45 protein-coding genes, 4 pseudogenes and 1 riboswitch (1 of these 50 running past the window's edge) are annotated in these 57,671 nt (G+C 40.2%); of the genes and pseudogenes, 27 read left to right on the top strand and 22 right to left on the bottom strand.

From position 1 onward, the window contains the following. Nucleotides 1-49: 49 nt before the first annotated feature. Complete coding sequence (gene leuD / locus L654_RS0106820) at nt 50-649, top strand: 3-isopropylmalate dehydratase small subunit (protein ID WP_010555450.1); 600 nt, start codon at nt 50-52, stop codon at nt 647-649. Nucleotides 650-742: 93 nt separating this feature from the next. Here the strand turns inward: leuD and L654_RS0106825 are convergent, their stop codons facing one another. Beyond that, the gene (locus L654_RS0106825; protein ID WP_024607638.1) at nt 743-2,242 is read right to left on the bottom strand and encodes a DUF3360 family protein; all 1,500 of its coding nucleotides are present in this window, start codon (nt 2,240-2,242) and stop codon (nt 743-745) included. Nucleotides 2,243-2,585: 343 nt separating this feature from the next. Between L654_RS0106825 and L654_RS0106830 the strand changes: the two genes are divergently transcribed. Then, nucleotides 2,586-3,572: a hypothetical protein gene (locus L654_RS0106830; protein WP_024607639.1), complete on the top strand. Its 987-nt coding sequence runs from the start codon at nt 2,586-2,588 to the stop codon at nt 3,570-3,572. Between the two features lie 87 nt (nt 3,573-3,659). Here L654_RS0106830 and L654_RS01000000125665 read toward each other — a convergent pair. Then, a pseudogene (locus L654_RS01000000125665) lies at nt 3,660-5,281 on the bottom strand (endonuclease). A gap of 303 nt (nt 5,282-5,584) precedes the next feature. Between L654_RS01000000125665 and L654_RS0106840 the strand changes: the two are divergent. The 4 genes from L654_RS0106840 to L654_RS0106855 all read left to right on the top strand — a co-directional run bounded on the left by L654_RS0106840 (nt 5,585) and on the right by L654_RS0106855 (nt 10,634). Further along, complete coding sequence (locus tag L654_RS0106840) at nt 5,585-7,399, top strand: assimilatory sulfite reductase (NADPH) flavoprotein subunit (RefSeq protein ID WP_024589522.1); 1,815 nt, start codon at nt 5,585-5,587, stop codon at nt 7,397-7,399. Nucleotides 7,400-7,460: 61 nt separating this feature from the next. Then, nucleotides 7,461-9,158: an assimilatory sulfite reductase (NADPH) hemoprotein subunit gene (gene cysI / locus L654_RS0106845; protein WP_024589523.1), complete on the top strand. Its 1,698-nt coding sequence runs from the start codon at nt 7,461-7,463 to the stop codon at nt 9,156-9,158. 43 nt (nt 9,159-9,201) lie between these two features. After that, nucleotides 9,202-9,942: a phosphoadenylyl-sulfate reductase gene (locus tag L654_RS0106850; RefSeq protein ID WP_024589524.1), complete on the top strand. Its 741-nt coding sequence runs from the start codon at nt 9,202-9,204 to the stop codon at nt 9,940-9,942. A gap of 143 nt (nt 9,943-10,085) precedes the next feature. After that, nucleotides 10,086-10,634 carry a DUF4124 domain-containing protein gene (locus L654_RS0106855; RefSeq protein ID WP_010554783.1) on the top strand — a complete coding sequence of 183 codons (549 nt, stop codon included), beginning with the start codon at nt 10,086-10,088 and terminating at the stop codon, nt 10,632-10,634. On the opposite strand, the gene L654_RS1000000128670 is transcribed toward L654_RS0106855, so the two are convergent. From L654_RS1000000128670 to L654_RS0106880, 4 genes are all read right to left on the bottom strand, one after another. Then, nucleotides 10,635-10,889, bottom strand: coding sequence for a hypothetical protein (locus L654_RS1000000128670; protein WP_007582187.1), 255 nt, complete (start codon nt 10,887-10,889; stop codon nt 10,635-10,637). It lies immediately after the preceding gene. A 138-nt stretch (nt 10,890-11,027) separates the two neighbouring features. After that, entirely contained in the window at nt 11,028-13,772 is a 2,745-nt protein-coding gene (gene acnA, locus L654_RS0106870) for an aconitate hydratase AcnA (RefSeq protein WP_024607640.1), read from the bottom strand. A 202-nt stretch (nt 13,773-13,974) separates the two neighbouring features. Next, a complete protein-coding gene (locus tag L654_RS0106875) occupies nt 13,975-14,403 on the bottom strand; it encodes a hypothetical protein (protein ID WP_024607641.1) in 429 nt (142 codons plus the stop codon). Between the two features lie 100 nt (nt 14,404-14,503). Next, nucleotides 14,504-14,887 carry an RNA-binding S4 domain-containing protein gene (locus tag L654_RS0106880; RefSeq protein WP_024607642.1) on the bottom strand — a complete coding sequence of 128 codons (384 nt, stop codon included), beginning with the start codon at nt 14,885-14,887 and terminating at the stop codon, nt 14,504-14,506. A 245-nt stretch (nt 14,888-15,132) separates the two neighbouring features. On the opposite strand from L654_RS0106880, the gene L654_RS0106885 reads away from it, so the two are divergent. Together L654_RS0106885 and L654_RS0106890 are read left to right on the top strand one after the other, a co-directional pair. Continuing rightward, complete coding sequence (locus L654_RS0106885; RefSeq protein ID WP_024607643.1) at nt 15,133-15,420, top strand: hypothetical protein; 288 nt, start codon at nt 15,133-15,135, stop codon at nt 15,418-15,420. A 56-nt stretch (nt 15,421-15,476) separates the two neighbouring features. Further along, on the top strand, nt 15,477-16,148 hold the full coding sequence (locus tag L654_RS0106890) for a hypothetical protein (RefSeq protein ID WP_024607644.1): 672 nt from the start codon (nt 15,477-15,479) through the stop codon (nt 16,146-16,148). 9 nt (nt 16,149-16,157) lie between these two features. Here the strand turns inward: L654_RS0106890 and L654_RS0106895 are convergent, their stop codons facing one another. The 5 genes from L654_RS0106895 to glnA form a co-directional block, all read right to left on the bottom strand. Beyond that, nucleotides 16,158-16,616: a cyclic nucleotide-binding domain-containing protein gene (locus L654_RS0106895; protein ID WP_010554789.1), complete on the bottom strand. Its 459-nt coding sequence runs from the start codon at nt 16,614-16,616 to the stop codon at nt 16,158-16,160. Between the two features lie 29 nt (nt 16,617-16,645). Continuing rightward, nucleotides 16,646-18,034: a nitrogen regulation protein NR(I) gene (gene ntrC / locus L654_RS0106900; protein WP_024607645.1), complete on the bottom strand. Its 1,389-nt coding sequence runs from the start codon at nt 18,032-18,034 to the stop codon at nt 16,646-16,648. Nucleotides 18,035-18,048: 14 nt separating this feature from the next. Then, the gene (glnL, locus tag L654_RS0106905; RefSeq protein ID WP_024607646.1) at nt 18,049-19,092 is read right to left on the bottom strand and encodes a nitrogen regulation protein NR(II); all 1,044 of its coding nucleotides are present in this window, start codon (nt 19,090-19,092) and stop codon (nt 18,049-18,051) included. Between the two features lie 82 nt (nt 19,093-19,174). Then, entirely contained in the window at nt 19,175-19,696 is a 522-nt protein-coding gene (locus tag L654_RS0106910; protein ID WP_024589531.1) for a DUF4124 domain-containing protein, read from the bottom strand. Nucleotides 19,697-19,809: 113 nt separating this feature from the next. Beyond that, nucleotides 19,810-21,216: a glutamate--ammonia ligase gene (gene glnA / locus L654_RS0106915; RefSeq protein WP_010554792.1), complete on the bottom strand. Its 1,407-nt coding sequence runs from the start codon at nt 21,214-21,216 to the stop codon at nt 19,810-19,812. Between the two features lie 507 nt (nt 21,217-21,723). Between glnA and typA the strand changes: the two genes are divergently transcribed. The 3 genes from typA to L654_RS0106935 all read left to right on the top strand — a co-directional run bounded on the left by typA (nt 21,724) and on the right by L654_RS0106935 (nt 24,830). After that, nucleotides 21,724-23,547, top strand: coding sequence for a translational GTPase TypA (gene typA, locus L654_RS0106920; protein ID WP_010554793.1), 1,824 nt, complete (start codon nt 21,724-21,726; stop codon nt 23,545-23,547). A gap of 373 nt (nt 23,548-23,920) precedes the next feature. Then, the gene (locus L654_RS0106930) at nt 23,921-24,355 is read left to right on the top strand and encodes a hypothetical protein (RefSeq protein ID WP_024607647.1); all 435 of its coding nucleotides are present in this window, start codon (nt 23,921-23,923) and stop codon (nt 24,353-24,355) included. Nucleotides 24,356-24,422: 67 nt separating this feature from the next. After that, complete coding sequence (locus L654_RS0106935) at nt 24,423-24,830, top strand: hypothetical protein (RefSeq protein ID WP_024607648.1); 408 nt, start codon at nt 24,423-24,425, stop codon at nt 24,828-24,830. 228 nt (nt 24,831-25,058) lie between these two features. On the opposite strand, the gene L654_RS0106940 is transcribed toward L654_RS0106935, so the two are convergent. The 3 genes from L654_RS0106940 to L654_RS0106950 all read right to left on the bottom strand — a co-directional run bounded on the left by L654_RS0106940 (nt 25,059) and on the right by L654_RS0106950 (nt 27,664). Further along, on the bottom strand, nt 25,059-25,787 hold the full coding sequence (locus L654_RS0106940; protein ID WP_024589534.1) for a CBM9 family sugar-binding protein: 729 nt from the start codon (nt 25,785-25,787) through the stop codon (nt 25,059-25,061). A 67-nt stretch (nt 25,788-25,854) separates the two neighbouring features. Beyond that, the gene (locus L654_RS0106945) at nt 25,855-26,934 is read right to left on the bottom strand and encodes an MBL fold metallo-hydrolase (RefSeq protein WP_024607649.1); all 1,080 of its coding nucleotides are present in this window, start codon (nt 26,932-26,934) and stop codon (nt 25,855-25,857) included. A gap of 73 nt (nt 26,935-27,007) precedes the next feature. Further along, nucleotides 27,008-27,664, bottom strand: coding sequence for a DUF2959 domain-containing protein (locus L654_RS0106950; protein ID WP_024607650.1), 657 nt, complete (start codon nt 27,662-27,664; stop codon nt 27,008-27,010). Between the two features lie 87 nt (nt 27,665-27,751). Between L654_RS0106950 and L654_RS0106955 the strand changes: the two genes are divergently transcribed. Together L654_RS0106955 and dtd are read left to right on the top strand one after the other, a co-directional pair. After that, the gene (locus L654_RS0106955) at nt 27,752-28,657 is read left to right on the top strand and encodes a virulence factor BrkB family protein (RefSeq protein ID WP_024600023.1); all 906 of its coding nucleotides are present in this window, start codon (nt 27,752-27,754) and stop codon (nt 28,655-28,657) included. Continuing rightward, nucleotides 28,658-29,095: a D-aminoacyl-tRNA deacylase gene (gene dtd, locus L654_RS0106960; protein WP_024589537.1), complete on the top strand. Its 438-nt coding sequence runs from the start codon at nt 28,658-28,660 to the stop codon at nt 29,093-29,095. It begins immediately after the preceding gene. Here the strand turns inward: dtd and L654_RS01000000125670 are convergent. Further along, a pseudogene (locus tag L654_RS01000000125670) lies at nt 29,084-29,798 on the bottom strand (fused MFS/spermidine synthase). The gene dtd and the pseudogene L654_RS01000000125670 overlap by 12 nt on opposite strands. A 248-nt stretch (nt 29,799-30,046) precedes the next feature. Between L654_RS01000000125670 and L654_RS0106970 the strand changes: the two are divergent. Then, on the top strand, nt 30,047-30,940 hold the full coding sequence (locus L654_RS0106970) for a bifunctional GNAT family N-acetyltransferase/hotdog fold thioesterase (RefSeq protein ID WP_024607651.1): 894 nt from the start codon (nt 30,047-30,049) through the stop codon (nt 30,938-30,940). Nucleotides 30,941-31,012: 72 nt separating this feature from the next. Here L654_RS0106970 and L654_RS0106975 read toward each other — a convergent pair whose 3' ends face one another. The 5 genes from L654_RS0106975 to dapA all read right to left on the bottom strand — a co-directional run bounded on the left by L654_RS0106975 (nt 31,013) and on the right by dapA (nt 36,237). Further along, a complete protein-coding gene (locus L654_RS0106975) occupies nt 31,013-32,047 on the bottom strand; it encodes a phospholipase A (protein WP_024607652.1) in 1,035 nt (344 codons plus the stop codon). Between the two features lie 217 nt (nt 32,048-32,264). After that, nucleotides 32,265-33,386: a succinylglutamate desuccinylase/aspartoacylase family protein gene (locus L654_RS0106980; RefSeq protein ID WP_024607653.1), complete on the bottom strand. Its 1,122-nt coding sequence runs from the start codon at nt 33,384-33,386 to the stop codon at nt 32,265-32,267. A 5-nt stretch (nt 33,387-33,391) separates the two neighbouring features. Continuing rightward, nucleotides 33,392-34,597 carry a PLP-dependent decarboxylase gene (locus L654_RS0106985; protein WP_024607654.1) on the bottom strand — a complete coding sequence of 402 codons (1,206 nt, stop codon included), beginning with the start codon at nt 34,595-34,597 and terminating at the stop codon, nt 33,392-33,394. Then, the gene (locus L654_RS0106990) at nt 34,597-35,337 is read right to left on the bottom strand and encodes a 2,3,4,5-tetrahydropyridine-2,6-dicarboxylate N-succinyltransferase (protein ID WP_007376223.1); all 741 of its coding nucleotides are present in this window, start codon (nt 35,335-35,337) and stop codon (nt 34,597-34,599) included. Before L654_RS0106990 ends, L654_RS0106985 begins: the two co-directional genes overlap by 1 nt. Nucleotides 35,338-35,352: 15 nt before the next feature. Continuing rightward, complete coding sequence (dapA, locus tag L654_RS0106995) at nt 35,353-36,237, bottom strand: 4-hydroxy-tetrahydrodipicolinate synthase (RefSeq protein WP_024607655.1); 885 nt, start codon at nt 36,235-36,237, stop codon at nt 35,353-35,355. Between the two features lie 190 nt (nt 36,238-36,427). Further along, nucleotides 36,428-36,628, bottom strand: a riboswitch (Lysine riboswitch). Nucleotides 36,629-36,820: 192 nt separating this feature from the next. Here dapA and L654_RS0107000 point away from each other — a divergent pair. From L654_RS0107000 to L654_RS01000000125680, 6 genes and pseudogenes are all read left to right on the top strand, one after another. After that, on the top strand, nt 36,821-37,516 hold the full coding sequence (locus L654_RS0107000) for a DNA-3-methyladenine glycosylase I (protein WP_008167263.1): 696 nt from the start codon (nt 36,821-36,823) through the stop codon (nt 37,514-37,516). 11 nt (nt 37,517-37,527) lie between these two features. Next, nucleotides 37,528-38,903 (top strand): annotated as a pseudogene (locus tag L654_RS01000000125675) (YdiU family protein). Between the two features lie 390 nt (nt 38,904-39,293). Continuing rightward, the gene (locus L654_RS0107010; RefSeq protein ID WP_024607656.1) at nt 39,294-40,355 is read left to right on the top strand and encodes an OmpA family protein; all 1,062 of its coding nucleotides are present in this window, start codon (nt 39,294-39,296) and stop codon (nt 40,353-40,355) included. Between the two features lie 292 nt (nt 40,356-40,647). After that, on the top strand, nt 40,648-43,245 hold the full coding sequence (gene acnB, locus L654_RS0107015) for a bifunctional aconitate hydratase 2/2-methylisocitrate dehydratase (RefSeq protein WP_024607657.1): 2,598 nt from the start codon (nt 40,648-40,650) through the stop codon (nt 43,243-43,245). Between the two features lie 200 nt (nt 43,246-43,445). After that, entirely contained in the window at nt 43,446-44,078 is a 633-nt protein-coding gene (locus L654_RS0107020; RefSeq protein WP_024589546.1) for a 2OG-Fe dioxygenase family protein, read from the top strand. An 11-nt stretch (nt 44,079-44,089) separates the two neighbouring features. Further along, nucleotides 44,090-45,327, top strand: a pseudogene (locus L654_RS01000000125680) (cysteine desulfurase-like protein). Nucleotides 45,328-45,347: 20 nt separating this feature from the next. Here L654_RS01000000125680 and L654_RS0107030 read toward each other — a convergent pair. Further along, on the bottom strand, nt 45,348-46,052 hold the full coding sequence (locus L654_RS0107030; RefSeq protein WP_024589548.1) for a 2OG-Fe(II) oxygenase: 705 nt from the start codon (nt 46,050-46,052) through the stop codon (nt 45,348-45,350). A gap of 33 nt (nt 46,053-46,085) precedes the next feature. Here L654_RS0107030 and L654_RS0107035 point away from each other — a divergent pair, with 33 nt between their 5' ends. From L654_RS0107035 to L654_RS0107065, 7 genes are all read left to right on the top strand, one after another. Next, nucleotides 46,086-46,484 carry an acyl-CoA thioesterase gene (locus L654_RS0107035; RefSeq protein WP_024589549.1) on the top strand — a complete coding sequence of 133 codons (399 nt, stop codon included), beginning with the start codon at nt 46,086-46,088 and terminating at the stop codon, nt 46,482-46,484. Nucleotides 46,485-46,684: 200 nt separating this feature from the next. Next, entirely contained in the window at nt 46,685-47,659 is a 975-nt protein-coding gene (locus tag L654_RS0107040; protein ID WP_024607658.1) for an aldose epimerase family protein, read from the top strand. 187 nt (nt 47,660-47,846) lie between these two features. After that, the gene (locus tag L654_RS0107045; RefSeq protein WP_024607659.1) at nt 47,847-50,594 is read left to right on the top strand and encodes a TonB-dependent receptor; all 2,748 of its coding nucleotides are present in this window, start codon (nt 47,847-47,849) and stop codon (nt 50,592-50,594) included. Between the two features lie 194 nt (nt 50,595-50,788). After that, nucleotides 50,789-52,315: a tryptophan halogenase family protein gene (locus tag L654_RS0107050; RefSeq protein WP_024607660.1), complete on the top strand. Its 1,527-nt coding sequence runs from the start codon at nt 50,789-50,791 to the stop codon at nt 52,313-52,315. Nucleotides 52,316-52,327: 12 nt separating this feature from the next. Next, nucleotides 52,328-53,089, top strand: a complete 762-nt coding sequence (locus tag L654_RS0107055; RefSeq protein ID WP_024607661.1) for a SapC family protein — start codon at nt 52,328-52,330, stop codon at nt 53,087-53,089. Between the two features lie 53 nt (nt 53,090-53,142). Then, nucleotides 53,143-54,621: an SLC5 family protein gene (locus L654_RS0107060; protein WP_024607662.1), complete on the top strand. Its 1,479-nt coding sequence runs from the start codon at nt 53,143-53,145 to the stop codon at nt 54,619-54,621. Between the two features lie 321 nt (nt 54,622-54,942). After that, nucleotides 54,943-57,075 (top strand): alpha-galactosidase, encoded by a 2,133-nt coding sequence (locus L654_RS0107065; RefSeq protein ID WP_024607663.1) that lies wholly within the window; start codon nt 54,943-54,945, stop codon nt 57,073-57,075. Nucleotides 57,076-57,235: 160 nt separating this feature from the next. Here the strand turns inward: L654_RS0107065 and recG are convergent, their stop codons facing one another. Next, a protein-coding gene (recG, locus tag L654_RS0107070) for an ATP-dependent DNA helicase RecG (RefSeq protein ID WP_024607664.1) crosses the window boundary here: on the bottom strand, nt 57,236-57,671 show its 3' end. Its footprint extends 1,646 nt past the window's final position; only the last 436 of its 2,082 coding nucleotides appear in the window; its start codon lies off the right edge, out of view; its stop codon occupies nt 57,236-57,238.

The raw sequence follows: 57,671 nt of genomic DNA on the forward strand, positions 1-57,671 counted from the left end.
CAGCCGCTGCAATACATGGTCACTTTGTTGATATTAGAGGAGAAGCCTAATGAGCGTATTTTTTAGTGGCTTAATGGCCCCACTTGATAAAAACAATGTAGATACTGACCAAATTATCCCTAAGCAGTTTTTAACATCAACTAGCCGCGAAGGCTTTGATGCGGCATTGTTTTATGATTGGCGTTACCTAGATAACGACGAGCCAAACCCTGACTTTATTTTAAACCGCCCATGCTACCAAGGCGCGCAAATATTATTAACGCGCGACAACTTTGGTTGTGGCTCATCTCGTGAGCACGCGCCATGGGCGCTGAAGCAATATGGCTTTGAAGTTATTTTAGCTGAAAGCTTTGCAGATATTTTCTTTAATAACTGTGGTAACAACCAAATGTTAGCCATAGCGTTACCTGCCGACACGCTTGAGCAACTGTTTGTACTTAGCGAGCAGCACGACGATATTAACATTGAAATCGACCTTGAAAATCAAACACTAACAAGCAGTAAGTTTGCACCAATTAGTTTTGATATTAGTAAAGAGGTAAAAGAACGTTTGTTAAGTGGTTTAGACTTTATTGGTGTAACCGAAACGCTAAACCCACAAATTGATGCGTTTGAAAAACAACTAGCGACTGAGCGTTCTTGGCAGTAATTGCTTAACCGTGTGTATTAAAAATCACGTATTAAAAAGCACGGCAATTGCCGTGCTTTTTTGTGGGTAAATATGAGATGTAATAGCTAAAGGTTAATGCCTAAAGTCAGCCATTAACGCAGGTATACCGGGTAACATGCCTACAATTGCCATTACAGTGGTAAGTAACACAAACATAATAAGTGGAATCACCCAGCGGCTCATTTTAGTTAGCTCAGCGCTGCGCTCTTTACAGCCAATCAGCCCTAAGTTATCAAGTAACATAGTAAGTGACCAACCAAAAGCAGGATTAACCAAGGTCGAAGCAAACACCACAATAGCGGCGGATTGCGTCGTTTTACCTTCGCGCGTCATTTCCATGCCAGCTTCAAGTAGCGGGATAAACACCCCAACAATAAGCGCTACACACAATACAGGCTGCCAAATTGCTAAATCCATAGGGTAACCCCATAAACCAGCAATAATACAAAATAATGCAGTTAAAATAGCGCCAGCAGGGATAGGGCGTTTAGCAATAGCGGCAGGCACAATATAAGTACCCCAAGAGGACGCAAAGTTAGCACCACCGGCAAGTGAGCCAAATGTTTGTCTAACCGATGCGCTCAGCATGGTGTCGTCGATATTCATTTGTACTTTTTCAGTACGTTGCGGATAGCTTATTTTTTGAAATACTCGATGACCTAAAAAATCTGGCGACCACATGGCAACGGCAAGCACTGCAAACGGGAGTACAACAACAAAGCTTTCAAGTGTTGGTAAACCTAGCATCCAGCCCGTGTTTTCACCCCACCAGTAAGCTGGGTTCATATTTGGTAAACCCGGTGCAGTATGAAACTCAAACGGTGCACCTAAAGCAAAGGCAACCACACCACCAATAAGGCAGCTTAACGGTACGGCTAACCAACGCTTTTTAAAGTGCTCTAATAGCGCATACAATAAAATGGTGGCTAAAATAACAATAAACGCAATATGTGCCATATCAATGGCTTCAGCCCAGGCAAACAGCTTTTTAACCTGCGAAATAGTACCAATAAAACCTAAATAAATGAGTAGCCCGCCACACACACCTTTACTGGTTAGACGCGCGAGCATACTTCCTCCCTTGGTTATGGCTAAAATAAAGCCAAAGGCACCAATGAGTAAGCCAAACGCCATAGGGTGACCGCCTGCAGCAACAACAATAGGAATTAACGGAATAAGTGGGCCGTGAGTACCAGCCAAGTTGGCTGTAGGTAAAATAAAGCCTGAAAACAAAATGATAAAAATAGAAACAATGAGTAATTCGTAGCGCACGTTTTCTAAAACAAACGCATCGCTTAAACCAAGAGGTGCTGCAAATGTTGCTGCAATAGCCCCCACCATAACGACTTTACCAATAGTACCCGCCATTGCAGGAATGGTGTCTTCAAATTCAAATCGGTAATCTCTAAACGGTAAATTAGGACGCCAGCGTTTAGGCTGCATAATCTGTAATTCATGTTCGAGATACTCGTCGCGAGTATTAAACTCTGAACTCGGCTTGTGAAGTTGCTCGTAGCTTTGAGCATCCTTATGCGTGTTTGATGGTGCATCACCGGGTGGGGTAGTTTGCATGCGTTCTCCTGCAACATTGTTGCTTAATCAAATAAATACGGCTTTTGTTAAAGCAAATGAATATTGAACATGCAGGGTAGATCAGCTCTTAGGCTGGGATGTATAGGCAAAAGGTCGTGCATGGTTGTTTTTAATACAGTTAATCTGACAATCAGCTTTACGTTAAAAATTATAAAACTACACAAAATAATTTAAAGTTACTATAAATCAATGGCTTGTTTTTTATTTTAAAGAGTTTGATCACTGTTTATAGCGGGAAANCAGCCGTTAATTTCGTTTTATTTGTGGTGAAATAATACTTCTGTTACTTTCGGATTGTTAATAACAACAATAAAGAATAGAGATGCAACTCAACTCCCCTAAATCAATTGGTATTTTACTTGGTACGCTTTACGGCATATTTATGCGGCTGTTTGTAGAGCTAGTCAATGCTTACAATTTAGGTAGCTTAGTCTCTATATCATTTATGTTTTTAGTGCCCGTTGCAATTGGTTATATTCGTGTTCATTTTGAATTTAAAAGCACAGAAACATTAACTAAAAGGCAAATGATCACGATTGCTTGGCAGCCTATTTTTGTTTTTTTATTTGTAAGTGTAATTACTTTGCTTGAAGGGAGCATTTGTGTGGCAATGGCTTTGCCTGCTTTTATGTTTTTTGCCAGCATTGGTGGGTTACTTGCGGGCTTTGTTAGAAAACGTAAAATAAAAAAAGCGAATAGTTCTTTATTATCAATCGCGTTATTACCTATATTGCTCTCACCTATTGAAGTTAACTTTTTACATTTATCAAAAACATACGAAGTAACAAATTCAATAGTTATTAACGCGCCCATCAATGTTGTGTGGCAGCAGTTAGCTAATGTGAGTGACATAAAACCACAGGAAGTGCCTTTTTCACTCACTCAATTAATTGGTGTACCAAAGCCATTAAAGGCAAGTATGAATGCTAGCGGTATAGGCGCTGTTCGCACAAGTACTTGGCACAAAGGCGTTGTGTTTAAAGAAGTAATAACCGACTGGCAACCAAATAAACAGATGCATTATAGATTTGATATAGACCCAGATGCTATCCCCGATGACGCACTCGATAAACACGTAAAACTAGGCGGTGAATACTTTTCACCTCTTTACGGTGGATATGAGTTAAGTGAAGATAAAAGCGGCAATACGATTTTAACGTTAAAAACGACCGTGCAAGATAATACAAATTTTGGTGTTTATTCGCGAATATGGGGTGAGGTGATATTTCAAGATTTTCATCATTCACTTTTAACGTTGATGAAAAACAGAGCTGAAAAATCACTTATCGTAACTGTTTATTATAATTAGCTTAAACCATCATATTTTTAAAAAATATTACACGCTAAAAGGTAAAGCCTTTGCATTTGCAAAGGCTTTTGTTTTAACTGCTAACTTTTACCAAATCATTTCTACAAATTCAGGGTGGTCGATATACGGGTTACGATTACCTTGAAATTCAAACGCTGCTTGGTTACGGTCAAGTTCCATTTGGCTTACAGGATCGCTGTTATGCCAGTTAAGCAGCATGGCTACAACCCAGTTCTCGAATACTTGGTTGCTTGAACCATTAAGTACAGCATTACTTGAGGTCGTTTTGGTTTGCCAAGTGCCTATTACATTTTCGTAGCGCGTTGCCATGTAAAAATAAGCGCGAGCAAAGTCACCTTTAAATTCGTCAATTGGCTCAAATACAGTACCTGAGTAATTTAATGAATTTGCGGCAGAACCTAATTTACTTCCGTTAGTTGATGTAAATGAAGCGCTTGCTACTTCACCAAATGGGAAGTTACTACGTTTTGAGTTTACATAACCGTCGGTTGCGTAAATATGATGCACATCTGAGTTCATTGGCTCAATAGTGCCGCCAAACCAGCTTTTAGGAAATGAATGCTCACGGTTGTAACAGCCGCCTTCTCCACTATAGTTACCACATTGATCGCTCACCGCAGCATAATTGTAGCTATCTGAGCCGTTTGGTTTTTCGCTATACATATCTAAAATGCTGTTATCGTTTTCAAAGTATGTATCACGTGCAGATGAATCGTAAAAATTCCAAATAGCCGAGTAACCCTGTGCATTATGATCTTTAATAATATTATAAAGCTCAGTTTTTAGTGAATAGCCCGATAGCCCTTGAGCTGTAACATAGTAGCCAGTGGGTGTTGGGTNCCGCCGCCATCACCAGAGCCACTACCTAAAGTAAATGCCGTGCTGTCTGTATTATTAAAACTTGCACCGCTAGCAAGTGTGGTAGAGCCTTGCTTAAGCGCATAACTGCCATTACCTGTTGAACAACACATGCCATCGCCGTAGCTGTCGTTAATAACAAGTGTGTAAGTTCCATCAGTTAGGCATATTTGCTCATCATACTGAGTGTTTGATGCGTAACCACTGCCGTTAGCAACAGCGCTACCTTGATTGTTATTAACGGCCCAGCTAGTTTCGCTACCGTAATTATCGGTACTAAGCGTTAAGATAAGGCTATTGTCGGTACAGCTTGTTGATGCGCTGCCATCACCGTTTGGTAAAAAGTTATCTACGTATACGGTTTCGCTGCCATCAAACCCACTTACATCATAAAACCTAAGCCCTACGCTAATTGTTTTATCACTATTTGCTGTATAGCTATGGCTAACTGTTTGCCATTGGTTAGTTTGTGCTTGATTTGAATAGCCTTGATAACCATCTACATACAAGCGAGCTTTAATTTTACCTTCGGTGTGGTAAACATCAGCCGAAAAGTTATAGGTTTTACCTGCTTCTACAGCAACTTGTTGTAGTAAATCAGTGTTACTTTGCGACCCTGTAGTTACATTTACAGCAGCAGAGCTACTGCCACTTTTAACTGTGCTGGTTGAGCGAGATAAAGCAATTCCGCTATCTATCGTAGTCCATGCATCAGGTGTATTACCTGACCATTGTTCAAATCCGCCATTAGCTACATTGGCCATTACAGGTAATGAGCCAAGTAACAATGCGGTACTAAGTAGTTTATTTTTATATTTCCCGTGTAACATAGTTGTTCCTATTTTTATTTTGAATGAGGAATATACCCTACATTAGTTAGGTTACAAAATTGTTAATTTAAAGTACTGTAAAAGGCAATAATTGCCCTTTAATCTGTTTTTGAAGGTATTTTTATAAATTAATAACTAAATGGAATATCAAAGCAGATTCTATTCTTTTTTTATCTATGCAGAGCCCGTTATCCTACATACTTAGAAAACCTCAACAGATACGCTCTGGATGAGGTAAAACTCATTTTTAACAATACACAAAGTGTGTTGTGTTTAATTTTCAGGGTTATGGGGAATCGATTCATGTTGTTAGGTCAACTAAATGCTGCGGCAAGCCCGCTATCGCAAGATCAAGTACAAAAGCTGCAAGGTTTAGTGGCTGAACTTAATCCAATTCAACAAGCATGGGTAAGTGGTTACTTAGCTGCAAATGCTAATTCGGCTGCGTTAGGTGCCCCTACGGCAGGCGTACCGGCTGCGGGTGATGCAGCAGCGCTAACTATTTTATATGGTTCTCAAACAGGTAACGCAAAAGGTGTAGCTACCAAAATGAAAGAGCAGGCTGAGTCGCGAGGCTTAGCAGTTAAGCTTGTTAGCATGTCAGATTACAAACCAACAGCCCTGAAAAAAGAAAAGTTTTTAACTATCGTTGTATCTACTTACGGCGAAGGTGAGCCACCAGAAGACGCAGAAACACTTCACGAATTTTTAGCCACTAAAAAAGCGCCAAAACTAGACGATGTAAAAATAGCGGTTATTGGCTTAGGTGATTCTAGCTATGAGTTTTTCTGCCAAACAGCAAAAGATTTTGAAGAGCGTTTAAATAAACTCGGTGCGCAAACCATATATCAACGTGCTGATTTAGATGTAGATTACGAAGATGAAGCTGCAACATGGATTGCCGGTGCAGTAGATGCATTTGAACCTGATTTAAAAGCGCAGCAAGAAGCCGCTGGTGGTCAAGTTGTATCAATGCCATTTGGCGCACCAACGACCGCTTCAAGCCAATACACAAAGCAAAATCCATTTGAAGCAGAGCTATTAACAGTTCAAAAAATTACCGGTCGCGACTCAACTAAAGATGTACGCCACGTTGAAATTTCGCTTGAAGGTTCAGACATTACTTACACACCTGGTGATTCATTAGGTGTGTACTTTTTAAATGATGATGTATTAGTTGATGAAGTACTTACACTTACTCAAATAGATGCAACAAGCATTGTAAAAGTAGGTGATGAAGAGCTAAGCGTACGCGGCGCACTTATTGAAAAACTAGAGCTGACTCAGTCATACCCAGGTTTTGTAGAAAAATACGCAATAGCAACTGGTACGCCTGAATTATTAAAGCTTGTAGAAGATAAAGCCGCAATGCGTGCGTATATTGAACCTCGCCAAATATTTGATGTAATTCGCCAAAACCCTGCAAAAATTGATGCGCAAACATTAGTAGACTGCCTACGTAAACTACAAGCTCGTTTGTACTCAATTGCATCTAGCCAAGCTGAGGTTGAAGACGAAGTACATTTAACACTAGGTCTAGTGCAATTTGATGCATTTGATAGCGAGCATTTAGGTGGTTGTACTGGTTACTTAACTCGTCGTGCAGAAGAAGGTTGTAAAGTTAAAGTATTTAGCGAACACAACGACAATTTCCGCCTACCAACTAACGATGATACACCTGTGATTATGGTTGGTCCTGGTACGGGTATTGCGCCGTTTCGTGCATTTTTACAAGAACGTGATTCGCGTGAAGCGCAAGGCAAAAACTGGTTGTTTTTTGGTAACCCACATTTCACTCAAGACTTTTTATACCAAGTAGAAATACAGGGTTATTTAAAATCGGGTTTACTTAACAAAGTAGATGTTGCATTTAGCCGTGACCAAGCAGAAAAAGTATATGTGCAAGATAAGTTACGCAGTAACAGTAAAGACGTGTTTGAATGGTTAGAAGCTGGCGCTCACTTTTATATTTGTGGCGATGCAAATCGCATGGCAAAAGATGTACACAACGCCTTGCTTGATATTGTTAAAGAAAACACAGGCAAGAGCAATGAAGACGCAGAGCAATATTTAAAAGATTTGCGTAGCGCAAACCGCTATCAGAAAGACGTGTATTAATCACGTTTCTTATTTTATTTAACAGCTAGCAGCCGTCACTGTAACAAATTTAGGATTTAAAATGAGCGAACAAGATAAAAACGTAAAACTTTCTGATAACGAACGTTTGAAAAGAGAAAGTAACTTTTTACGTGGCACCATAGAAAAAGATTTAACAGACGAAATTACCGGTGGCTTTACAGCCGATAACTTTCAGCTAATTCGTTTTCATGGCATGTATCAGCAAGATGACCGCGATATACGTGGTGAGCGCGCTAAGCAAAAGCTAGAGCCGCTACATAATGTAATGTTACGTGCACGTATGCCTGGCGGTATTATTAAGCCAGAGCAGTGGTTAGCAATCGACAAGTTTGCAGATGACAAAACAAGCTACGGCAGTATTCGTTTAACTACGCGTCAAACATTTCAGTTTCATGGAGTGTTAAAGCCAAATATTAAAGGCATGCACCAAATGCTTGATAGCGTAGGCATAGACTCTATTGCTACAGCAGGTGACGTTAACCGTAATGTACTTTGTACTACTAACCCCGTTGAGTCTGAGTTACATCAAGAAGCTTACGATTGGGCTGCAAAAATTTCTGAACACTTATTACCAAAAACGAAAGCGTATGCCGAAATTTGGTTAAATGGCGAAAAAGCAGAAACCACAGAAGAGCCAATTTTAGGATCTAACTACTTACCGCGTAAGTTTAAAACCACGGTGACTATTCCACCTAACAACGAAGTTGATGTGCACGCTAACGATTTAAACTTTGTGGCAATTGCTGATAACGGCAAGCTAGTTGGTTTTAACGTATTAGTGGGCGGTGGCCTTGCCATGACGCACGGCGATACAGCAACGTATCCGCGTAAGGCTGATGACTTTGGCTTTATCGCGCTAGAAGATACCTTAAAAATTGCAGAGCATGTTGTATCTGTGCAGCGCGATTGGGGTAATCGTTCAAACCGTAAAAATGCAAAAACTAAATACACATTAGACCGTGTTGGTGTTGATGTATTTAAAGCAGAAGTAGAAAAACGCTCAGGCGTTACGTTTGCACCAAGCCGTCCGTTTGAGTTTACTCATCGTGGCGACCGCATTGGTTGGGTTGAAGGCATTGATGGTAAGCACCACTTAACGCTATTTATTCAAAGTGGTCGTATTTTAGACTACCCAGGCAAACCGCTTAAAACTGGTTGTCGTAAAATCGCAGAAGTTCACCAAGGTGACATGCGTATGACGGCAAACCAAAACTTAATTATTGCTGGCGTACCTGCAGATCAAAAAGCCGTAATTGAAGAAATTGCACGTAGCCATGGCTTAATTGATGACACAGATTCGCAGCAGCGTAAAAATTCTATGGCGTGTGTTTCACTGCCAACGTGCCCACTTGCAATGGCCGAAGCAGAGCGTTACTTACCAAGCCTAGTAGAAAAAACGGAAGCATTACTTGCAAAGCACGGTATACCCGATGACAGCATTATTATGCGCGTTGTAGGTTGCCCGAACGGCTGTGGCCGCGCAATGCTTGCAGAAGCTGGTTTAGTAGGTAAAGGTCCTGGTAAGTACAACGTTTACTTAGGTGGTAATTTAGAAGGCACACGTATTCCTAAATTGTACCTTGAGAACGTAGGCGAAGACGTTTACCTAGAAGCATTCGATAAGCTCATTGGCCAATGGGCAAGCGAGCGCAATGACGGTGAGTGTTTTGGTGACTTTGTTATACGCAAAGGCATTGTTGCTGAAGTAAAAGTATCAGTAACCGATTTTCACGCTTAATTAAATACCAGCGCTTTGGCGCTAGTGAGGTTTGGAATTTACCATGAGTGAATTTAAAAACATTTTACAGCTAGATAAACAAAGCCAGGCGGCTATGTTAGCTGATGCTAATGGTTTACTAGCGAATATGAGCGCAGAACAGCGTGTTGCATGGGCGCTTGATAACTTGCCTAATACGGCTTTTTTATCATCTAGCTTTGGTATTCAAGCGGCAGTAATGCTGCATTTAATGACCTCACAACGTCCAGATATTCCCGTTGTATTAACCGATACAGGCTATTTGTTTCCTGAAACGTATCAGTTTATTGAGCAAATGAGTGAGCGTTTATCACTTAACTTAAAGGTGTATAGAGCGCCGCTTAGCCCAGCATGGCAAGAGGCTAAATTCGGTAAACTATGGGAGAAAGGCGAAGACGGCATTAAGCAATATAATCAGCTTAATAAAGTAGAGCCGATGACCCGCGCGTTAAAAGAAATAGAAGCGGGCACTTGGTTTAGTGGTCTGCGCCGCGATCAATCATCTACACGTGCTGATAAGCAATTTGTAGAAATTAGCCGTGGTACCGTCAAAGTGTACCCGATTATTGAATGGTCTAACCGCGACGTGTATCAGTATCTTACTAAGCACGATTTACCTTACCACCCATTATGGGAGCAAGGTTATGTGTCTATGGGAGACGTACATACAACACGTAAGTTAGAACCAGGAATGACTGAGGAAGAAACTCGCTTTTTTGGTTTAAACCGAGAATGTGGACTACACATGGATGGTGACGGTATTTAACGCGACTACGGTGTAGTTAAATTGCAAATAAAAACGCAGCTTCGGCTGCGTTTTTATTTTTTTATTAGGGTACAAAAAATTGCCTAATTAAGTATTTTTTATTAGACTCAGGGCAATAAAGGATTAATTAAAGCAGGAACGCTATGAAATACTTTACCTACTTAGCTATATCAATCATGGCTATTGCAGTTATCTCTTTGTTTTATTTAAAAAAGCCTGATGGTCAAACATGGCTTTCTGCATCATCAATTAGCAGTGAATCTCAGCAAATTAAAGAAAAAATGGTTGCGCTATCTAGCAACACTTTGGACCAAGCAGTGCAGGGCGTTAAGCAAGCTGGCGATAAAATTGCGAGCAGTATTTCTGATGAACCAATGCCTGAAAGTACTACCTCAAGCAGCAAAATTTTTAAGTGGCAAGATGAAACAGGCCAATGGCACTTTTCTGATACACCTAACCCGCATGCAAAAAGTATTGAAGTAAAACTCGATCCTAAAGATATTACTGTTATTGCAGCAGAAGACACGTCTATTTTAAATACCTCTCCAAGTACAAATACAATGTCGGCTGCACCAGAGGGGATCAGTATTTTGAACCCAGACTCTGTTAAAAAGCTATTTAATGATGCCGAAAATGTAAAAGACAAACTAGAAAAACGTAATAAAGAAATTAATAATTTAAGTGCACTCTAATTATTTAGAGTGCGTGCTTTTATGGTTTTTTAAATAACGTTTTTCGGCTTCCATCAATAATACGGTTAAATATATTTTAGTGGGAAGCGACAGCAGTACACCTACAGCAATGCATGCCGCGGCTATAATTATTCCTTTAATACCATGATTAACAGTGAAGTAACTCGACACAATTAAAGTGTGGCCAGTCACAATGAGGCACAACCCAAGCACTATTGATGTTTTAAGCAGCCTAATTATCATTGTTTGCGACATAGTTACCTCACTAAGAGTAATGCCTAGTGTAGGCACGCTTTAAATGCTTAGCATTGATTTAAGACAACAAACAGCACACATAAAAAAGCCCAGCTTATTATTAAGCTGGGCTTTTTTATGTATTAACTACTGTCTTTGTTAGTCGAGCATATTACGCAGTACATATTGTAAAATACCGCCGTGTTTGTAGTAATCCCACTCTTTAGGGGTATCAATACGTACATCAGCACTCAAGGTTACTTTTTTACCTTCGGCATTTGTAGCAATAACGGTTACTTCATCGGTTTTATCGTACAGGCCATCAATATCAAATTGTTCTTGCCCTGTTAACCCATGAGACTCGTAGCTTTCACTTTCTTTAAATTGCAGCGGTAATACACCCATACCAATTAAGTTAGAGCGATGAATTCGCTCATAGCTTTGTGCTACAACCGCTTTAACGCCTAGTAAAAGTGAGCCTTTGGCCGCCCAGTCACGAGATGAACCCGTACCGTATTCCTTACCCGCTAAAATAATGAGTGGCGTATTATTTTTTTGATACTCCATTGCTGCATCATAAATGCTCTCTAGCGTATCGCCAGGCTGAGTACGTGTTACGCCGCCTTCAGTACCTGGTGCTAGTAAGTTTTTAAGACGAACATTAGCAAACGTGCCACGCATCATTACTTCGTGATTACCACGGCGTGAACCGTACGAGTTAAACTGCGCTTTATCTACGCCATTTTCTTGCAAGTATAAACCTGCTGGTGCATCTGCTTTAATAGCGCCCGCAGGAGAAATATGGTCAGTGGTTACTGAATCCCCAAGCTTAGCTAAACAACGTGCACCCTCAATAGTAGGAATGCCCGGTGGTTCTACTTTCATACCATCAAAAAATGGTGCTTTTTTAATGTAGGTAGATGCGTCATCCCAATCGTAAAGTTTGCCATCTGGTATTTTAATTTGCTGCCAACGGCTATCGCCTTCGTAAACGTTAGCGTAGCTTTTTTCGAACATTTCTTTAGTTACTGTTTCTTTAACTAGGTCACTTACTTCTTTAACGCTCGGCCAAATATTTTTAAGGTAAATATCGTTACCGTTAGCATCTTGAGCAAGGGGTTCGTTGTATACGTCAATATCGGTTCTGCCCGCAATGGCGTAAGCAACAACAAGCGGAGGGGATGCTAAAAAGTTCATTTTAACATCTTGGTGAATACGCCCTTCAAAGTTACGGTTACCCGATAAAATAGAGCTAACCACTAATTTATGCTTTTGAATCGCATCTGATATTTCAGTCGCTAGTGGGCCTGAGTTACCAATACAGGTAGTACAACCATAGCCAACTAAGTTAAAGCCTAAGCTTTCTAAGTCGTCCATTAAGCCGGCTTTTTCTAGGTAGTCGGTAACAACTTTAGAACCTGGAGCAAGTGATGTTTTAACCCAAGGTTTTACATTAATTCCTAACTGCTTTGCTTTTTTAGCAACCAAACCAGCAGCTAAAATTACACTCGGATTAGAGGTGTTAGTACAGCTGGTAATCGCGGCAATAACGCAAGCACCATCGTTTAGCTCAAACTCTTGTCCTTTAAATTTAACTTTAGCGGCGCCCATAAACTGCGCTTCATTAACTGGTTCATCTGGGTTTGTTGTTGGACCTTCGCCTTCGATACGAGCTTGTTCTTCATCGCTATTATCACGACGAGCCATACGTTCATCTTGAAAGTTTTTTAAATGCTGGCTAATCACTTCACCAGCCTTGTTTAGGGAAATTCTATCCTGTGGTCGTTTAGGGCCTGCAAGGCTTGGTACAACATCACCCAATTTAAGCTCGAGTGTATCGGTATAGCTAGCTTCGTCGCCATCGTTACGCCATAAACCTTGGTGTTTTGCGTAATCCTCAATTACCTTTAGGTGACTTTCGTCGCGGTTTGTTAAGCGAAGGTAGTTAATGGTTTCATCATCAATCGGGAAAATACCACACGTAGCGCCGTATTCTGGTGCCATATTCGCTATGGTTGCTCTATCGGCAAGTGGTAAGTCGGCAAGGCCGTCACCATAAAACTCTACAAATTTACCCACTACGCCATGGTTACGCAGTATCTCGGTTACTGTTAATACTAAATCGGTTGCGGTCGTGCCTTCAGGTAAGCGGCCGCTTAGCTTCATACCCACTACTTGTGGGATCAGTAAACTAATTGGTTGACCCAACATAGCTGCTTCGGCTTCAATGCCGCCTACACCCCAACCAAGTACACCTAAGCCATTTATCATGGTTGTGTGAGAGTCGGTACCTACGAGTGTATCTGGATAAACGAACTTTTTGCCATCGCGGTCTTCATTAAAAACAACGCGCGCTAAGTATTCTAGGTTTACTTGGTGGACAATACCGGTTGCTGGTGGCACTACTTTTAAATTATCAAAAGCGGTTTGTCCCCAGCGTAAAAATTCATAACGTTCTTTATTTCGGTCGTATTCAAGTTTTGCATTTAAATCAAATGCACCATCATTTCCGTAGCCATCTACTTGTACCGAATGGTCAATAACAAGTTCAGCAGGTGATAACGGGTTTATTTTTGCGGGATCTCCACCTAGTTTTTCCATTGCGTCACGCATCGCGGCTAAATCTACAATAGCGGGTACACCGGTAAAATCTTGCATAACAACACGGGCGGGAGTAAAGGCAACTTCAGATGCAGGCTTTGCTTGAGGATCCCAATTAAGGAGAGCTTGAATATCTTGTTCTTTTATATTTGCGCCATCTTCGTTACGAAGAAGGTTTTCAAGTAATACTTTTAAGGAAAAGGGCAGTCGTTTCGCTTTGTCGCCAAGTCCTTTTAGAGAATGAATATGATATTGCTCACCATTTATTGTGAGCTGATGTTGGGTATCGAAACTATTATTCATTATTTGCCCCTTTATGAATTAGAAAAATATTTTGAAGAGTGACCTCTGTAGTGTTCGAGTTGCAAAGTACATACCAGTGTAAAAAATCGTGTTTAGAGAATGAATTTTGTACAGTTAATATAGTAGAGATGATGCTGAAAAGTTTAATTTCAAGAGATGATTTGAAAGAGGTAGGGTCAAAAGTTATTTCGACCCTTATCAATTACTGTAACCAACCTTGTTGCTTACCCTTAATACTCAAACAAAGTAAAGCTATGGCAATAACGATTACAAATATAGGCATAAATACAGCACTTGCACCAAGTAGCTCAATACTGTTTATGACCACAAAATTATAATATTGCTGAATTAAAATAGCGCCGAGCGATAGCGCAAAAGTAGGTGTTGCCAGCGCGTTTTTAGCAAGTAAAAACAGACAACCAAAAGTGCTTCCAAATACAGCTATAGCAAATGCAAGGGTTGACCAAATAGGAACGTTAGAGTAGGCAGCTTGTTGATCTAGTGGAAGTTTACTTATCATTTCGGGTGTCATCATCATGTGCATAGCAAATGCAATAACGCCAAGTAAGTTCCATACGAGTGCCGCCCATACAACGGGCTTAAACCAATTTTTAGGTGTTTTAACAGACATTGTATAACCTTGTTTTTATTATTATTAACTAGGTTATTAAAGAGTAAAAAGGCCAACTATACAAGTTGACCTTTTATATAAAAAGAGGGCTTTTAAATGCTTAACCAAATGAAATAGGTCGACGACCTGTTTTATCATCCACTTTAGGCTTTTTAGTGCGCTTGCGCTTAGCTTTAGCTGGCTGATTTGTTGGTTGTGGTGCAGCTTGCTTTGACTCTGCTTGAGTTTGTACCGCAGGTTTTTCTGCAGGGGTTGCATCTTCACTTAGCGCAAGTTTAAAAAATTCACCATCAAATTCTAATACATCGCCACTGTATAATTTTTTCCGCTTTATTGTACAAATTTCATGGTTAACACCCACATAGCCTTCGGTAATTAGGTTTTTAGCTTGGCCGCCACCTTCAACTAAGTTTAGTACTTTTAATAATTTACAGAGCTCAATCGGCTCTTCTTCTAATTCTATTTCTATGTATTCTTCGTTCATATTTGCTCTCGGTGGGGTAACGCACAAGCTGTAGTATAAAGGCTTGCAGCTACTTTTGCACCAAAGCAAGTGACTTTCGCTAATTGTAATACTTAAATAGCTATGAAATTTTTTATGTATTTTATCTGTCTTTAAAAAAACTGAAGCAATTGAAGAGTAACCTTTGCAGCAGTTAATTTTACGTATGGCCTGCTAATTGCTAAAACTTTGGCGGATTAAATAGTTTTCATTAAATGGAGTAGAAAATGGGCGTAAGATTGGCAATGAAAAAAGAGCTAATGGGATTAGACAATTCAGGTATGTTAACTGCTGATGATGTTAGAGAGCACCTTGCTAATTCTGTAAAAAAGCAAGCTGATCAAGATGAGCGCGGTTTTTCTGTAATTTCAAAGTTCAATGATACCCATAGCCGTTTAGTCAGTGGTGATGCCACGAGAAAAACAAAACTCGAGTTTGAACGACATCGTTTATTTAAAGACGTTTTATATACTCGCAAAAGTGTTGATGCTTGGTTAGATAGCCAAACTAACTGATTTGCTATTTATCAAAAATCAAATAGACTACAAGTGTAATCTATTTGAGGTTGATGATGAAAAATATACTTTTAGCGTGCTTAGTCATTTTATTAAGTGCGTGCCAGCAACCCACTGTGTATGTTTACACGCAAGCACTGAGTACAAATCAAAAGCAGCAGCTAGAAACTAAACTGGCTGCTCAAACTCTACCTTATCAATACCAAAATATCGTAGTACCAAAAGCATATAAAAATGCGACGTTAGTTGTCTCTTATAAAGACTTTAATAGCGGGCAGTTAGAGCAGTTAACGCTAATAATGCAAAGTATGGGGTTTGAACCTGACATTATTTACAGTAAAGCAGAGAATCATCATTATACTAATGGCAATATAGGTTTTTATTTACGTTCAGCTTCACAAAGTACCGAGCTAAGTATGCCAAGTATGCCAAGTATTATGCTTACAACGGGCTGCTTAAACGATAAATATAATAATATGCGCGTTTCATTTGACGAAAAAAAGACGCAATTTACATTACCAACGGGTGTTAAAGTGATGTTGGATTGGGAGCTTTTTGAACCCTACTTGGTTATTCATTATCAAAACACATCGCAATCGTACACGCATACTACGCCTAAAATAAGCACACCCTTTGGTCAAAAGCCGTCAGATACTTTTATTTACAATGCATATTTAAACAAACCAGATTGGCTTAATTGCTCGCTACAAATTGTTTATATGGACTGAGTGATAGAGTTAACCGTGAGTTTCTATATGCTCGCTTAGTTTGGCAATGCGCAGACTCATACCTTCTATAATTCGGTCTTTAATTTTTTCGCGGATAACATTAGGTAAACGAGTGAGTGCTTCAGGGGTAATAGCGAGGACTATACTGTCGGTTTTAGCGCGAGCACTGGTACTACGCTCTCGGTTATTTATAAAGGCACCTTCACCTATAAATTCACCGGGCTCTATAGTGCCAAGTTCTAGCAAATGATTATGTTTAAATACCAATAACGCGCCGCTAAGTACAATGTACAAACGTTTGTCGTTATCGTATTGCTTAAATAAAAATTGATGCTGGCTTACTAAATACAACAGGCCGAACGACTCTAATAAGACTTGGCGCTCGCTGAGCGTAAATTCTTTAAAAAAGTGCAGCCTGTTTATAATTTCCATTTGTTTGAATAATGGAATATGTTCGATTAGCTTCATCAATAACCAAATGTGTTAAAAGCGTTTAATCAGCTAATATTGCGCTCTTTTAATTTTCGGGTCAACGTGTTGCGTCCCCAACCAATTTTTATAGCAGCATCTTGCTTATGACCAGAACAATTAGCCAGTGCGGTTTTAATTAAGCGAGTTTCTAGCTGGGCTTGAATGTCAGGCCAAATATTTTCTTTGCCTTGTTTAAGCTCTTGATTAAGCCATTGCTGAAACGCATCTAGCCAATCACCTTCTTCCTGGGTTGGCGAAGCATCTAGAATTTCCGGCGGTAAGTCTTGCTCGCTTACAAGCTCACCCGGTGCCATTACAGTAAGCCAGCGACAGGTGTTTTCTAATTGGCGTACATTGCCTGGCCAATTAAATAAGCGTAATTGCTCAGTTGCCTTAGGGCTCAGCACTTTGCTTTCTACTTGTAGCTCTTTAGCGCTTTTATGTAAAAAGTGTTGCGATAAGCTTTCTATATCTTCAGTACGCTCTCGAAGAGCAGGTAAACGTAGGCGCACAACATTAAGACGATGAAATAAATCATCCCTAAACTTGCCCTGTTTAACTAAATCTTCAAGGTTTTGGTGCGTAGCCGCAATAATACGCACATCTACTTTTATACTTTGATGGCCACCAACGCGATAAAACTCACCATCGGCAAGAACGCGTAATAAACGTGTTTGTACATCAAGTGGCATATCACCAATTTCATCTAAAAATAGTGTGCCGCCATTGGCTTNTTGCTCAAAACGGCCTTTACGCACGCTGTCGGCGCCCGTAAATGCGCCTTTTTCGTGGCCAAATAACTCTGACTCAACAAGCTCTTTTGGAATGGCTGCCATGTTAAGTGCAATAAATTGGTTTTCTTTACGTGGGCTATGATTGTGTAGCGCACTGGCGACAAGTTCTTTACCTGTTCCAGATTCACCATTTATTAATACGCTCATGCTAGAGGCCGATAGTTTACCTATCGCTCTAAACACTTCTTGCATTGCGGGCGCTTCACCAATTATGTGGGCACTTTTTGGTGGAGCTTGCTTGCGTTTAGTTTTTTTAGTGGAGTTTGCTCTGCATGCGCTTTCGACCAGCGCCACTGCTTCGTTTAAATCAAACGGCTTAGCTAGGTATTCAAAAGCACCTTTTTGGAATGCATTTACAGCTGAGTCTAAATCTGAGTGCGCAGTCATTATAATAACCGGCAGCCCAGGGTTTTGCTCTGCAATAAGTTCAAGCAACGCCATACCATCCATACCAGGCATTCGTACGTCAGAAACTAAAACAGTAGGTTGGCTAAACTTTAGGGCGCTTAGTACATCTTGCGCATTAGCAAAGCTCTCTGTGTTAAACCCTGCACGGGTTAGTGCTTTTTCAAGTACAAATCGAATAGAAGCATCATCATCTACAAGCCAAACTGTTTTCATGCAAACTCCAAACATTAATCTGCAAAGGGCAGATAGATATTAAATTCAGTATGTCCAGGCCAGCTATCACATTCTATATAGCCATCATGTTGATCTATCAGTGTTTGCGCTATTGAGAGTCCTAACCCAGAGCCACCTTCTTTATTGGTGATCATAGGGTAGAACAGTGTTTCGCGTACACTGGGATCAATACCTGGTCCGTTATCAGATATTTGGATCAACAAGGCTTTTTTAGGTGCTTTACCTGGGCGACGATGCTGATGATTAATGCGGGTTTTTATTGTTATTTCACCGCCATCTACAAGCGCCTGTTGGGCATTTCGAACAATGTTTAATACCACTTGCTGAATTTTGCCTTGATCAATGTATACATCAGGAATACTTGGGTCGTAATCTTTAACTAAGCTAATGTTAGAACAATTATCTAACGTACTTAGCCTTGCAACTGATTCAAGTGATTGATGTATATTGCCATACGATTTTTGCGGAAGTTGATTGGGCCCCAAAAGCCTATCTACTAGTTCGCGTAATCGGTCGGCTTGCTCAATGATGAGCTCAGCACATTGATCTCTTTCTTGTTGATCAACCTCATACTGCAATAACTGCGCCGCTCCGCGAATTCCACCTAAAGGATTTTTAATTTCGTGAGCTAAGCCTCTAATTAGGTTTCGGGCAGCTTGATATTGATGCATTTGATTAGACGCTTGGTCGTGCTTAATTTCGTCATCGGTTTGGCGCCACTCAAATAAAATATAAAGCGAGCCANCTACTTTTGCATGGCGAGAATCGCTAAAAACCACGTCAGCTCTATGCTGCTGGCAATCTACGCCTTCAACTAATGAGTATTGTTCTATACGCTGTAAATCGATTGAATGGTAGTTAAAAAGGCTATCAAACGGTTGTTCTAACAAGCGCTTATTACCAAGGCCAAGCAGCTCGCTGGTACTGGTGTTGGCATATACAACGGTGAAGTTTTTATCAAGTAGCATGATAGCGGTTGTTTGATTTTGCCAAATGGCATCGAGTAGCTCAGGGCTAAAGTTTTTATTATTAATCATAGCTGCACCATTTTAGTGCGTGGATGTTTGCAAGCAAGTTATATGGTTAAATACACTGCTGCACGTTTAGTAATGCCCCAATTTAGTTACCTAGGTTTAGCCCTTTTCGGTGCATAAAAAATATGCAGGGTTCGCTTGTAGCAATAACTTGGTTTTTACTATTAAAAAGCTTTAATTGTAGTGTGTGCTGACCACGTTCTACATCTCTAATTGCAAAGGTTGAGCTGTCACTGGCTGGGCCGTGTGCTTTACCATCAATAAAAAGTTGTATAGTAAAACCAGTTTCAAAGCGTGGTTTTATTCGGCTAGTTACATAAACAGTGCCGGTATTTTCACGAATAGTCTGGTTATGATCAGGTGAGGAAATAGCAATACTAAAGGCCGCTTGTTGAGGCTGAGGTTGCTCGTCAAAAATGTCAGTATTTGTTGCAGGCATATTAAGATCTTGGCTGGTGAGCTTTACCTCTTGGGCCCCTTTATGAGGGGTGTCTGAGAACACTAATACGCCATTTTTATCTTTCCAAGCGTATATTTTTGTTTCACCGGCATAACCATAATTACTTAATCCTAAAGTAATTAATAGTAATAAAATCTTGTTATTCACTCTGCAGCCCTGCATTTTTATCGGTAACTTAACTTTAGTGGAGATTGACTAATTTTACCATTAAAAAAGCCCGCAAAGCGGGCTTGAGAACACACATATTTTTTACAGCTTAATTAACAGCTGTAGTACATTTCAAACTCAACTGGGTGAGTTGTCATGTTAAGCTTTTCAACTTCTTTAGACTTAAGTTCGATGTAAGCATCGATTAAGTCATCAGTGAATACGCCACCTTGAGTTAAGAATTCACGGTCTGCGCTAAGTGCAGATAGTGCTTCGTCAAGTGATGCTGCAACAGTTGGAATTTCTGCTGCTTCTTCAGCTGGTAAGTCGTATAAATCTTTATCCATAGCATCGCCAGGATGGATCTTGTTTTTGATACCATCAAGGCCAGCCATAAGCATTGCTGAGAAAGCAAGGTATGGGTTAGCAGTTGGATCCGGGAAGCGTACTTCAATACGACGACCTTTTTCAGATGGAACCACTGGGATACGGATTGATGCAGAACGGTTACGTGCAGAGTATGCAAGCATAACGGGTGCTTCAAAACCTGGTACTAAACGTTTGTACGAGTTAGTAGACGCATTTGCAAAAGCGTTAATTGCTTTAGCATGCTTGATGATGCCGCCAATGTAGTAAAGTGCATCTTCAGAAAGACCGCCGTACTTATCACCAGCAAAAAGGTTTACACCATCTTTAGCAAGTGACTGGTGACAATGCATACCAGAACCGTTATCACCAACAACTGGCTTAGGCATAAACGTTGCTGTTTTACCGTATAAGTGAGCCATGTTATGGATAACATATTTCATTTCTTGAATTTCATCCGCTTTTAATACCATTGTATTAAAGCGAGTAGCGATTTCGTTTTGACCTGCTGTTGCTACTTCGTGGTGATGTGCTTCTACTACTTGGCCCATTTCTTCTAGAACTAGACACGTAGCTGAACGCCAATCTTGGAAGTCATCAACTGGAGCAACTGGGAAGTAACCGCCTTTAACACCTGGACGGTGACCAGTGTTGCCATCTGCATATTCTTTATCTGAGTTCCAAGCAGCTTGCTTAGAATCAATTTTGTACATAGAACCAGACATATCTGATTTGTATTTAACATCGTCAAATACGAAAAATTCTGGCTCAGGGCCAAATAAAACAGTGTCTGCAATGCCTGTAGAACGCATGTAATCTTCAGCACGCTTAGCAACAGAACGCGGGTCGCGCTCATAGCCTTGTAGTGTAGAAGGCTCTACTACGTCACAACGTAAAATTAATGTCGCTTCTTCAGTGAAAGGGTCTAGTTTGATTGACTCAGGAACTGGCATTAATACCATGTCTGATTCGTTTATGCCTTTCCAGCCTGCAATTGAAGAACCGTCGAACATTTTACCGTCTTCGAAAAAATCTTCATCAACTTGGTGATGAGGGATCGATACATGTTGTTCTTTACCCTTAGTGTCAGTAAAGCGTAAATCAATGAACTTGACGTCATTTTCTTTAATAAAATCTAAAACCGATTGTGACATGTGTCCTCCAACTATTGGGTTTTGTTATTGCTGCATAATTGCTTTGGTATTTACTAAGCTGATTTTGTGCCATTATTGTAACTGGCTGTTTATAAATTAAAAAAATATCATTGCATCAAAATGGAATATACAAACGCACCATGTTGGTGCGTAAATATTCCATTTCGGTGCAAAATTTACAGAGCGTAATTTGTTGTTAATTTAATCAGCTGAAATTAGCATAACCTAAATGCAAAAGAGTAACAAAAAGATCGGAAAAATAGTCAAAAAGACTGTTTTTCAAAAAAATATTGAAATTTAATTCATATAATTGTCATATATAAAACAGATACTTAGTAAAAGTATTGAGAAAGTTTTAAAATATGTATTGGATAAACTTTCATCCATGTCATTAATGAGGGATAATATGCGCCCTTTTAAATCCTATGCTGGGACATCTCGCGAAAGCGTGGATGAGTGCGTAGATCTTGCAGGATCATTGAGAATTTAATTTCTCTGAGTAAATATATGAGCATCGAAAAGTTAAGAAATATAGCGATTATCGCGCACGTTGACCACGGTAAAACAACTCTGGTTGACAAACTACTTGAGCAATCAGGTACATTAGAAACACGCGGCGGTAACGAAGAGCGCGTGATGGACTCAAACGACATTGAGAAAGAACGTGGTATTACCATTTTGGCTAAAAACACAGCCATCTCTTGGAACGACTACCATATCAATATCGTAGATACTCCGGGACACGCCGATTTCGGTGGTGAAGTTGAACGCGTACTTTCGATGGCTGACTCAGTATTATTACTTGTTGATGCTCAAGAAGGTCCAATGCCACAAACGCGTTTCGTTACGCAAAAGGCATTCGCGCAAGGCTTAAAGCCAATCGTAGTTATCAATAAAATTGATAAGCCAGGTTCACGTCCTGATTGGGTTATGGATCAAATCTTTGATTTATTTGACAACCTTGGCGCAACTGACGAACAGTTAGATTTTAAAGTAATCTACGCTTCAGCTATCAACGGCTGGGCAACACTAGATTTAGACGAGCCATCAGACAACATGGAACCTATGTTCAAGATGATCGTTGACGAAGTATCACCACCGGATGCAGATCCTGAAGGTGACTTCCAAATGCAAATTTCTCAACTAGATTACAACTCTTATGTTGGTGTAGTTGGTATTGGTCGTATTAAACGTGGTTCTGTTGCTCCTAACCAACAAGTTACTATTATCAGTGCTGATGGCACTACACGTAATGGTAAAATTGGCGCAGTACAAAGCTACCTAGGTCTTGAACGTATCGAAACTGATAGAGCTTACGCTGGTAACATCGTAACTGTAACAGGTATTGGTGAGCTTAAGATTTCTGATACAGTTTGTTTCCCAGGAAACGTTGAAGCATTACCACCACTAAGTGTTGATGAGCCAACTGTAACAATGACATTCTCTGTAAATAACTCACCTTTCTGTGGTAAAGAAGGTAAGTTTGTAACGTCACGTAATATCCGTGAACGTTTAGACAAAGAATTAGTACACAACGTAGCACTTCGCGTTGAAGATACTGGTAGCCCAGATAGCTTCCGTGTTTCTGGTCGTGGTGAATTACACCTAGGTATCTTAATCGAGAACATGCGTCGTGAAGGTTACGAGCTTTCAGTTTCTCGTCCGGAAGTTATCTTACGTACTGTAGATGGCGTTCTAGAAGAACCGTTTGAAACAGTTACTATTGACTGTCAAGACGAGCATCAGGGTTCTGTTATGGAACAAGTTGGCCTACGTAAAGGTGAGCTTACTAACATGACTCCAGATGGCAAAGGCCGTATGCGTTTAGATTTCATGATCCCTAGCCGTGGTTTAATTGGTTTCCAAACTGATTTCATGACGCTTACTTCGGGTTCTGGTCTTATGTACCATACGTTCGATCATTACGGTCCTCACAAAGGTGGCGACATCGGTGTTCGTAAGAACGGCGTAATGATTGCAAATGCAACTGGTAAAGCACTTACTAACGCATTATTCAACTTACAAGAACGCGGCCGTTTATTCATCGGTCACGGTGTTGAAGTATACGAAGGTATGGTTATCGGTATTCATAACCGTGATAACGACCTTACAGTTAACGCCCTTAAAGGCAAGCAGTTAACTAACGTACGTGCATCTGGTACTGATGAAGCGCAAACGCTTTCTCCACACCTTAACTACTCACTTGAGCAAGCGCTTGAGTTCATCGATGATGACGAGCTAGTTGAAGTAACTCCACTAAACATTCGTATTCGTAAGCGTTACCTTACAGAAAACGAACGTAAACGTGCAGGTCGTGGACCTAAGTCATAATCTATTAATTTAGAATAATGATTTTAAAAGCCGCTGTATTGAAAAATACAGCGGCTTTTTTGTGGGTGAAATTTGATGAGTAAAGGCTTAAGGAGTTCGGTTTAAATTTTTCTTATCAACGAGATAGCGTGCATTACAACGAGCACAAGCTATGGGTTGACGAATTAGCATCTAAGGTGGCTTTTTATTTATATGTTAATTGGCTTGATTTTCAACTTTACGAAGCGTAAGAGTATTATTACTAAGTATCTATAGATTGAATATATGTAGTTTAGATGGTTAATATCAGCTCGATCTACTCAGTCCAAAAAAAATTATGCAGCCCAAGTCATGCGTTAAAAAATACTAAACTGTTATTTAAAAAGGAATTGTTATGTTTCTATATCGTGGTGTTACAAGTGAATTAGATAGTTTATGTAAGGGACAGTTGATCCCCAAAGGAAAACAAAATACGGCCATACCTGAACTAGGTGAAGTTGGTGTGGAGTGCGGAGCAGGGTATGAATCAGGATACTCTGGAGGCAACGGCTTAAGGGCTCATCAAATAGATTCCAATATGAAAAAGCTGTCGTTTGTTTCTACGAGCAAAAGCATTGAAGTAGCAAAAATATTTGCTACTAAAAATGGTACTTGTAATGGATATATTTATAAATTAGATTCAAGCTTATTTGAACAATTCGATGTGGTTACAGAAGAATTGGAATCCCCCATTTATCCTGATGAGCATGAAGTTAGTATTCGGACAAACGAAAACGGGCTAATCCCTGAAGGTGTTATAGTTGATAAGTTCACTGTTAACTGCACATAATCTAGTGCTAAGGAAGAACTGAATATCTTTGCTTTTCTAGATATTTCCAGTTGCTCAAGGAGAAAAAATGAATATTTATAAAAAGTTTATCAAAAGTATACTTATTGTAATTACTATTACTTTGTCTGCCTGTGGAAGCGCTGACAATGGTGCTTTTTCGAAACAACAAATTTGTATTGCTACAATTGCATCGATTATGGGACGTAGTCCTTCAATTGTTAAAATAGATTCAATTAAAGGTAATGTTACACATCTCTCGTATGTTCGTAAAGATGATGGCACGAATTGGAAGTATAGGTGCAAGTTTGAGGGGAGTCGAGTTATTTGGGCTTCTGATGCTGGGAGATGGCGCACAGACCAATATGATTCTAAAATAACCTTTTTAGTCGATGAAAATGAATTAAGTATTTTTGAAAAATACTCTGATGGCTCTGGTAATACTAAGAAATATAATATTAATCAACTGACTAATTAGTCTAACAAGGCGATGAGTAATAGAAAGGCCCAAGTTTACTGTTCTCTAAAAGCGCAGCGCCTCTTAACCTCTTTGTGAATAATTTACTTAAAGATCTTTTGCATAAGGATAAGCAATAAAAAAGGGGCAGCTTAAACAGCCGATAATGCAAAGCATACATGTTTTTTGGTAGGGTATTTTTCGTTGGGTTTCGCTGCGCTCAACCCAACCTACTTATTTCTGGGGGGGTTACTTTTTTGGCAGCAGGGTGATTTTTCCAAATACGTCTGCGTCTATAAACCCACGGTTTCTGTCGCCATTTACTGGCTGTACTTCGTGCGAACCCATAAAGTGCTCGCGCACGTCACTGCCATCGTTATCGCAATACGCTAACATAAAGCCAATTACTTGTTTTTCGCTAAGTGTAATTGGGGTGTTTTTAGCACCTTCTTTATAATCATTAGGGTAGAGCTTTATTGCTACTTCCCAGGTAATGTTAAAAGGCGCAGTGGTGTTGCGCTTCCAGTTACTGACTAGGTGGTCGGTATACAAATGGGCTTTTTTATCAGGTCCGTAATCGGCGGCTTGGTTATCAAGGCCAATATGGTATGCCAAAGCGGTGTGATTAAATTGATGATTTCCGCCTGATGCATCGCTATCAATAAATACTTCAAGCGCATCGTCATCCCAATATTTATACGTTGGATCGGCGTGTGTATCTATTAAAACGTCATCCACAATATCGGCTTGTAGGTATAAATAGTTTTGATCCCACAGTAAGCGATAACGCCCTTTAAAGTCGGCATCGTTTGATGGCAGTGTGCCATCCATTAAATAAGGCATATCGTGCCAAGCGGCTTTATCCCACGCACTTTCTGATAGGCCATCAATAGTAATTGGAGTTGATGTATGTTCAACATCAATGGCCATTGCAGGCGTGCTTAATAAAAAGCTTAAGGCGAGTGCTAATTTTTTCATTAATTTCTCAATTTTATTGTGGATTTGTCTTAATGTAATAACAATCTTAAAACAGCTAAGTAAATAGTTATAGTGAAATACTTTCGCCTTCGTTTAAAATATACAGCGGTACTTTTGAATCCATTTTATTGTACATATGCAATAAGCGCAGCAAGGCAGAGTGGCTAGTATGGTCACCCATTTTCCAACTTGAGTTACCGTATCCCCACGGTATCATTACTTTGCAGTTAAGCTCTTGTGCTGCGTTGAGCGCATCCTCTGGTGTGGTGTGGACGTAACGATAAAATTTACCACTTTCTTTACTGTAGTAAGATGCGATTGGTATTAAGCACACATCTATATCGCCATATTTTTGCTGTATATCTTTAAAGTGTTTTGAGTAGCCCGTATCGCCTGCAAAAAATAAGGTACTGCCGTTTTGTTCAAGCAGCCAGCCATTCCATAAGTCTTTATTGTTATCTTCGTAAATAAAGGGCACCAATACACGAGCGCTAAAATGATGAGCTGGCACGGCATTAATAATTAAGTCGTCAATGTTGGTTGTTGAGTACCACGGCATTTCGCTAATATTAAAACCACCGGTAGGGAAGTTGTCGGCCATACCGAGTGGTGTTAAATAGCGAGGTTTACTGCCAATGCTTTGTATGTCGGCCTTATTAAAGTGATCGTAATGAATATGCGAATACATTACAGCATCAATATTTTCCAGTTCTTGCTCACTAGGCCAAGCGCCGGCTTTACGATAAATACCACCGCCGAGTTTAAAGCCAAGTGCGACTGGAGAATCAAACTGATTTTTTACCGGATCAAACAGCACATTTTGACCATTTGGGGTGTTAATTACAAAACTAGCGTGGCCAAGCCAGCGTACGGTATAGCCGGTACTAAGTTGTGGTTTAGTTTGCTGGCCTTGGTACTGGCAGTTTTCGCTGCCGGTTTTGCATAGTAAGTCTGGGTGGGTTGGGTAGCAGTTTTCAGTGCAGGTAGTGGGATATGTTTTTTCACCTGTGTATAAATTTTTATAACGACCGTTCTTATCATTAATAACAACAACTGAGTCGGGGCTGGTAATACGATTAATATTATTAGGTGCACCGCAGGCCGTTAATATACATAAGAGCGTTGTTGCGGTTAAAAAGCGTTTCATTGTAAATCCCTTTTAGCATGCCTTTAACATAAAAAAGCCTGCAATTAAGCAGGCTTGTTAAAGTAACAAATAATTAGCCAGCGCTATTCATTTGTTCAATAAATTTGTTTGAATCGGCAATCGATTTGTTCATGTCGTTCATCAACAATTGAATATCGCGCTTAAGGTTAGTGAATTCACCTTTAATAGCCGATACCGCTTGTGCATTTAAGTTATGCTTTAGGTATAAAACGTTATCATGAAGCGAGGTTAATACTGGCTCCATTTTACTCTCTGCGCTGCGCATTGAGTGTAATAGCTGATCAAATTGACGCTTAGTCGCGGCTAGCTTTTTGCTGCTTTCACGCTTAAGTGATGCGCTTTTGTATTGCTCTAGCTCATCGCCCCACTCATCAAATAGCGCTTCTGCCACGTCTTCTACTTTATTGATGTTAGTTGACACTTCGTTAGCGGCATTTAAGCTCGACTCGTAATCATCGTTTAGTTGATTGTAAGTGTCTTGTAGTTCGCCACCATTAAAATCGATTAGAGTAGTTAAGCGCTCTAGTGCCGATTTAAATTCTTCTTGTGACTCTTGTTGCGAGTCTTTGGTTTCTTCTACGCGGTCAATTAGAATATCGCGTTTGTGAACACCCACTTTTTCCATCGCAGAATAATAAGCTGATTGGCAGCCAGTTAAAGTAAGTGTTACTACAAGCATTGAAACACTGAGTAATGTTTGTTTTTTCATTTGAATTCCTGTTTACGAGCGTTAGTGCTGTAAATTATGGCGCTGATTGTTATTATAATCAAAACTATATAAGCACAAGTCAATTGTATGAATGATAAGCTCTCACATTACAAACAGCAAGTTAAGTCCTTTATACGCCAGCAACCTGGTTGGTGGATGCAGTATTTTAATCGTTGTATAGACGATCAAATAACGGTTAATGCAGGTTACCTTGCTTACGTGACACTTCTTTCTTTAGTGCCATTAATTGCGGTGGGTGTTGCTATATTTTCAGCCTTTCCGGGCTTTGAATCTACTCGCATGGAAATTGAGAGCTTTTTGTTCACTAATTTTGTACCCACCTCTACCGATGTTATTAGAGAGCATATTAGCTCCTTTGCCGGTAACGCTAATCAAATGACGGCAGTAGGTATTGGCTTTTTAGCTGCAATAGCCTTGCTGTTAATACGTAATGTAGATGCCACATTGAACCGAATTTGGCGCATAAAGAAAAAGCGCCCAATGATGATCTCATTTGCTGTGTACTGGATGGTTTTGAGCTTAGGGCCTATGTTGCTCGGTGCCAGTATTGGTGTTACCTCTTATATTGTATCTTTGGTGTCGTTTGCTGATCAGGGGATTCCTGGGTTTAGCGGGTTTTTGTTAAAGCTATTGCCGTATGGAATTTCGATGGTGGGCTTTATTATGCTCTACACCTTAGTGCCTAATACACGGGTGTCGTTTAGAGCGGCAATACCTGGCGCTTTTTTTGCGGCACTTTTATTTGAGCTGACCAAAAAAGGGTTTGCACTTTATATTAGTCATTTTCCGTCGTACGAAGTTATTTATGGCGCAGTAGCAACCATTCCTATTTTGTTTGTATGGGTGTATTTGTCGTGGGTAGTTGTTTTGCTTGGCGCTGAATTTACTGCGTGCATTAGCCCAAATGATATTCCAGAAACACCAGAGCTTGAACTAGAAGATGATGAACCAGCAATAAAGGACACAGTTTAAATGCAAGGTTTAATACAACGTGTAAAGCATGCCAAAGTAGAAATTAACAACCAAGTGGTAGGCGAAATTAGCCAAGGTATATTGTTGTTGCTGGGCGTTGAAAAACACGACGACAAACAAACGGCCGATAAGCTTTTACACAAGGTAAGTAATTATCGTATTTTTACTGACGAAAACGACAAAATGAACTTAAGCCTTAAAGATATTAAAGGTGAGTTACTTGTTGTTTCGCAATTTACGCTAGCGGCTGATACTAAAAAGGGTATGCGCCCTAGTTTTTCATCTGCGGCAACGCCAAGCCAAGCTAACGAGCTTTACGAATACTTTGTAGCTCAAGCTAAAGAGTTGGGGCTTACAATAGCCACAGGTGAGTTTGGTGCCGATATGCAAGTAAGCTTGTGTAACGATGGGCCCGTTACGTTTAACTTATCTGTTTAAGTTTTTGGTTACCACGACAATATGATTTACATAGCCCGTAATTTTTTGCGGGCTAATATTACAACCAAATACATCGAGTAATAGCTGCTGAAGTTGCTTTAATTGCGACTCATGCTGCGATAAAAAGTTAATAAATAGCACGCCGTTGTTATTTAAAGCCGAGTAGATTTTTTTATAAAATGCCTCTTCAAATAAAAATCGAGGCGCGTCTATTTGGCTAAATAAATCTAGAATAATCCAATCAATATTTTGCACACTTTTTAAAATCTGTTGCGCATCGGCGCACAGCAGTTGCTCATTCTTATTTGACGAAAAAAACTGGGTATAGCAATCAATAATATCGGCGTTTTTTTCAACCGATGTTATTTGTGCTTTAGGGTATTTGTGTTGTAAATAATTACGAATTGCACCGCCGCCAAGGCCGAGTTCTAACACTTTTTGTGGCGGNCTTAAGAGCTTGCCAATGCTTATCTAGGTACAATAAGTGTGGAAAAAGTAATAAATCCGGGTTATTTAAATCAATAACAGATTGAAGAGTGTCGTTAATAAGTAACCAGCGTAACTGCTCGTGCTCACGTACTTGAATGTGATCGCCACTGCATTTATGCCAATAGATTAACTGACCAATGCTGTGGCTATTTTCAATAAATTGATCGCTCAGCAAACCCGTCAGTGAATTTATATAATTGATTTTTTCAGTCATATTCTCAGCATAAACTAGCAACGTTAAAGCGCAATGGCCTTTGTCATTATTTTTTTACGTTATTTTACAGGCATCACCAAAGTCGTATTTGCAGTTTTTTTAAGATGGAGTATGGTATTTGCCATAATAATGCCAATCAATTTAATTATTTTATTTTTTTAGCTTGGTAGATAACCAATACTATTAGTATAGCGCCGTAGCCTTTTTTTTGACTTTTATTTACGGCTTATATAACAACAGGAGTATGTATGTTTCAGGTAAGCACCCCACAAAGTAGCGAAGATTGGCAAGCGTATTACCAATTGCGTTGGCAGGTATTACGCGCGCCTTGGGGCGAGCCTCGTGGCTCTGAACAAGACGATATGGAACAAGACTCTGAGCACCGCTTTATAAAAAATAAAGAAGGCGAAGTGCTAGGTGTAGCACGTTTGCACTTTAACAATCATGAGCAAGCACAAGTGCGCTACATGGCAGTTGCAGAGGGGAACCGTAATCAGCATATTGGTAGTCGTTTATTACATGAGCTTGAAAAAATAGCATGGACGCAAAATGCTGATGAACTGGTTTTATTTGCTCGCGAACGTGCGCTTGAGTTTTATAAACGCCACGGTTACGAACTAAAAGAAAAAGCACATTTAGCGTATGGCGATGTACAGCACTTTAAAATGATAAAGCAAAAACCGTCTGAGCCAGGCTGGTTCCGTCATCCAAATTGGACGCAAGTACTACAAAATACGTGGCGTGAGTCTATTCCAATTAGTGACGCGATGGGTATTAAGGTAGAAAGCTATACCGATTGGCAATTTACAACCAGCGCCGACCTAGACGCTAACTTAAATCTACATAACACCATGTTTGCAGGTTCTATTTATAGCTTGGCCACGCTAACAGGTTGGGGTGCTACGTACTTAGCACTTAAAGAAGCTGGGCTTGAAGGTAATATTGTATTAGCCGATGCTAACATTAAGTACTTAAAGCCGCTTACTACCGACCCACGTGGTTGTGTTGATATACAAACCTGTAAGGGCAAGTTAAGCGATTTAGAAACCGATGGTAAAGCAAGTTACATAGTGCCTGTAACTATTTACGATGGTGATAACGTGGTTGCAGAATTTGAAGGACAGTTTGTAGTAAAAAAATAACTGTTTAGCTGTTCAAAACACAAAAAAGCCAAGCGATGCTTGGCTTTTTTGTGTGTAAAACTTAGGGAAGTATCACAGCAGATCGGTTAATAATATACCTACACCAATACGTTCTACATCCGCATTGTAATCAATTAAGCTTTCGCCATAACCGTTAAAGTATTGTGCATAACCACGAACGCGGCCCCATAAAGGAAACGACCAGTCGAGTTGAATTGCACCACGATTATCTGAATTTAAATTGTTACGTGTCATAAAGCTAAATTCATGGTCATGAAAACGATACGCGCCGCTAAATTCAAAGTAACCCATGTATTTGTATATGTCTGGGTTGTCATCGCCCTTAGCTTCTAAAATATCTTCTTTTTCGTCCTCAGCTATTCGGTACCAAGGTTTAAAGCTAAAAACAAAGCCTCTGTTTTCCCAGATAAAGTCTGCATAAATACGGTTCCACGAACGTGAGTTTGGTTGGCTTCGACCATTTGACTGATGCGAAATACCTAATGCGATTGCCATTTCGTCGCCCCATAATACGTTTTCTGGGTCGAGGTAATTTATCCAAAATATCTCTGGTTCGTAGTTGGTCTCACGAAATGGAGAAGAAATTTCTGAGTTATAAATCTGCCAATATGATTGCAGTGTAAAGCCAAAAAATATGGCTTGGTCTTTATCCGAAAAATCATCGTAAAGAGGTACTTTTATCGATAGCTGGTATTTTGCTTCTAAGTTGTCGAGCGGTTCACCGTCGTTATCGTCTGTTAGTGCATCAAAGCCATCAAATGGGCGATCGTTTGGGTGTGATACGTACGAAAGCGGTAAAATATAGTTACGCTTATGTGGCGTAATTACATTTCTATTTTTTTTACCTACTTCTTCACGAGCTTGGCGTTTATCAAGCGCGGTAAGTTGTTTGTTTTCTTCAAGAGCTGAACACTTTTTACGAAGATCGTCTAATGTTTGTTTACCATCCCCGCCAATTACCTCATTTAAAATACACTGCTTTACAAGTTCGATGTCGTTGTCTTGCTCATTTGTAGCAACTTCTTCTTGTGCGAAGGTAGCTGTACTTATTAAGGCAGAAAGTGTGATCCAGTGGCGCCAGCTCATTGTAATTCCTTGTGGGTTCGGGTTGTGTTGTATGCGTTAATTTAATTATAACGTCTTTTTACATATGTAACGGTGAACTTTTACTGAATTTGTATTTATAACAAGGTCTGTACGTATACAAAGTAAATATAGATCAGAAAAAAAGCGGCCTAGGCCGCTTTTTTAATGCACATTAACTATTTTAGTTAATGTGCTCTCACGCAATGAGAAGGGTGAGCTAAAGCTCAAATATGTTAGTAAAAAACTTATAAAGTTCGGTGCCTTGGTTAACACTCGCCGAGGCAAAGTGCAAAATGGCAATTGCATCGCAATCGAGAGTAAGTGTTTGCAGTGGTTGCTCGCTTAAGTAGCGCTCCATTCGCAAAATATTGGCAATAGGCTCACCGGCTTTAATGTGTCCGCCAAGCGGGGCTATGTATTCAACCATGCCGCCAATGGGGGCGTAATAAGCAAAGTAGTCATCTAAATTACATGCATAGCGAGTGATATTAGCTGGCGTATGCGGTGCATTTTGTAAAACACCTTTGTGATTTAAGTAACTTAAAATGCTGTTAGCATCGTTTAGTGCTTCTTTTAAGTCTATTTTTTCTTGGCTGCCTAGCTCTACAGTAAATGCTTCTACAGGTATTGATAATTCGCGACCTTGCCCACTAAGTGCATCACTTAAATGCCACCATGGGCAAAAGTTAGCTTCATCCATTGCACCGTCAAAATCACTAGGAATAAGCAGTACATGTTCAATATTAAAGTAACGTGCGCTGTCGGTTGCATAGGTTGGGCAGTACAAATGTTTGCTTGAAATAGGACCTGTGTGCAAATCGAGTACTATATCAGCCTGATGAGCGAGCTTTTGTAGGTTAAGCGCAATGCGTTTACCCGTATTAAGTAAATAAGCAGGGCCGTTAAGTTTGCTGTCTACTTCGTCAATAAGCGCCTGTTTGAAGTTACTTTTTAATGTAGCGTCGTCATACTGAGTATGATTTTGTGCAAACTGTGCCACTAAATTTTTATTGTAGTGATACATGCGATTCCAATTAGTGCCCGTAATCGGATCGAACCTGCCAAGGGTAAACTCGCCAGATTTTTGATTACAACCAATCGGATTTGCATAAGGCACTAATGTAATATCGCCATTAAGGTTTAGGTGTTTTAATTGCTCAAGTAGCTGAAAAATAACTGCGTTACCTTGCACTTCAGCGCCATGCATATTGGCCTGAACATAAACACTAGGCCCTGTGCCATCACCTTTTAAACGATACACCGGAATTGTAAGGGGTAAGCCGTTTGCAACTTCCCCTACTACAATGTTCTCTTGGCTGATGTGTGTTGTATTACTCATGCTTATTACCTTAAGTAGTGGCTGGCATTTTCGGCTTGGCGAACACAGGTAAGTTCACCGTTTTGCAATGTGTACTCGCCGGCGAGCTCGTGGCATAAAAAATACGGCATACTTTCGGTAAAGCCGTAAGCACCGCATTGACTAAACACTAGCCAGTCGTGCTCATTTAAATCGCTTGGCAGGTTATGCTCACCTAAGCAATCAAGCGCTGTACAAAGCGGGCCGTATAAAGTGACCGCTTGAGTTTTAGCACTGGATTCACGCAGTAACGCAGCAGGAAAATCTTGGCTGGTAACAGCAGGGCGTAATAAGTGGTTTATACCGCCGCTTAAAATGACTTGCTGTTGATTATAGTTTTGTTTGCGCTCTATTACTGGGTTTGCGTAATGACCACATTCGCCAACGGCATAACGACCAAGTTCCATCCATAGCTCTTCTACGCCCGCATCATTTTTAATTTTAGCGAGTGCAGCTATTAAGTCATCCCAATCAAGTGTTGTTTCGCTTTGTGTATAAGGAATACCTAAGCCGCCACCTAAATCGAGAATTTTAAGGCTAATATTTAAATCGCTGGCAAGTTGGCTAAGTGGTGCAATCATTTGTGACCACAATTCGCTTAGCTTTTGCGTGCTAAGCATGTTGCCCCACTGAAAAATATGTAAGCCGTCAAACTTAAGTGTAGGGTAGTCGGTTACATTGAGTGCTTGCCACTCATCACAACCCAAACCAAACGGCGTAAGGCTGTCGCCGCCCAGGGGGTTTTTTTCACCTTCAGGCCAGCGTAATTGCACTCGCAGTAATACTTGTAACTGCGTATTTTGCAGTTGCGCTTGTTGGTTTAACCAACGTACTTGATTGAGGCTTTCGGCCACGAATATACGCACGCCGCGCTCAATAAAGTGTTTTATTTGTTTAGGGCTTTTTGCAGGCCCTGTGTTGAGCACGCGCTGTGAGCTAATACCTTGTGCTAGCACTTGCTCAAGCTCACCTTTACTTGCTACGTCAAAATTAAAGCCAGCGCTGTCTAAGCTTTGAATAATTTTAGACAGTGGATTTGCTTTTACCGCGTACCATAGTTTTACGTCGGTTTGCGCAACTAAACGCGCAAGATGCGTGTTTAGTTGATCTAGGTCGTAAACAAAAAAAGGTGTATCAAGTTGTTGTGTAATTGTATTTACAGCGGTTTTGATAGGCGTGCTCAAAAAGCTCATTATCGTAAAACCTCTTCAAGCAATAACGATGCATCGCTTTTCTCGTCGCGGTATTTAACTATTAACGCACACGACATGCTTAAGCCTTGCTCGCGTGCCCATTCGTTTGACGCAGGGCGAGAGCCTGGTATTACAATCGCGTACTCTGGGATTGGCTCGCCTTTATCTAGTTGGCGCTCGTTTACGCAGTCGTATACCGGAATAGTTGCTGATAAACGCACGCCTGGGGCAAGTACAGCGCCTTTTTTAATGACTACACCTTCAACAATAATACAGCCAGCGCCAATAAAGGCGTCGTCTTCTACAACTACTGGGCTTGCACCAATTGGCTCAAGTACACCACCAAGCTGAACTGCAGCACTTAAATGTACGTTTTTACCTACTTGTGCGCACGAGCCAACTAATGCGTGGCTATCTACCATTGTGCCTTCGTCGATATATGCACCGATGTTTACATACGCTGGTGGCATAATAATCGTGCCTTTAGCAACATAAGCACCACGGCGAACACTAGAGCCACCCGGCACCATACGTACGCCATCGTCAGTACTAAACTCTTGTGGAGCTAGGTTATGTTTATCAACAAAACCACCTGCAAACTCAGTATTAGTGCCATTTTTGAAGGCATCCAAAATGCCTTGTTTTACTTCTACGTTAGCTTGCCATTGGCCGCTTTCGTTTTGTGATGCTGCGCGTACTGCGCCCGATTCTAAATTATTTAATAGTTCTAACCAGCTCATTATAAAAACCTGTATTTAATGCCAAGATAAAATGGTGTTGTTTGCAGTTGTGATGCAATCGGTTTGAGTTAACTCAAGGTGTGTTAAAGGTGGACGAAGTTGCGGGCTGCTTAAGCGACCTTGCAAATGCATCAATACCTTTACGGGAATAGGGTTTGCGACAGCAAATAGGCTACTAATAGCGCTTGACCACTGGGCAAATAAATTAGGGTGTTGACCACTTAAGCTGCGTTTAACAAACTCATGAGTTTGTGCGGGCCATGCATTTGCAGCTACCGACACCAAACCTTTTGCGCCAGCTTGAGCAAAATAAGGCATTAGCGCATCGTCGCCACTAAAAATAGCTAAATTAGGCGCAGCTTGGCGATAAGCTTCAAACTGAGCAATGCTGCCGCTCGCTTCTTTTAACGCCCAAAAATTTTTATTATTTTGTAAGTTTTGAATTGTTGCCGTTGGGATGCTAACAGCACTTCGACCCGGTACGTTATAAAGCATACACGGGTGAACACTTGCATTAAGTAGGCTTTCAAACCAATGAGTTTGACCTATAGCGCCAGGCTTTGCATAAAGCGGTGAGCCAAGTAAAAAGCTATGAATTGGGAGTGTATTACAGTAGTTAACCCACTCAACTTGTTGCTTTAAGTTACTACCGCCCACAGCAACCATGAGTGGTACTGCTGGTTTTAGCTGGCATACGTGTTCAACAATGGCTTGTTGCTCTTTTAGCGTGAGTGCTAAACCTTCGCCCGTACTGCCAAGTAGTAAAATACCGTTATGCGCTGCTTCTTGATCGCTAACCAGTTTAGTTAACGTGTTGTAGTCAACATCGCCGTGTTGATCAAACGGCGTTACTAGCGCGGTCCACAATGAGTAGTCATTTAAATTGAAGTTATTGATCATCTCTCACGAACTTATAATTTGTACCAACTCTATTAAAAACGTGATCATTTTAGCGATAACTAATTTAATGCAGTTGGTATTATTCGAAGAGTTAAAAAGCTTTATGGAAGGAGCCGCATTAACGTCGTTCGAACTAATAATTCGAAGAGCGAATGGGCTTAAAATAATAGGGCGCACGGCCTTAATATTTAAGACCAGAAGCTCTCCACCAAACTAATAAGCTGCTTGTTACAAGCAGCTATTGGTGACAGTCGCTAGGGTTCAACCTAGTCGCCCGAAATAAACACCTCGCAAAAGTGATTACTTCTCGGCGTTAATTCCCCTCACGTATGCTCACTGGAGTTTGCGCTCCTAACATACGCTACCTGAATAACGCACCTCTTCTAGCCCTTTGCACCTGTTTGTAGAGTAAAAACTTACAAACCTGAGCAATTTAAATAGGGTAATTACGGCGATTAAAGCATTTTAGCCGTCTAGGTGTCAAGCGACTAAATGCATATTCATTCATCCATAATGGGAGTGGTTACGTATTGGGTGCTTTTCTCGTACACTAGCAATATAAGTAGTGAGGTATTTAATTAGTATGGAAAAATTTAGCGATATTTATAAGCGAGCGGTAGAGCGAAAAGGCTCCGAAAAAATGCTTAAGTTATTACTTGCAAAACCGCTATCTAAAAAACAACTAAGCACGTTAAGTGACGACGATTGGCTTGAGGAATTTACTCGAAAAGTATTTCAAAGCGGCTTTTATTGGTCAGTCATTAATAATAAGTGGCCAGGCTTTAGAGAGGTTTTTTGGGATTTTAGCGTTGATAAGTTATTAATGATGCCACCTGATATGCTGGAACAAAAAGCAACGGATGAGCGAATCGTTCGTAACTATAAAAAAGTAAAAACAATTACCGAAAATGCTTACATGATCCACGAAATAGCAGGGGAACATGGCAGTTTTAGTCAGTTTATCGCTAATTGGCCAACAGACGATATTATTGGTTTATGGGCGTATTTAAAAAAGCATGGTGCGCGTTTAGGCGGAAATACAGGGCCTTATGCACTGCGAGCACTTGGTAAAGATACTTTTTTACTATCACGCGATGTAGAGAATTATTTGCGTGCCCATAAAATTATAGACGGCGGCTTACAAACTAAAAAATCACTGAGTGCAGCCCAAGCCTTTTTTAACGAAATGCAAAAGCAAAGTGGCTTAAGTATGCAAGAGTTGAGCTTAATTGTGGCCTATGGCGTAGGTGACAACCGTGTTGGTATAAGTCAGCAATAATAGGAATTACCATGAAATTAGTGCCAAGATACACAGACATTACGGAAAACTTTGCGATAGAAGATTTCCCTGCAAGTGTTGCCTTTCCTCAGTTATTACTGTGGAACGAGAGCTTAGCAAAAGAGTTTAATATTAACGTTGCAGCTGATTTGCGTGCTAGCACTTTTAGCGGTAACGAAAAACAGGCGATTCCTGCAGTAGCACTTGGTTACTCTGGGCACCAATTTGGACATTTTTCACCACGTTTAGGCGATGGGCGAGCGCATTTACTGGGCGCTATTAATGATGATAAAAACCAGTTGTGGGATATTCAATTAAAAGGCTCTGGTGCTACTCCTTACTCAAGAGGGGGAGATGGGCGTTGTGCTCTTGGTCCTGCTATTCGTGAATACGTAATGAGCGAGGCAATGCATGCACTAGGCATTAAAACCACACGCTGCTTAGCGGTTGTTGGTAGTGGTGAAACGGTTTATCGTAATCCGNGAGCCATATTCGTGTTGGCTCGTTTCAATATTTAGCGACGCAAGGCGATGTTGAAGGACTTAAAAATTTAGCCGATTTAGCTATAGAGCGACACTACCCAGAAATAACAGATACAGGATCGCAGCGCTATTTAGCATTTTTAGGCGCTGTGATTAAAAACCAAGTTAAGCTAGTTGTGAGCTGGATGCGTGTTGGCTTTATTCACGGAGTAATGAATACCGATAATACGCTAGTAAGCGGAGAAACCATTGATTACGGCCCGTGTGCCATGATGAATAGCTTTGACTTTGATACTGTATTTAGCTCTATCGACAAACAAGGTCGGTATGCATTTGGTAATCAACCTAATATAGCTAACTGGAACTGTGCTCGTTTAGCTGAGAGTTTAATACCGCTTATCAGCGATGATGACGAACAAGCTGTTTCGTTAATGACGCCATACATTAATAGCTTTGCTGAGCAATTTAATACTGAGTTTACGGCTATGTGGGGACAAAAGCTGGGTTTAAATGAATCTTGCAATAGTAGTGGCGAGTTAATCGCAGAGTTGTTAGCACTATTAAAAGATAATCAGCTCGATTACACCAATACCTTCGATGCGCTTACTGAATCTTTAAAAGAAGAAACAGTAATACCTGAGTCGCTAATTGAATGGAGAGCTAAGTGGGTAAGCTTAACCGACGATAATAGTTATGAAATAATGAGAGCTGCAAATCCTCGTGTAATACCGCGTAATCATGTGATCGAAGAAATAATTGCACAATATAACGCTACAGGGTCTAGTGAGTTACTACAGCGCTTTATAAAAATAGCCAGTAACCCGTATTCTGACAGTGAAAAATTATCAGAATTTCAGGCTGCACCGATAAATGATAATGATTACCAAACTTTTTGTGGTACTTAATACTTAACTTTGAGTATAACTACATGATTAAAAAGAGTCATTTTTTAATCAAATATGTGCATATACCTAGGGTAATGTTAATTCTGGTGGTATTATGCGCCGAATTAAAGCCAAGCAATATTTCTTTGCATTTATAAGTGCATTTAATTTAATTGCTCTTACATTCCTTGCTAAGTACTAATTTACAACAAACTACTATATTTATTTTTCAATAAAGTTTTAATTTCGCCTATAGTAAGTGGATGTGTGTTGTGACGAGGCATAGAAAAAAGTTATAAACTTTATTTTTCGTTAAGTATTGATTAACAAAGGCTCAGTTAGTCTATATAAAACTGATTGAGCTAGTATCGATTAGCTACAATTTAAAATTGTTCAAATGGGAAGAAAACAATGAAATTAAAATCACTTACAATTGCAATCGCGTTGGCTGCAACTAGCGCATCTACATTCGCTGCTGATAAAGAAGAAGGTTTCTACATTGGCGCATTTGGCGACTATTATGACGCATCTTGGAAAAACATGCGTGCTCAAGCTGGTCTTGATGTAAATGAATCAACTGGCTGGGGTGTTGAAGCCGGTTACCGTTTCAGTGATTACTGGAGCGCACGTCTTGAATATGCAGATATGGATTTTAATGCTTTTGATAAAGTTGCTGGCAACCGCAACGGTATTGATGGCGAGCGTTACGGTATTGATGCTCTTTACCATTTAAATGGCGGTCCTTTCTACGGTCTTTTCGGTATTAAAGAAATAGACGTAGTAGATGACAATACATTCTTAAATGCAGGTGTTGGTTACCAACATTTCATTACAGATGGCTTATTTGTAAATGCTGAAACAGCTGTATACCAAGGTCTTGACCGTGGTTACACAGATGTAGGCGCTAAAATTGGTATTAACTACTTATTTGGCCAAAATTCAGCTCCTGTAGAGCCAGTTAAACCAGCTCCAGAGCCTAAGGTAATTGAAGTAGCTGTAGCTCCTACAGATAGCGACAACGACAACATTCCTGATGCAGATGATAAGTGTGCTAACACACCTATGACTGATGCAGTTGATGGCACTGGTTGTACTTTATATGAAGATAAAGAAGTGACTGTAAGCTTATTAGTGACTTTCCCTAACAATGCTTCAGCAGTATCTACTCAGTACTTAAACGATATTGAAAAAGTATCTGCATTCTTAAAAGATTACCCAGATACAACAGTACTTTTAGAAGGTCACACTTCTTCTGTAGGTAAAGCAACTTACAACAAATGGTTATCTAAAAAACGTGCTGATGCAGTAGCTAAGCAATTAGTTACTGATGGCATTGCTAAAGACCGTATTACTACAGTTGGTTTAGGTGAAGAGCGTCTTAAAAATGATGCAAACACTAAAGCTGCAAACGCAGAAAACCGTCGTGTAGAAGCGCATATCAAAACTATCAAAAACGTTAAAGTTTTACGTTAATTAAATAGTTTGTAATAAAAACCCAGCCAAGTGCTGGGTTTTTTTATGCCTGTAATAAATTAGTATTGTTTAATGGTAATGATTCTTACTTAACAAGTATTCATGAAAATAGTTTTTACTACAACCACTATTCATAGTATTTATAATCGGTATAATCAGTTGCGTAACTGGATGGATTTTCATCTATCCATAAAAGCTTTATAATTACGCGTTAGAATACTATAAGTATTGGGTAACTTATTTGCGCTTGAAGCGCTACCGGATACTTTCACGTCACCAAGAGGGCAATATTGTGCTACAAGAATATCGTAAACACGTAGAAGAACGTGCCGCGTTAGGTATCGTACCAGCGCCATTAGATGCTCAGCAAACTGCTGATCTTATTGAATTAATCAAAACTCCACCTGCAGGTGAAGAAGAATTCATTTTAGATTTGTTCATTCAGCGTATACCAGCAGGTGTTGATGATGCTGCTTATATTAAAGCGGGCTTCTTAGCAGCTGTAGCTAAAGGTGAAACTAATTCTCCACTTGTTTCTAAAGAAAAAGCGGCAGAATTATTAGGTACAATGTTGGGCGGTTACAATATCGCACCAATGATTGACCTACTTGATGACGAAACACTTGCACCAATCGTAGTTAAAGGCCTTTCAAATACATTACTTATGTTTGATGCGTTCTACGATGTAGAAGAAAAAGCAAAAGCAGGTAATACATTCGCTAAGCAAATTATTGAGTCTTGGGCAAATGCAGAATGGTTTACTAATAAGCCAGCTGTTGCTGAAAAGATCTCAGTTACTGTATTTAAAGTAACTGGCGAAACAAATACTGATGACTTGTCTCCTGCACCAGATGCATGGTCTCGTCCAGATATCCCACTTCATGCTTTAGCAATGCTAAAAATTGAACGCGATGGTATTACACCTGATAAAGCGGGCGAAGTAGGTCCAATTACTCAGATTGAAGAATTAAAAACTAAAGGTTTACCACTTGCTTACGTAGGTGATGTTGTTGGTACGGGTTCTTCTCGTAAGTCTGCAACTAACTCTGTACTTTGGTTTATGGGCGATGATATCCCATTCGTACCAAACAAGCGTGTTGGCGGTGTATGTCTAGGTAATAAAATTGCTCCAATCTTCTTCAATACAATGGAAGATTCAGGCGCATTACCAATCGAATTAAATGTTGATGAACTCAACATGGGCGAGCAAATCGACATTTATCCGTACGAAGGTGCTGTTAAGCAACATGGTACTGATAAAGTGATTTCTACTTTTGAGCTTAAATCTGATGTGATTTTAGATGAAGTTCGTGCTGGTGGTCGTATTCCACTAATTATCGGTCGTGGTTTAACTGACAAAGCGCGTACATCTCTTGGCTTAGGTGCAACTGATACATTTAAAGTACCAACAGCAACAGAAGTTTCTGATAAAGGCTTCACACTAGCGCAAAAAATGGTTGGTAAAGCATGTAACGTTGCAGGTATTCGCCCAGGTCAGTACTGTGAGCCTAAAATGACAACTGTTGGTTCGCAAGATACAACAGGTCCTATGACACGTGATGAACTTAAAGATCTAGCATGTTTAGGTTTCTCTGCAGATTTAACAATGCAGTCATTCTGTCATACATCAGCTTATCCTAAGCCTATCGATGTAAGCACTCACCATACGCTTCCTGATTTCATCATGAACCGTGGCGGTGTTTCACTTCGTCCAGGTGATGGTATTATTCACTCGTGGTTAAACCGTATGTTATTACCAGATACCGTAGGTACTGGTGGTGATTCACATACACGTTTCCCATTAGGTATTTCATTCCCAGCAGGTTCGGGTGCAGTAGCATTCGCAGCAGCAACTGGTGTTATGCCGCTTGATATGCCTGAATCTATTTTGGTTCGTTTTAAAGGCGAAATGCAACCAGGCATCACTTTACGTGACCTTGTTCATGCAATCCCTTACTACGGTATCAAACAAGGTTTATTAACAGTTGAGAAAAAAGGTAAAATTAACGAATTCTCTGGTCGCGTACTAGAAATTGAAGGCGTTGAGCACCTAACTGTTGAGCAAGCGTTTGAATTATCAGATGCATCTGCAGAGCGTTCGGCAGCAGGTTGTACTGTTAAGTTATCTAAAGAGTCTATCTCTGAATACCTAGAATCAAACATTGTTATGCTTAAGTGGATGATTTCTGAAGGTTACGGCGATGTACGTACGATTGAACGTCGTATTACTGCAATGCAAGATTGGTTAGCTAACCCAGAACTAATGGAAGCTGACGCTGATGCAGAGTACAAGCATATCGTTGAAATTGATTTAGCTGAGATTAAAGAGCCAGTTCTTTGTGCTCCAAATGACCCAGATGATGCGCGTCTTCTTTCTGATGTTGCTGGCGAGAAAATTGATGAAGTATTCATCGGTTCTTGTATGACTAACATTGGTCACTTCCGTGCTGCTGGTAAGTTGCTTGATGGCTTTAAAGGTCAACTTCCGACTCAGCTTTGGGTTGCTCCACCTACTAAGATGGACAAAGACCAACTTACAGAAGAAGGTTACTATGGTATTTTTGGTCGTGTTGGCGCACGTATCGAAACTCCAGGTTGTTCACTATGTATGGGTAACCAAGCACGTGTTGCAGATAAAGCAACGGTTGTGTCTACCTCTACACGTAACTTCCCTAACCGTTTAGGTAATGGCGCAAACGTATTCTTAGCATCATCTGAGCTTGCTGCAATTGCTGCAATCATTGGTAAATTACCAACAGTTGCTGAGTATCAAGAATATGCTGCGAAGATCAATGCAACGGCGTCAGATACATACCGTTACTTGAACTTCCACCGTATGCCTGCTTACACTAAAAAAGCAGACAACGTGATTATTCAACAAGCTGTATAATTTTTAGAGTTTGTTTAAAAACCCGCTTAGGCGGGTTTTTTATTGGCTAAAATAAATATTAGATAGTTCATGCTTCTTTTTTTATATTATTGTATTAAATCTAGTCTTAAGTTGCTTTTAAAGTAAGTAATCGCGCAAAAATTCCTATCAAAATGCATTAAAATCCTCATCAATATTCTCATTATTTTAGGCGAGATTTTATGACAGCATTAAACAACCAGAATTTACTGCAACTACGTTTTGTTAACCAAGCAAATATTGATTTGGTTAAGCCTTCTTTTGATAACCTGCCTGCAAATCCTTATGCAGATGGCGCCTTTCGTAAACGTCGTTACTCAGTAGTTAAAATGCAAAATGGTGAAATAAAGTTACAACAAACCAAAGCATTTGTTCAAGACGATTCAATTAATACTTTTCAAGGTAATGTAGAGCGTACTTACGAAAACCTAGAGCAAAGTTTACTTGAGTCAGAAGGCATGAAAAGCATTGTAAATGAGTTTCGCCAACTTACCGGTATTGATGAACAGCGTGATATTGAAATTCATCAGTTCCGTATGCTTGCAATTAACAGCGATACGCCGGCAGCGCCAGAAGGCGTGCATCAAGATGGTTTTGACCATGTATGTATATGCGGCGTTTCTCATGAAAACTTAGAAGGCGGCGAGCTACTTGTATACGAAAACAAGCAAGCTGAGCCTTGTTTTAAAATGGAAATAAAAGACGGCATGTTTGCATTAATAAACGACCGTGAAGTGTGGCACAACGCAACACCTATGAACAAAATTGATGCTAGCAAACCAGGTTACCTGGATTGTTTTGTATTAACGTCTTAAGGAAGTTAGGCATGAACATAACGCAATTACGTGAGCAGTTTCCTGCATTAATGCAAAACGTTGATGGTAAATCGCCAATATTTTTAGACGGACCGGGTGGCTCGCAGGTACCAACATCGGTGCTTAATGCGATGACAGCTTATTTAGGTCATTATAATTCAAACTTAGGTGGCGCGTTTTTTTCAAGTGATAAAACCGTTGAATTGATGGCGAATGCGCGTCAAGCAGCCGCTGATTTACTTAATGCACCTAGCTCACAACAAATTGTGTTTGGTCCAAACATGACCAGCCTAACATTTAGCTTTAGCCGTGCTATTTCACGCGACTGGCAGGCTGGTGATGAAATAATTGTAACCAATGCCGATCATTTCTCAAATGTATCGTCGTGGCAACAAGTCGCAGAAGATAAAGGCGTAAAGGTAAATACAGCGCTTATTAACGAAGCAGATTGCAGCTTAGATATGGCGCAGTTTGAAAGCTTATTAAACAGCAACACTAAGCTTGTAGCGGTAACGTATGCGTCAAATACCACAGGTTCAATTAATAATATTAAACGTATTGTTGAGCTTGCTCACGCTGTAGGCGCACTTGTTTATGTTGATGCCGTACATTACGCACCGCACGAACTTGTAGACGTACAAGCACTTGATTGCGACTTTTTAGCCTGCTCTGCATATAAGTTTTTTGGCCCGCATTTAGGTATGGTTTACGGTAAAAAAGAACATTTAGACGGGTTTACGCCTTATAAAGTTGAGCCAGCTAAAGACGTAGCACCAGGTCGTTGGGAAACCGGCACACAAAGCTTTGAAGCCATGGCGGGNGTTTTATCGCGGCTGTTGATTACATTGCAGCAATTAGCGAACTTGACGATAGCCATTCACGCCGCGAAAAGTTAAGTGTGGCTTTTGCTAAAACTAAACAACACGAAATGGCGCTTAGTGAGCACTTTTTAACGCGCTTGGTAAACTACCCACGCATTAAGTTGTTTGGTATTGATGACTTTGATCGCTTAAATGAGCGTACACCTACTTTTGCTTTAATTTTTGAAGGGCTTGAGCCACGCGCCGTTTCAGAATTTTTAGGTAAGCAGCATATTTGTGTGTGGGATGGTAATTTTTACGCGCAAGGTTTGTGCAAGCAATTAGATGTGCTTGATAAAGGCGGTGTAGTGCGCATTGGTTGTATGCACTACAACACCATTGAAGAGCTAGATCAGTTGTTTAATTTATTTGATGAACTGCTCGGTTAAATAATACTGATTTTGGTGCGCTAACTCTTTGGCGCACCATATATTTGTTCTGCACGATTAAACAACACCCACGATGTTAAAATATACTTATCGTTTGATACTGGCTTATTGCCTCTATGAGTATGTGTAAAGTAGCCTGGGGCTATTACCATAGTGCCTTTTTTAGGGGCGATTTTACGGTTTTGATAGTAAAACTCCGTTTCACCGCCTTCATCAACATCGTTTAAATAAAACATAAATAACAACACGCGATGCAGTGCTTCATTATGCTGTAGCTGCGGGTAAACTTCACTATGCCAGTAAGGGTAGCCACCTTTATTTACTTCGTATTTTTGCGCTTGAATATTACCAAGTCTAAAAATTTGCTGAACTAGCAAAGGTAATTGCGGTTTACCCACTTCTTCAAAATTCTCTTGGGTTAAATCGACAACGTCACCTGTTTTTGGGTGATAGACCTTTAAGCCAAACGCCCCAATCATCATAAAAATATGTTCTTCAACATACTTAAAAACATGCTGTGCAGTCGTTTGTTGTATATGTTTTAATTGTTGTGCATATTCGGGGTGATTATTTAAGTGTAGGTCGTGACTGTCTTTTTTCTTTAAGTCGACACCGCCCGATGTTACCCCTTGTTTTACATGCGGGCTTTGCGCGAATGTGGTAATAAATTCATCGCAAAACTCATCGCTTAATGCGTTATCAACAACGCGTATAAAGTCCGTCATGGTTTACCTTTATATAATTATTATTGGATTTTTATGTTTATTGAAAAAGTGATGCCGCGCTTTAGCGAAACAGATGCACTCGGACACATTAACAATACCGTACTACCTGTATGGTTTGAAGTCGCACGTGGACCTATTTTTAAGTTTTTTACACCGGACTTAAATCCACATGATTGGAAATTGATTATCGCCAAAGTTGAAGTGTCGTTTGTGGGCGAATTATTTTATGGCCACGAAGTGACCGTAAAAACCTCTGTAGAGCATATAGGCACTAGCTCTTTTACGCTGAGACAGGAAGCATGGCAACACGATAAATGCTGCGCAATAGGTAAGGCCGTTATGGTGAGGTATGATTTTATTGCTAAATCAAAACAAGCGCTTAGCATTGACGAAAAAGCAGCGCTTAACGAGCACATTTACCAAAGCAGTTAACCTTACGAGGCTTATGTTTTACATAAGCCCATACTGAGCTGAATTATTGTAAATATATGATGGCAGCTGTAAATATTTGTCGAGAAATTTCAACGTATTTAGATTGAGTTACAGGCTTCAATTATATACTATTTATATTATATATTGTTGCGCCGTTATAACAGGAAATGTTAATTCGGTAATTTGATTGGAGAATGCGTGTGACATCTATTGCCAATAACCAACCTTTACAAGTTATTCAGCTCAGTGATGGTCAAAATTTAACAGCTGAAATTTTGCCATTTGGCGCAATAATAAAAAGCATTAAATTTAAAAAACAAGAAATGACGCTTAGCGTCGATGATCCTCAATACTATCTTGAAAACCCATTTTATCTTGGCGCTACAGTAGGTCGATACGCTAATCGCATTGCAAAGGGGCGTTTTAACTTATCTGGTACGCAGTATCAACTAGAAGCAAATAACGGCCCTAATAGCCTGCACGGCGGCGTTAAAGGCTTTAATAAAGTACTTTGGCAAGTAACCAAACAAACTGAAAGTGAAGTTGAACTTTATTATTGCTCGCCCGACGGCGAACAAGGTTTCCCCGGTGAGTTGCAGGTTTGGCAAACGATTAGCGCTAAAAACGGCGAGCTTACTCTGCACTTTAAAGCGCTAACCAATAAAGAAACGCTCGTTAACTTTACTAACCATTGCTATTTTAATCTTGATGGCAGCGAATCAATTAATGAACACCTTGTTCAAGTTAATGCCAATTACTATCTTTCTATTGATACAACTAGTATTCCACTTAATGAATCTGCATCAGTCACCGGTACCTGCTTTGACTTTACTAAGCCAGCTCAAGTTGGTGAGGCCTTAAGCGCCGTTCATCCTCAACTAGAAGCTGGAAATGGCTTTGATCACTGCTATATTTTTAATGATGACAGCAGTTTAAAGACGATGGCTACATTAACTTCGCCACACACGAACGTTAGTTTAACCCTTAAAAGTACGCAGCCAGGCATGCAGCTTTATACCGCAAACTTTGTTGGTTCGCCTTTTAAAGCACGGCAAGCTTTGTGTTTTGAAGCGCAAAATTGGCCAGATGCGCCAAATCGTGAAAATTTTCCAAAAGCTAATTTATTGCCGAGAGAGGATTACGAACAGGTTATTATTTACTCTTTTTCTGAATGAATACAGCATTCTAATGTTAATTTAAAGAAAATTAAAAGCAAAAATACAGTGATTAAATGCTATCCATAATTCAGGAAAAGGTTGCACTTTTTGCTGGTTTAAAGTATTTATAATATAAATAGTATTTGAAACTATATGCACTACCACAATGACACAACGACTACACACAATCAGGAGTTTTTAAAAAATGATAATTAACAATAAGTTATCGTTCAACAAGAAAACCGCGATCAGTATTGCTATCACAGGCATATTGGCAAGCGGAAACGTTGCAGCTCAAGGCGCTGAAGGCAATACGCCTACAGTAGTAAATGAAGATGTTGAAGTTATCGCAGTAACGGGTATCCGCAGCAGCTTACGTTCATCAATGTTAGATAAAAAAGCATCTAATGTTGTTACAGACGGGATTAAAGCAGAAGATCTTGGTAAATTTCCTGATTTAAACGTAGCAGAATCTCTGCAACGTATTACAGGTGTAGCAATTGACCGTAGTGGTGGTGAAGGCCAAGCGGTAACTATTCGTGGTTTTGGTCCACAATTTAATACTGTACTTGTTAATGGTCGTCAAATTGCGACAGACAGCGCAGGTCGTGAATTTAACTTTGATGTATTGGCCGCGGATCAAATCACCGGTGCTGATATTTATAAAAGTAATACAGCAACTCTTCAAGAAGGCGGCATTGGTGGTACGGTTAACGTAACTACAGCACGCCCTTTTGATTTTGGTGGTTTACATATTTTAGGTTCAGTTAAAGGTATGTACGAAAGCCTTTCTGAAGAAGTATCTCCATCAACATCATTCTTAATAAGTAATACGTTTAACGATGACAAGCTAGGTGTGCTTTTTGCCATCACTAATCAACAACGTAAACTTCAAAATAACCAAATTTTAACGGCAGGTTGGCGCGGCGGTCAAACAATCTCTAACCCAACGGATGGTGTATTGTTTGATAATGCTTACATTCCACGTAACTGGGACCAAGTAGTTGATGAGCAAGACCGTGAACGTACAAATGCAAGTTTAGTACTACAATATGCACCGTCTGACGATGTTACGATTACTGTTGATGGCATGATTTCAAAATTCGAAGTTGACTCAACAGTACGCGATTTAGCATCGTGGTTTGAACCAGACCGCGTAGGCAGTGCAACGATTGATCCTGAAACAGGCACGCTTTTAACTTTCTCTCAAGAAGTTGGCTTAGGCGTGCCAAGTGGCGACCCTGCAAGCGACTTTGTATCACATACACGTAACTCACGTGATGTAACTAATAAAGCATTTGGTATTAACGTTGACTGGCAAGTAAACGAGTCATTAAAAGCTAAATTTGATGTATCTCGCTCAACAGCCGAAAACGACCGTGCGGGTAGAGATCGCTTTAACGTTGTAGGTGTTATCAATAGCTATACTTTTGACGGTACAGGCAGCATTCCTACTGTACAGCATGATGGTTTTGAAAATGGTTCGTTGCCAGATCCAAGCCTAGCGCGACTTCATTACAACGAAATTGGTAATCAATTTACAGATGAAGATGAAATTACTGAAGTAAAAGCCGATTTTGAATATGTGCCAGATAAAGGCCCCGTTGATCGCATTAACTTTGGTGCTTATCGCCAAGAACGTGAAAAATCAAGCTTTCAAATCTTTGGTAGTCAATGTCAGTTCTGTGGTTATGGTACACAAGCACCACTTGATGCAATTGATTTTGAAGCTTATACAGCGAGTAACTACTTCCCTGGTTTAATCGATACATTTTATAGCTACGATGGCGATAAAATGCTTGATTACTTAGCCGATCAAGGTTTCCCAGTAGAGCCAACACTACAAAATAACCGTTACACAATTAACGAAGACATCACTAGCTTATACATGGACTTTACGCTTGGTTTTGACCTTTCAGATATGCCCGTAACAGTTAACTTTGGCGCGCGTTACTCAGAAACTGATATTGAAGTTGCTGCAATACAAAGCTTTATTAGCGATGTAATACCAACATCTGACGCAACATTGTTTGCTAACGTATTTGGCCCGGCTACAAGCATTGAACAAGGCACTAGCTACTCAAACTTATTACCGTCTTTAAATGTTAAGTTAGAGCTGCAAGACAACATGATTCTACGCTTTGCAGCGTACGACAGTATCACTCGCCCAACTATGTCTCAGCTATCTCCTGCGACAAACTTTAACGAGCCACGTCGTCAAAATTTAACGGCAAGTGGTGGTAACCCAGCACTTAAACCATTCCAATCAGAAAACTGGGATATCTCTTACGAGTGGTACTACAACGATGCTAACTTATTTAGCTTTGCAGTATTTAGTAAAGAAGTTGACGACTTTATTGTTACCCTAACAGGTGCAGAAACATACGAAATGTCTGACCGTTCAGGTCCTGATTTTGCGTGTACTACATGTACAGACCAAACAGATGACGAACTTGTTGGTAGTTCAGAAGTTTACACTGTAAGTCGTCCTCAAAATGGTGAGTCTGCAACTGTAACCGGTTTTGAAGTCGGTGTTACTCACATGTTTGAAAATGGCTTTGGTTTTATTGCCAATGCAACTGTTGTGAATAGCGACATTAGTGTGGGTGACGATACTACACAAACATTTGCACTAGAAGGTCTTGGGGATTCACAAAACTTAATATTTTTCTATGAGCAAGAAAACTGGCAAGCACGTGTTGCATTTAACAACCGTGAAGGCTTTTTACGCTTAGTTGATAACGGCTTTAATGGTGAACCAGTGAACGTAGAAACTTACGGCCAGTGGGATATTAGTGCAAGCTACGATATTAACGAAAACTTCACTATTTTTGCTGAAGGCATCAACATCACTGAAGAAGAGTTAGTGCAAACAGGTCGTTTTGCTAACCAAATCTATTCAGTAGAAGATAATGGCTCACGTTACGCGTTTGGTATTCGCGGATCGTTTTAATTAATGATGGAGGCGTATTTTTAGCCTCTTAGTTTTCATTACAGCACCAAGGTGCTAATACCAATTAGGTTAATTTAGCAGTAATGTATATTAGTTAACCTAATTGGCTAAAATGAATACACATTAAATCAAAATGCCCTAACGGGCATTTGTTGTATAAAACGTTATCAAAAATACTCAAAGAGTAGTCCATTATGAATAAAGCAATAAAAACAGTAGCGGTAGTTGGCGGTGGTACAGCAGGATGGCTGAGCGCTGCAATTATAGCTTCGTGTCACCAAGGTCAAAATGGTGACGGCTTAAAAGTGATGTTGGTTGAATCGTCAGACATTCCAACTATTGGCGTAGGTGAAGGTACCTGGCCCACGATGAAAAACACACTTCAGCAAATAGGCTTGCGTGAAGTCGATGTGTTTAAAGCCTGTAATGCTACCTTCAAACAAGGCGGGAAGTTTGTAAATTGGACTCATGGCAATAATGACTTTTACTACCATCCATTTACTGTACCGCTAGGCTACGGCCGTATAGATTTAGCCCCATATTTAGATAATGTTGAAGACTTTGCACAGCAAACTAATTTTCAACATGATATTTGCGAAGCAAGCTTAGCCCCAAGAGGTATAGCGCAAGGTGAATATCAAGGTAATTGTAATTACGCTTATCACTTAGATGCCGGCGCTTTTGCAGAAATGCTTAAACAGCATTGTAAAAGTAAGCTTGGCGTAGAGCATATTATTGGTACTGTTGATCAGGTAAAGCTTGATGACGGTGGTGCAATAAATACGCTGACATTAAAAGATCAAACCCGCACCATAAATGCCGACTTATACATAGACTGTACTGGTTTTTCATCATTGTTATTAGGCCAAGCGCTCAACGTACCGTTTAAAAAAATGGACCACGTGCTATTTAACGACAGCGCACTGGCTATGCAAGTCCCTTACGATGAAAACGAGCAGCTTCTTGCCAGCCATACCATAGCAACAGCGCAAAACGCTGGATGGATTTGGGATATAGGTTTAACGCATCGCCGTGGTGTAGGGCATGTCTATTCAAGCAAATTTTTATCAGACGATGAAGCAGAGCAAAACCTAAGAGACTATTTAGGCGATGCAGCAAACGGTTTAACTGCCCGTAAAATTAGTTTTGAATCAGGATACCGTGAGAAGTTTTGGCATAAAAACTGTGTTGCTATTGGTATGTCAGCAGGGTTTGTAGAGCCGCTTGAAGCAACCGCTATTATGCTTGTTGAAATTTCAGCACGCTTTGTAGCAGAGCACATGCCAGCAGATACACAAGTAATGCCTATAGTAGCTAAACGCTTTAACGAGCAAATGGATTACCGCTGGCAGCGTATTATCGACTTTTTAAAGCTTCATTACATGCTAACCAAGCGCCCAGAGCCTTACTGGCAAGCACATGTACAGCCCAATACTATTCCACAAACCCTGCAAGAAGATTTACTTCTTTGGGGAAGCCGTGGCCCGCTTATTCAAGATTTTCATGGCGCATTAGAGTTATTCCCTGCTGCCAGTTATCAGTATGTTTTGTACGGTATGGGCTTTAAGCCTGACTTTACTAAACAAGCATATTTGTATTCACAACATGTGCAAGCCAAACAAATAATTGAACGTAACAGCCAGCTTACACAGCAGATGTTGCAAACTTTGCCGCCTCACCGTGCTTTTATAGAGCAGTGGTTAGCAGCTAACCCAGTTTAAGGATGTGTAACTATGGCTATTAGTGAACTAGTAAACACCAAACACCAAACATTAAAAATTAACCCCAATGCAGCCGTTGAATACGCAAAAACGCAGCATTTAGTTAATTTAAGAGCAAATGAAATAGCAAAAGCAGCCTGCGACTTACCTATTTTTTTAGCACGTAATACACAAAATGGCAGTTATACAGTATCAGCGTTAACCTGCTTTAATGCAGGTCAAAGTTTATTGGTTAATAACAACCAATGGCAGGCACTTTACACACCGGTATGTATGCAAACCCAGCCTCTTTATTTAATGACCCGAGAAGCAAATAGTAGCGATTATTTTATCGCGATTGATGATCAAAGCTCAGCCGTAAACACGCAGCAAGGTGAGGCACTATTTGATGCTAAAGGTAATCCGAGTTTATTTTTAAGTGCACAGCAAAAACTGTTAGAAAGCGACTTAAAAAATGACTATCAAACGTATCAATTTACCCAAGAAGTTGCGCGGTTAGGGCTCATTAAAAACATAGATATTGTATTGCAGTTTGAACAAGGCGAAACCCAAACTATTCAAGGTTTGAGCACCGTTGATGAAGACAAACTGCAAACATTAGGTAGCAATACCATTGCAGAGCTACAAAAGCAGGGTTACTTGAGTGTGCTTAACAGCATGCTTATTTCACTGTTTCAGTTAAATGCATTGGTAAAGCTGCATAACCAACGTCCCGAACTTATGCCTTTAAAGCAGATTAAGTTAGAACTAAGTCGAGATGCGCACGCGCTGTAGCGTGCACTTTTTTATTACACAGACATTGCGCATAACGCGCAGGAGACACACACATGTCAGATAACATTTTACAGCTGGTGGTTTTTGTTTTTGTCACCGCTTTAATTGGTGGCCTTACTTATTGGAAATGCCGAGGCCAAAATCGCAATAACGGACAAAGCCAAACCAAAGAGTATTTTTTAGCGGGCGGTGGCCTTACTTGGATGTTTGTTGCAGGTTCAATCACATTAACTAATTTAAGTACTGATCAGCTTGTAGGTATGAATGGTAACCAAATGGCTTTACTGGTTTGGTGGGAGCTTGCAGCAATTATAGGTTTGATTATTTTAGCCAAAGTGTTCATTCCTGTTTATTACAAATACAACTGTACAACGACCACAGAGCTTTTAGAAAAGCGCTATAACAACAAACATATTCGCGCTGTTATTGGTGGTTTATTCTTTTTAGGTAATGCACTTATTTATATGCCAGCGGTTATTTATTCTGGCGCGCTATTTATGCAAACCATGTTTAAGGTTGATATTCCGCTAATGTATATTGCCACCGCATTTGCCATTATTGGTGCTGTTTATGCGTTTTTTGGCGGCCTGCGAGCAGTTGCTGTATCGGATACCTACAATGGCATACTTGTACTAGGCATGGCTGTTTTAGTCGTGTTTTTAGCACTTAATGCGATTGATTATGACTTTACGGGTATTCCTGAGGAGCGCTTAACACTCATAGGCGATGCTGACTCACCTATTCCGTGGCCAACACTTTTAACCGGTATGATCTTTATTCAAATGTATTACTGGGGTACTAACCAAACAATCACACAGCGAGCAATGGCAGCACCTAATGTTAAAGAAGCGCAAAAAGGTATATTTGCAGCTGCGGGTATTCGTTTTTTAATCGTCCCTGCAATTGTGGTATTACCGGGTATTATTTCGTTTAAACTTTATGGCGATATTGGCGACGCTGCTTATGGTCGAATTGTGGGTGATGTAATGCCAGCATGGTTAACCGGTGTGTTCGCAGCGGCAATGGCAGCAGCTGTACTCTCTACTTACAACAGCTTATTAAATTCAGCTACAGCACTATATGTGTGTGACATTCACGAAGCGTACTTTAATAAAGAGCCAAGTGTTGTAAAGCTAAGTGGTTACGTAACATTGCTACTAACAAGCTTAACACTGGTACTTGTACCAATTTACCAGCAAGCAGACAGTATTATTAACTTACTACAGCAATTAAATGGCTTATTAAGTATGCCTATATTCTCTATTTTTGTAGTGGGCTTATTATTTAAAAATGTGGATGCACGTGCAGGTATTGCAGCAGTAATTTTAGGTGTTGTAATGTACGGCATGCTTACATTTGCAAACTCACCGCTACATACTGACATTCATTACATTCACTTAATGCCAATTACACTGATTGTATGTGTAGCCTTTGCATTGATAGTAAATAAAGTGGTATTTGGTTTGAATGCGCAGTGGGCAGGTAAAACACCGGCACTTGATGACGCAGGCCAAGTACAAGTACAAAAATAACGTATAAATAGTTTAAGCTGACAAAGTCGGTCATGGGGGAACTCTGGCCGATTTTTTATATGTATTAAAAGCAACATGAGAACTTCAAAGCGAAGGTTAGTTTAATACTTTTTATTACAGTGGTACTTCCAGTGAGTTTATCTGACTATTTGCGATGTAAAGACTATCAAAACCTAATTTATATGATATATACTATTATTATTGAATGTCACTGTCTGATAGATTGTGGCTCAAGCAAAGAGATACATTTAGTACATAGTGTAGCTTACTAATTTTCGTTATATTTATAACTCACACAATGAACAAGAGGATAGGAAAATCATGGCCGACACTAAATCATTTTATCGATTAGACAGTGTAAACAGCACCGTTATTTTCGACTGCCAGAGCAAAACACCGGCGTTACTGTACTTTGGTAAACGCCTATCTGAGCAAACAACAGAAACAATGCTAACTCAGCTTGCTACGCGTCAAGAAGTAAAATGTGCCGTGGTTGAAGAAGCGCCTATTTCTCTATCTCCGTTATTAGGCGAAGGCTTTACTGGTGCGCCAGGGCTTGAGCTAGTAAATGATTCAATCGCATGGTCAGTAGGGCCACAACTTCAAGAAGTTCGTCAGCCTTCAGCCACAACACTTGAATTTGTAAGCGTAGATAAGCTTCGTGGTATTGAAGTCGTGCACAGCATTACACTTGATAAAAGCACTGACGTACTAAGCGCGCATACTGTATTAACTAATTTAGACGACTCACCACTGGGCGTTAATTTTTGCGCAGCACCCACATTTCAATTGCCAGATAGCGTAAGCAAAATAGTGAGCTTTGAAGGTCGTTGGTCAAATGAATTTCAACGTCAATCGGTTGATTTAGTCTTAGGCAGTTTTGTTCGTGAAAACCGTAAAGGCAAAACATCACACGATGTATTTCCTGGTTTATTAGTGCATAACGCAAATGCAGGCGAGCAGCACGGCGAATGTTACGGCTTTCATTTAGGTTGGAGTGGTAATAATAAACTACGCGCAGAGCTTTTAGCTGAAGGTCGTCGTTACGTGCAAATGGGTGAGCTATTACTACCTGGTGAGCTTACGCTTGCTAAAGGTCAAACGTATCAAAGCCCGAGCATTTATGGCTCGTTTTCGAGTGAAGGTTTTAGTGCGCTTTCTCGTAATTTTCATCGTTTTGTTAAAGCTAATTTACTTAGCCAAGCACAGCGTGAAAAAACGCGTCCTGTGCATTACAACACATGGGAAGGCATTTACTTTGATCACGACGTAGATACGCTTAAGCAGCTAGCGGACAGAGTAGCGCCGTTAGGTATTGAACGTTTTGTACTTGATGATGGTTGGTTTAAAGGCCGCCGTGGCGATAACGCTGGTTTAGGTGATTGGACAGTAGATTATAAAATTTACCCAGATGGTTTATCACCAGTCATAGATCATGTGAATAGCTTAGGTATGGAGTTTGGTATTTGGTTTGAACCAGAAATGGTTAACCCAGATAGTGATTTATACCGCGCGCATCCTGATTGGGTTTTAGGCTCTCAAAACAACGAACAGTTAAGCTTTAGAAATCAGCTAGTACTTGATTTAACGCGCTCTGAAGTTGTTGAGTACCTATACAAAGCAATTGACGATATTTTAGTTGAATACCCAACTATTAAGTACATTAAATGGGATATGAACCGCGATATTAACCATGCGGGTAATTTTGATGGTAAGCCAGCAGTGCACCAGCAAACATTAGCACTTTATCGTTTAATTGACCGTATTAAAGCGGCGCACCCAGGGCTTGAAATAGAAAGCTGTTCGTCAGGTGGTGCACGTGTAGATTACGGCGTACTTGCACACACAGACCGTGTATGGACGTCAGATTCAAACGATGCGCTTGATCGCCTTGAAATACAGCGTGGATGTTCGTTCTTTTTCCCATCGTCGGTTATGGGTGCACACGTAGGCCCACGCGATTGTCATATCACAGGGCGTAATGTAAGTATTGAAATGCGTGCTGCGGTATCAATGTTTGGCCACATGGGAATCGAAATGGACCCACGTGAACTGAACGATCACGAATACAATTCACTTAAGGCGGCAATAGCACTTCATAAAGAGCATCGTGACTTTATTCATAGCGCCGATTTGTACCGCCTTGATAGCGACGATTTATCAATTAACTTTGGTTTAATCGATGAGCAAAAAACAAAAGCGTTATTTGCGTATAACAGTGTTCGCGAAACACCGCGTACAGCGCCTAATAAATTACGTTTTGTTGGCCTAGATGCCGATGCGCAGTACACACTTAACTTAGTGTGGCCGGTAAAATTTGAAGAGTATCGCCCATCTTCTATTGCTGCGGTAAATGGTCAAACATTTACAGGTGAAGCGCTAATGCAGTTTGGTTTACAAATGCCAATATCATTCCCGCAAACATCGCTTATATTTGAGCTTAACAAAGCTTAAATTTAACTAAGAGCAGTAAAAGGCGCTAATCGCTTTTATGCTGCTTAGCTTAGATATCAGTAGTCAGCTCTATATTGTTTAGGGCTGGCTTTTTTATATCCTTTGTAAGCTAATTTAGTAAATTAACTTAGTAAACTCAAAAGTATCGAAAATAGAGTGGTTACGCTTGCGCGTAATTTTGCTTGTTACCCAACCAACGTTGAATTAGTGGGTCAACAACCTCTGGGTGTTGCTTAAGCATTTGCTGTGCAATCGGTCTAACTTGGTTAAGTATGTGCTTATCGCGGGTAAGATCGGCAATTTTAAACTCGGCTAACCCTGTTTGTTTTGTACCGAGTACTTCACCAGGGCCACGAATTTCTAAATCGCGCTCAGCTATCACAAAACCATCGTTACTATCGCGTAGTACACCTAATCGCTTTTGAGCAGTATGAGACAGTGGTGCGTGGTATAAAAGCACGCAATGCGATGCAGTAGCGCCACGGCCAACTCGCCCACGTAACTGATGCAGCTGTGCTAAGCCTAAGCGCTCAGGGTTTTCTATAATGATTAAGCTCGCATTAGGGACATCTACACCAACTTCAATAACCGTCGTG

Source organism: Pseudoalteromonas sp. TAB23 (assembly GCF_000498075.1).
Lineage (GTDB): Bacteria > Pseudomonadota > Gammaproteobacteria > Enterobacterales > Alteromonadaceae > Pseudoalteromonas > Pseudoalteromonas arctica.

Excerpts from the sequence above, each read along its gene's own strand:
- typA (WP_010554793.1), top strand. The coding sequence starts at position 21,724 with ATGAGCATCGAAAAGTTAAGAAATATAGCGATTATCGCGCACGTTGAC.
- L654_RS0106970 (WP_024607651.1), top strand. The coding sequence starts at position 30,047 with ATGTTTCAGGTAAGCACCCCACAAAGTAGCGAAGATTGGCAAGCGTAT.
- L654_RS0106885 (WP_024607643.1), top strand. The coding sequence starts at position 15,133 with ATGGGCGTAAGATTGGCAATGAAAAAAGAGCTAATGGGATTAGACAAT.
- L654_RS0106890 (WP_024607644.1), top strand. The coding sequence starts at position 15,477 with ATGAAAAATATACTTTTAGCGTGCTTAGTCATTTTATTAAGTGCGTGC.
- L654_RS0106880 (WP_024607642.1), bottom strand. The coding sequence starts at position 14,887 with ATGAACGAAGAATACATAGAAATAGAATTAGAAGAAGAGCCGATTGAG.
- L654_RS0106840 (WP_024589522.1), top strand. The coding sequence starts at position 5,585 with ATGTTGTTAGGTCAACTAAATGCTGCGGCAAGCCCGCTATCGCAAGAT.
- L654_RS0107055 (WP_024607661.1), top strand. The coding sequence starts at position 52,328 with ATGGCTATTAGTGAACTAGTAAACACCAAACACCAAACATTAAAAATT.
- L654_RS0106825 (WP_024607638.1), bottom strand. The coding sequence starts at position 2,242 with ATGCAAACTACCCCACCCGGTGATGCACCATCAAACACGCATAAGGAT.
- dtd (WP_024589537.1), top strand. The coding sequence starts at position 28,658 with ATGCAAGGTTTAATACAACGTGTAAAGCATGCCAAAGTAGAAATTAAC.
- L654_RS0106895 (WP_010554789.1), bottom strand. The coding sequence starts at position 16,616 with ATGAAGCTAATCGAACATATTCCATTATTCAAACAAATGGAAATTATA.
- L654_RS0106980 (WP_024607653.1), bottom strand. The coding sequence starts at position 33,386 with ATGAGTAATACAACACACATCAGCCAAGAGAACATTGTAGTAGGGGAA.
- cysI (WP_024589523.1), top strand. The coding sequence starts at position 7,461 with ATGAGCGAACAAGATAAAAACGTAAAACTTTCTGATAACGAACGTTTG.
- L654_RS0106940 (WP_024589534.1), bottom strand. The coding sequence starts at position 25,787 with ATGAAAAAATTAGCACTCGCCTTAAGCTTTTTATTAAGCACGCCTGCA.
- L654_RS0107060 (WP_024607662.1), top strand. The coding sequence starts at position 53,143 with ATGTCAGATAACATTTTACAGCTGGTGGTTTTTGTTTTTGTCACCGCT.
- leuD (WP_010555450.1), top strand. The coding sequence starts at position 50 with ATGAGCGTATTTTTTAGTGGCTTAATGGCCCCACTTGATAAAAACAAT.
- L654_RS0107050 (WP_024607660.1), top strand. The coding sequence starts at position 50,789 with ATGAATAAAGCAATAAAAACAGTAGCGGTAGTTGGCGGTGGTACAGCA.
- L654_RS0106930 (WP_024607647.1), top strand. The coding sequence starts at position 23,921 with ATGTTTCTATATCGTGGTGTTACAAGTGAATTAGATAGTTTATGTAAG.
- L654_RS0106975 (WP_024607652.1), bottom strand. The coding sequence starts at position 32,047 with ATGAGCTGGCGCCACTGGATCACACTTTCTGCCTTAATAAGTACAGCT.
- L654_RS0106990 (WP_007376223.1), bottom strand. The coding sequence starts at position 35,337 with ATGAGCTGGTTAGAACTATTAAATAATTTAGAATCGGGCGCAGTACGC.
- L654_RS1000000128670 (WP_007582187.1), bottom strand. The coding sequence starts at position 10,889 with ATGTCGCAAACAATGATAATTAGGCTGCTTAAAACATCAATAGTGCTT.
- dapA (WP_024607655.1), bottom strand. The coding sequence starts at position 36,237 with ATGATCAATAACTTCAATTTAAATGACTACTCATTGTGGACCGCGCTA.
- L654_RS0107010 (WP_024607656.1), top strand. The coding sequence starts at position 39,294 with ATGAAATTAAAATCACTTACAATTGCAATCGCGTTGGCTGCAACTAGC.
- L654_RS0106985 (WP_024607654.1), bottom strand. The coding sequence starts at position 34,597 with ATGAGCTTTTTGAGCACGCCTATCAAAACCGCTGTAAATACAATTACA.
- L654_RS0107020 (WP_024589546.1), top strand. The coding sequence starts at position 43,446 with ATGACAGCATTAAACAACCAGAATTTACTGCAACTACGTTTTGTTAAC.
- L654_RS0107035 (WP_024589549.1), top strand. The coding sequence starts at position 46,086 with ATGTTTATTGAAAAAGTGATGCCGCGCTTTAGCGAAACAGATGCACTC.
- L654_RS0106950 (WP_024607650.1), bottom strand. The coding sequence starts at position 27,664 with ATGAAAAAACAAACATTACTCAGTGTTTCAATGCTTGTAGTAACACTT.
- L654_RS0106830 (WP_024607639.1), top strand. The coding sequence starts at position 2,586 with ATGCAACTCAACTCCCCTAAATCAATTGGTATTTTACTTGGTACGCTT.
- L654_RS0107030 (WP_024589548.1), bottom strand. The coding sequence starts at position 46,052 with ATGACGGACTTTATACGCGTTGTTGATAACGCATTAAGCGATGAGTTT.
- L654_RS0106955 (WP_024600023.1), top strand. The coding sequence starts at position 27,752 with ATGAATGATAAGCTCTCACATTACAAACAGCAAGTTAAGTCCTTTATA.
- L654_RS0107065 (WP_024607663.1), top strand. The coding sequence starts at position 54,943 with ATGGCCGACACTAAATCATTTTATCGATTAGACAGTGTAAACAGCACC.
- L654_RS0106850 (WP_024589524.1), top strand. The coding sequence starts at position 9,202 with ATGAGTGAATTTAAAAACATTTTACAGCTAGATAAACAAAGCCAGGCG.
- L654_RS0106935 (WP_024607648.1), top strand. The coding sequence starts at position 24,423 with ATGAATATTTATAAAAAGTTTATCAAAAGTATACTTATTGTAATTACT.
- L654_RS0106875 (WP_024607641.1), bottom strand. The coding sequence starts at position 14,403 with ATGTCTGTTAAAACACCTAAAAATTGGTTTAAGCCCGTTGTATGGGCG.
- acnA (WP_024607640.1), bottom strand. The coding sequence starts at position 13,772 with ATGAATAATAGTTTCGATACCCAACATCAGCTCACAATAAATGGTGAG.
- L654_RS0107045 (WP_024607659.1), top strand. The coding sequence starts at position 47,847 with ATGATAATTAACAATAAGTTATCGTTCAACAAGAAAACCGCGATCAGT.
- L654_RS0106855 (WP_010554783.1), top strand. The coding sequence starts at position 10,086 with ATGAAATACTTTACCTACTTAGCTATATCAATCATGGCTATTGCAGTT.
- glnA (WP_010554792.1), bottom strand. The coding sequence starts at position 21,216 with ATGTCACAATCGGTTTTAGATTTTATTAAAGAAAATGACGTCAAGTTC.
- L654_RS0106945 (WP_024607649.1), bottom strand. The coding sequence starts at position 26,934 with ATGAAACGCTTTTTAACCGCAACAACGCTCTTATGTATATTAACGGCC.
- L654_RS0107000 (WP_008167263.1), top strand. The coding sequence starts at position 36,821 with ATGGAAAAATTTAGCGATATTTATAAGCGAGCGGTAGAGCGAAAAGGC.